Raw genomic sequence first — 57,671 nt, 5'->3', positions numbered from 1 at the left:
TAAAGAATTTAACGGAATAATAATAAAAATACATCCAACTCAAGATATAAAGAAAATTAAAGATGTGATTAGCGAAATATGTAGATTAAATGAGATCAAAACTGACATAAAAGTTGTTGGAAATGAACAAGGGCTAATAGATTTATTAGATAAAGCTTTTGTTTTAATCAATATTAATTCGGGCGCATATTTGGAAGGAGTCTTATCTGGGACATCTTTAATTGAACTTGATATTGATGGAGTTAGTAGCCCATTATTTGAAAATACGGATGCATTTATGAAAGCCAGTGATTTGAAAAATGAAATACTTAAACGAAAGTTGGATTTAGAATATAATGAAACTATAATTAGAAACCAAAATCTATTACTAAAAAAGAATATTTTTTCATCTAATTTGGAAACTGAATTTGAGTTTGTCAAAAGTTTATTAGGAAGTTAATTCTACTAAATGATTAATTTTATTAAAACAAGCAAAATACGATATGCCTAATAATTTTCAAAATAAAAAAATTTTATTTATTGGTCCAATTTTTCATAATTACCATACTTTAATTAAGGAAAAACTGGAATTGCTAGGTGCTACGGTTGATTTTTACGCTGAAAGAAACTATGGCTGGAAATTTAAAATTATAAATAATTTTTTTAAAAATCATTTGAATAAGTTTCAAAATAAACATTATGATTCGATTTTAGTAAATTCTAAAGATGTCGATTATGATTTTTTATTTGTGATTAGAGGTTATATGCTACCATACGATTTTGTCCATAAGTTCGAGAAATTGAATCCAAAAGCAAAAACAATAATGTATCAGTGGGATTCTAATGAGGCAAATTCATTTTCAAATGTAGCCACTTTATTTCATGAAGTTTATTCATTTGACTTTAAAGATTGCAATGATATGCCCTTTATAAAATATCTTCCGTTATTTTATACAGATGACCTTATTCCTTACAGAGAAGCTAAGCAAGAAAAAGAATATGATTTTTTCTTTATGGGGTGGTGTTTTCCAGAAAGGTACGATGCGGTTATTTCTTTTAGAGAGTTTACAATTGCCAATAATTATAAATTAAAGGCCTTTTTATACATGCCATTTTCATCATATTTAAAAGAAATTTTAAAGGGTAATTTTCTTGATAGGTCTATTGTTTCTTTTGTTCCAATGAATAGGGCTAACTATTTAAATATTTTGTCCAAATCAAAAGTTATGGTAGACGTTAGTAATCCGAGACAAACAGGTTTAGCAATGAGAGTAATTGAAGCTATTGCCATGAATGTTAAAGTTTTAACCAATAATGAGAATCTCAAACATGATCAACTTGTTAAAAATACAGCAATTTTTTCTTTTTTTAATGAAAAGAATGTATTCGTTCAACATGACTTTATAAAAGAATATTTGTCAGTAAATTCAGATAATTCAATGTTGTCTATAGAACTTTGGTTAGAAAACATATTTGGAAATAATGAAAACTAAGTGGTTTACCAATCCTTTTTACTTATATATATTTAGTTTTGTTTTAATTTTCTTTATATATAATTTAAAGTGGTCCAATGCTTATCCAGATTTAACAATTTCTGTTGGTCTTTTTTTAACCTTTACATTTTTGATTTCCTTTTTTTTGGGAAGAATGATCAGAAATACGAATATATTTGTTTTAAAGAAGATTAACTCTGATGCAAAAAATAAGTTTGTCCTTTTATTAGTAACTATATCTTATGCGATAGAATTTATAGACAATAGAGGTATTCCTTTTGTTTTATTGTTTACTCATGGTGGAAGTTATGGCGATTTTGAAGGTATACCTGTTTTTCATGTTTTTCTGGCATCTTTCACAATTTATTATACAATTTATATCTTTCATCAATTTTTATGTAATCGCAATAAAAGACTGTTGTTTTATTTTTTATATTTTTTATTATTTCAATTATGGGTTGTTAGTAGAGGAACCATATTTTTTATTCTATTAGCATGCTTATTTTTGTATTTATTTAATATTAAGATTATTAAATTAAGGGCATTACTTTATTTATTATTATTTATTTTAAGTGTTTTTTATTTATTTGGTGTTCTTGGTAATTTAAGATCAGTAAGTAGTAGAGAAAATGAGGAAATGATTTTGGACATAACAAGTGCTGATGATACGTTTAAAAGTAGTAACATACCAAAAGAATTTTATTGGTCTTATTTATATTTGGCCTCCCCTCTAGGTAATCTGCAAAGCGTTGTTAATAGTGCACATTCACAGAAGGAAGTTGATGTGACATCATTTAATCGTTTTATGGTTAATTGTATTTTTCCCGATTTTTTGGGGAAGAGACTTGCAAAATTACAAACAAATGAAACAGAAAATTTAAGTGATTACTTTGTTTTTGAAATTATTAATGCACCAACAGTCTATTCATTACCATTTATGTACTTAGGTTGGTTAGGACCTATTCTAATGTTCTTTTTTATGACTTTTAATGTTTTTTTATTCATGATTATAAAGAATTCTTCATATTTTCATTCAGGTTTTGCTATTTTACTATCCATGATTTTTTTCCAAGTTTTTAATAATTTTTGGATTTATTCAGGAATAAGTATTGATTTGATTTATCCTTTTATCTTATCTGTTTTACACAATTTATTAATAAAAAAACAATTATAATGAGCTTCTTTAGTATTAGAATTTCTTTAATACAATATAGATTAAGTTAACTTTTTAGCTATTTAAATATATTTAGGTCAATGGATAAAATATCAATAATAATTCCAATGTTTAATTCAGAGAAGACAATACATAAATGTATGACTTCAATATTAGAACAAACTTATGATGGGATTATGGAAGTGATTGTTGTTAATGATGGTTCAACAGATAAATCAAAAGAAATAGTAGAGGATTTTATAATAAATAATAAGAGTAAGATAAGTTTTAATTTAATTAACAAATCTAATGAAGGTGTTTCATCTGCTAGAAATGTTGGATTGATGGCTTCTTCAGGGGGGTGGATTGCATTGTTGGATTCTGATGATAGATGGCTTCCTAATAAAATAGAAAATCAAATAAAAATACTTAAAGAAAATTTAAATATTGATTTTCTTGGGTGTAGCAGGAATAATGAAACACTGAAAATACTAGGTAAAAAAATTAATACTTTGCATAAAGTAAATGTAAAGGAGTTATTGATAAAAATGTATCCGCAGACTTCTACAGTAATTTTTAAGAGAATACTTTTTGAACTTTATGGAGGCTATAATGAAAAAATGACTCATGCTGAAGATGGTGAATTGTGGGTTCGTTATTGTGCCAATTCTAGTTTTTATTACTCTCCACAATCTTTAGTAGTTACGGGTGAGGGTAAGCCTAGTTTTGGGCATAGTGGATTATCTGCAAATTTAAAAAAAATGCATATGGGAAATATGTATATTTTAAAGCAAGCCCTAATTAATAAATTAATAAATGTTTGGAGCTTTTTATTGTTTTGGTTTTATTATCAAATAAAATATTTTAGAAGAATAATATTAACTAAAATTAAGTTTTATGATTTTTAAGATTTTTTGGTTTTTGAGAGGCATTTTGTATATGCCTTTTTTAGGGAAGTATGGATTTCCTTCCTATATTGGAAAACCTATCTATATTGGTAATTTCCATAGAATTTTCCTTGCTAAAAGAGTAAGAATTTTTCCAGGTTCTCGTATAGAAGTTGTTAATAACGAATCATCAATATTTTTTAAAGAAAATATTTCAATTGGTCAGAATTTTCATGTTACATCTGCTGGCCAATTAATTATTGGGAAAGACACTACAATCGCAGAAAACGTTATGATAACAAATATAGATCATGAGTATAAAGAAATTGGGGTACATATTTTAAAGCAACCTCTCATTTTTAAGGAAACAAAGATTGGAGAAAACTGTTTTATAGGGTTTGGTTCAGTAATACAGGCAGGTACTATTTTAGGAAATCATTGTATAGTTGGTTCCAATTCTGTTGTTAGAGGTTCTTTTCCTGATCACTGTGTTATAGTAGGAGTTCCAGCAAGAATAGTTAAAAGATATAATTTAAGTAAAAAAGTTTGGGACAGAACAAATCCTGATGGAACATTTATAGAAAATTAGAAATAATAAATATGAAAAACATTTTAATTACTGGAGGTGCAGGTTTCATAGGAAGCAATTTAGCCCTTAAGCTTATAGAAAAGGGACATATAGTTACTGTTTTGGATAATCTTTCAAAACAAATACACGGAGAAAATCCTCAAGAAACTTCTCCTCTTTATAAAAGTATAAAAGATAAAGTTACTTTTATTGAAGGTACAGTAACTTCAAGAAGTGATTGGGAAAAAGCACTTCAAAATCAGAATGTAGTAGTTCATTTTGCTGCAGAAACAGGAACGGGGCAATCTATGTATTGTATAGAAAAATACACAGAAGTTAATATCCAGGGAACAGCAATAATGCTTGATATATTAGCAAATAATGAGAATTCAGTTGAGAAAATTGTAATTGCCTCTTCTCGTTCAATTTATGGAGAAGGAAAATATAAACATCCAAAGTTGGGAATTGTTTATCCGACACATAGAAATGAAAATGATATGTTAGCAGGAAATTTTGAGCTTACTTTTTCAGATAAAGAAGAGCTTGAATTGTTGGCAACTGATGAGGATTCAAAAATTCATCCTTCTTCTGTTTACGGAATTACAAAACAAAACCAAGAGCAAATGATAATGACCGTTTGCCCAACAATAGGAATCGCTCCGGTAGGATTTAGATACCAAAATGTTTATGGACCAGGGCAATCTTTGTCAAATCCTTATACAGGTATTTTATCTATTTTTTCTACACAGATTAGAAATAATAATCCAATCCAGATTTTTGAAGATGGTAAAGAAACAAGAGATTTTGTTTTTATAGATGATGTTGTTGCTGCAACAATTCTTGGAATTGAAAAAGAAGAAGCAAATGGACATGTTTTTAATGTTGGTACTGGTGTTGCAACAGATGTACTTGAAGTTGCAAATTCATTGATAAAAGCTTATGAAATTGAGGTGCCTGTTACTGTTACGGGAAGATTTAGGTTAGGTGATATTCGTCATAATTTTGCAGATTTAGCGAAAATTAAAGAACGTTTAGGTTTTGAGCCAAAAGTATATTTCAAAGAAGGAATACAAAAATTTTCTGCTTGGGTACTACAGCAAGAAATCCAAGAAGATAAATTAAGTAAGTCTCTTGAGGAAATGAAGAAGAAAGGTCTTTTAAAATGATAATTGACGAAGTTCTTAAAAATAAAAACATTTTGTTTTTCTCTGTTCAGACTTTTAATCTTGAGAAAGAAATTTTAAGTAAATTACAGCAGTTAGGAGCAAATGTTGATTACTATGATGAGAGACCTTCAAACAATAACTTTACAAAGGGAATTATCAGACTTAAGAGAGATTTACTTCAAATAAAAATAAATAAGTACTATAATAAAATTTTACACGATACAGGTGTTAAAAAATATGATTACTTGTTTGTAAATAAAGGAGAAGTTGTTCCTGAATTTTTTTTAAGCGAGTTTCAAAAACAACAACCTCAGTGCCAATGCATTTTTTATACTTGGGATTCTTTTTCAAATAACAAAAATGCACTGGCAATTTTGAAATATTTCCATAAGAAATTTTCATTTGATTCAGATGATGCTGTTAAATTTGGACTTAAATTTAGACCGCTTTTTTATTTAGACTTTTATCAAGATGTAGATATAAGTTCAAAAGCAGAAATACAAAATGATTTACTTTTCTTAGGAACAGCACATTCAGATAGATATCGTATAAGCAACAATATAGTTGATTGGTGCAATAAAAATAGTATTCGAGCGTATTGTTATTATTATATGCAGGGTAGATTGGTTTATTTTTATAAAAAACTTTTTGATAAAACATTTAAAGAGTTTGATTATAAAAAATTGAGTTTTGAAAGTTTAAAAGCGAAAGATTTATTTCATTTATATCAGAGTTCAAAAGTTATTTTGGACATAAATCACCCTGGACAAAAAGGGCTGACAATGCGAACTTTTGAAACAGTGGGAGCAAGAAGGAAAATGATAACGACAAATAGCGAAATTCGAAAATATAAATTCTACGATCCTAATAATATATTTATTATCGATAGAGAAAATATAGTCTTGAATAAGGAGTTTTTTGAGTCTGAATACAAAGATATTGATGTTGCTTTATATGAAAGGATGTCACTAAAAGGATGGCTAACTTGCTTATTTGTTGAAAGTGAACCAAATATTTGGATCGAAGGAATAAATTAGATAATATGGAATATATAATAATAGGATTTATTTTAATGATATTAATGCTTCTTTATTTCAAAGTCGCTGATCGTTTTAATATTATCGACAAACCAAATCAAAGAAGTTCACATACTGAAGTAACTTTACGAGGAGGAGGAATTATTTTTTGGTTTTCTTCTTTGCTATATTTTGTACAAAATATAGAGACTAATTACTTTTTCTTTACAGGAATTACATTGGTAAGTGTAGTAAGCTTTTGGGATGATATTCAAAGTCTTTCCAGTAAAATTAGAATTTCAATTCATTTTCTCGCTATCACATTTATTTTCTTAGATCTTAATTTGTTTACACTTATGCCTATTTGGGGTGTTGTTATATCTTATGTGCTTGCCATTGGATTAATAAACGCTTACAATTTCATGGACGGTATTAATGGTATAACAGGACTTTATACTTTAGCAGTACTTGGGTCTTTATTATATGTCAATACCAAAATTCAACTGTTTACAGATGGCAGTTTCATAAAATATGGAATGATTGCGAGTCTTGTATTTTTATTTTTTAATTATAGAAAAAAGGCTAAATGTTTTGCAGGTGATGTTGGTAGTATTGCAATTGCATTTTGGATTATTTATTTAGTTTTAAAATTAATTTTAAGTACAAACTCAGTTATTTGGCTTTTGTTTTTAGCTGTTTACGGTGTTGATGCAGTTTGTACCATTTTACATAGGCTTTATTTAAAACAAAATATATTCGAAGCGCATCGTTTACATTTGTATCAAATTCTGAGCAATGAATATAAAATACAGCATAGATTAGTTTCGCTGTATTATGCATTGGCACAAATTGGGGTTTCTATTTTAGTAATATCACTTTATCAAAAAATAAACGATTATATATTATTTCCGATTATAATTGTTCCATTGCTTTTAGTGTATTCATTAAAATTTTACTTAATAAATAAAAGCAACTTAAAATTACAAGTATGAGTCCAGAAGTAATTCAGGGAGGAAATTTTTCTGATCACCGAGGAACTATTTCATATGTTAATGATTTTAGTTTTAGTGGTATTGAAAGATTTTATATCATTACTAATTCAGAAGAAAACCCAATCCGTGCTTGGCAGGGACATAAATTAGATTCAAAGAATTTTTATTGTGTAAGTGGATCTTTTAAAATCCATTTTGTCAAAATTGACAATTGGGAAAATCCTTCTAAAGATTTAACTATTGAAACAGTAGAAGTATCTGAATTTGACAGTAAAATTGTTCATATTCCTGCGGGTTATGCAAATGCAGTAGAATCATTAGAAAAAGACTCAAAATTAATATCATTTTCTACTTTGCCATTGTCCAATGTAAAAGAAGATGATGCACGATATCCTTCTGATTATTGGAATTTAAATGGGTAGAATTTATTTATCCTTATCGCAGCAAAGTGGTTTTGAAATAGAATATATTGAGAAAGCATTACAATCTAATTGGATTACTTCTGGTGGGCCAAATGTAAATGATTTTGAAGTTGAACTTCAGAATTATTTCGGAGAAGACTCATTCGTTGCAGCGTTAAACTCTGGAACATCAGCGATTCATTTGTCACTCATTTTATTGGGAGTGAAACAAGGAGATGAGGTTATTTGCCAAAGTTTGACATTTTCAGCATCTGCTAATCCGATATCATATCAAGGTGCAACTCCTATTTTTGTTGATAGTGAACCTGAAACCTGGAATATATGCCCTGAAAATCTTGAAATAGCGATTAAGGATCGGATTAAAAAAGGCAATAAACCAAAGGCAATAATTGCAGTTCATTTGTATGGGATGCCATATAAAATAGATGAAATTCATGCCATCGCTGATCGTTATGGAATTCCAATTATTGAAGATAGTGCCGAAGCACTAGGAAGTTGTTATAAAGGGAAACATTGTGGTACTTTTGGCGAATTTGGAATATTGTCATTTAACGGAAATAAAATAATTACGACCTCAAGTGGCGGTGCATTAATATCAAATTCAAAAGAAGTAAAGGAAAAAGCCATTTTTTATGCCACTCAGTCAAAAGATGATGCTATTCATTATCAGCATAGTGAAATTGGATATAATTATAGAATGAGTAATATTTGTGCTGGTATTGGATTAGGACAAATAAAGACGCTTCAAGAGAAAATAGATTCCAGAAGAAATAATCATTTATTTTATCGAGAACTTTTTTCAACTATAGAAGAAGTCGAACTTTTTGAGGCAAAAAATGAAGATTATTTTTCAAACTATTGGTTGAATACAATTTTGCTAAAATCAAGCAAAGTTAAGAATGATTTGTTGCAAGCTTTTGAAAAAGCAGACATTGAGACACGTCCTATTTGGAAACCAATGCATAGGCAGCCAATTTTTGAAAGCTATCCTTATTATGGTAATAAAATATCAGAAAAGCTATTTGAAAATGGATTATGTCTGCCTTCTGGAACAAATCTTACAAATGAAGATAAAAAAAGAATAGAAAAAGTAATTAACACTTTTTTTAATTAATTAAAATAAAAACACTTACCTAATTTATATGAAAGTTGAAGAAACGTACATTAAAGATTTAGTTATTATTGAGCCAACAGTTTTTGGAGATGAAAGAGGTTATTTTTTTGAATCTTATAGTAAAACGAAATTCGAAGATCTGGGAATTAGTATTGATTTTGTTCAAGACAATCAATCATTTTCCAAATATGGAACTTTAAGAGGATTACATTATCAAAATCCTCCTTTTGCACAAACTAAATTAGTACGTGTTTTAGAAGGTGAAATTATTGATGTTGCTGTAGATTTAAGAAAAGATTCTCCTACTTATGGAAAATCATTTAGTATTTTACTTTCAGCAGAAAATAAAAAGCAATTGTTAGTTCCTCAAGGCTTTGCACACGGATTTTCAGTGATCAGTGAAACAGCATCAGTAATGTATAAGTGTGATCAATTTTATAATAAAGCTTCAGAAGGAGGAATCAAATATGATGATCCATCTTTAAATATTGATTGGGGAATGGATTTGAATGATGCAATTGTTTCTGATAAAGATCAGATTCTGCCTTTTATTGAAAACTGTAATAGTCTATTTTAATGAAAAAAATTCTTGTAACGGGCGCAAATGGTCAATTAGGATCAGAACTTTCAGTTTTATCATCAAAATACCCAGAATATGAATGGATTTTTGCAGATAGAACAAAAATCACATTAGACAATTTAGATCTTTTGCCTATTCAGTTAAATGAAATTAAGGCAGATGTGATTTTGAATTGCGGTGCTTATACTGCGGTTGATAAAGCTGAAACAGAAAAGGAATTGGCTTTTACAGTAAATTCTTCGGCGGTAGAAATAATTGCAAAATATGCTGCGGAAAATAAAATGAAGTTAATCCATATTTCTACAGATTACGTTTTTGATGGCACTTCTTCTGTCGCATTAGATGAAGAAGCATTAACAAATCCTATAAATGTGTATGGCGAAAGTAAATTGGCGGGAGAAACTGCATGCTTGAAACAAAATCCTGATTCGATTATTATAAGAACTTCTTGGGTTTATAGTAAATTTGGAAACAATTTTGTTAAAACAATGCAACGCTTAATGCAAGAAAGACAGGAAATTAGTGTCGTAAATGATCAAGTTGGTTCGCCAACTTATGCAGCTGATCTAGCACAGGCAATGATCGATATTGTTAATTCAACAAATTGGATTTCAGGAATATATAATTTTTCTAATGAAGGGGAAATAAGTTGGTATGAATTTGCTTTGAGTATTAAAGAGTTAGGAAGTTATAATTGTAAGGTAAACGGCATTCCATCTTCTTCTTATCCAACTCCAGCAAAAAGGCCAAATTTTTCATTGTTAGATAAAAAGAAAATAAAGTCAATTTATAATTTGGAAGTTCCATATTATAAAGAAAGTTTAAAAAAAATATTTGTATAATAGAATTTGAGTTTTATCTTCTTGTTAAAATTCTGATTTTTAGAAACTAAAATTAAAATTTATGAAAGGTATTATATTAGCAGGAGGTTCTGGCACAAGATTACATCCATTAACTTTAGCGGTAAGTAAACAGTTAATGCCAGTATATGATAAACCTATGATATACTATCCGCTGTCAACACTTATGATGGCTGGTATTAATGAAATTTTGATTATTTCAACACCTCATGATTTACCTCATTTCAAGAAGCTTTTAGGAGATGGAAGTACAATAGGATGTAAATTTAGTTATGCAGAACAACCAGATCCAAATGGTTTGGCTCAGGCTTTCGTAATTGGAGAAGATTTTATAGGAAAAGATAAAGTAGCCCTAGTATTAGGAGACAATATCTTTTTCGGAACAAATATGCAGCAACTTTTAAAAGATAATGCTAATCCAGATGGAGGAGTTGTATTTGCTTATCACGTTGCAGATCCTGAAAGATATGGAGTTGTAGAATTTGACGAAAACAAAAATGCAATTTCAATAGAAGAAAAACCTGTGGAGCCAAAATCTAATTATGCTGTTCCTGGCCTTTATTTCTATGATAATTCTGTAGTAGAAATTGCTAAAAATATTAAACCAAGTGCTCGTGGTGAATATGAAATAACAGATGTTAATAAAGTTTATCTGGAAAAAGGACAGTTAAAAGTTGGGATATTAAGTAGAGGAACTGCATGGCTAGACACAGGAACATTTAATAGCTTAATGCAAGCCGGACAATTTGTTCAGGTTATTGAAGAAAGGCAAGGTCTAAAGGTTGGCTGTATCGAAGAAATTGCATGGAGACAAGGTTTTATTAATGATGAACAGCTTGAAAAATTGGCCCAGCCATTGTTGAAATCTGGTTACGGATTATATCTGATTGATTTTTTAAAACAAAAGAGAAAAAGTGTTAAAATTTAATTTGTATCTTTAACTAATTGTTTAAAACGTTTAATTTGTATTTTTGTATAAAAGTCAGAATACAGGCATTAAAAAAAGTTCAATTGAATACAGATAAACCAAATAGCATAACCTCATTGTTGTATAATACTTTTTCACCAAGAAATCTTCGGGCTAACATAAATAATCTTAGCTACCTGCCTAGATGGATTATTGTTGGAATAGATGTAATGGTTTTGGTTTTTTCTTTTTGTCTTACCTATTTGCTTTTTGAAGGGACAGCAATAGGATATCTCATAACATCGCATAATTTTTACTTTGTTGCAGGATTAATTATTGTGAATGTGTTCTTTTTCTGGCTTTTCAGAACTTATTCAGGGATTATTAGACACTCTTCCTATATAGATGCAATAAAATTGTTGTTTTCACAGATGTCTGTGCTCGTATTTTTCTTATTTATAAATTTAGTATTTGAATTATACACGGGACATAAAGCCTTTTTGAATACTGCACTTTTTATCAACTTAGTTTTGTCATTCTGCGGACTATTCTTATATCGTGTGGTGGTAAAACAAACTTTTGAAATGTATTTTTCAGAAAAAGCTACCAGCAAGTTAATAAGAACTGTAATTTATGGTACAGATGCAAATGCGATTTCTGTCGCAAATGCTTTAAAATTCGAAACACCGTCTCGATTTAAAATTGTTGGCTTTGTTGATAAGAATAATCAGAATGCATCTAAACGCATGTTAGATCTGCCAATATTAATTTTAAGAAAAAAACTTCCCGCTTTAATGCGTTCGGTTGCTGCTGAAGGTGTAATTATTGCAGATAAAAGCTTAACAAAAGACGAACAGCTTATTATTGTTGATCAATGTTTAGAATTTAATTATAGAGTATATACTGTTCCACTTATATCAGATTGGGAAAATCAAAAAGAAATCTCCCAAAAAGTAAAAAATATTCAAATTGAAGATTTACTTGAGAGAAAACCGATAGTTCTAGATAGTAAATCAATTTCTAAACAATTAAAGGACAAAACGATTTTAATTACTGGAGCGGCGGGATCAATTGGAAGTGAAATTGTAAGGCAGGTTTTGAATTTCAATCCAAGAAATGTAATAATTTTGGACCATGCAGAGACGCCATTACACAATTTGTGTCTAGAAACTCAGGCAATGAATTTCAGTACAAAGATTGTAGCAGTAATTGCGGATGTAAGGAGCAAGAAAGCTTTGGAAAAAGTTTTTAAAAATTACAATCCACATGTTGTTTTTCATGCAGCGGCTTATAAGCATGTGCCTTTGATGGAGGAAAATCCTTCTCAGGCAATTCAAACTAATATTAAAGGGACTAAAAACCTTGCCGATTTATCTTGTAAATACAAGGTTAAGAAATTTGTAATGGTTTCTACAGATAAAGCTGTTAACCCAAGTAATGTAATGGGGGCTAGTAAACGTATTGCAGAAAAATATGTACAGTCTTTATTCTTAAAAAATCAAACAGAAAATGTTGAAGGGGGTACAAAATTTATTACTACTCGTTTCGGAAATGTTTTAGGTTCAAATGGATCTGTTGTTCCATTATTTACGAAACAAATTTCAGAAGGTGGGCCAGTAACAATTACACATCAGGATATTATACGTTATTTTATGACAATTCCTGAAGCTTGCCAGCTTGTATTGGAAGCTGGAGCTATGGGTAATGGTGGTGAAATTTATATTTTTGACATGGGAAAACCAGTTAGAATTATTGATTTAGCTAGAAAAATGATCAAATTAGCCGGTTTCATTCCTGACAAAGAAATTAAAATTAAAATTGTTGGTTTAAGACCCGGAGAAAAACTTTACGAAGAATTATTAAATGATACCTCTAAAACTCTTCCAACATATCATAATAAGATTATGATTGCACAAGAAATTCAAGACGAATATGAAACTCTCCATAATGACGTTGATGAATTAATAGGAATTGCTGATTTTTACGAAAATGATGATATTGTTGCAAAGATGAAAAAGATAGTTCCAGAATTCAAAAGTATGAATTCAACCTTTGAAGTTCTAGATAAATAAGATCAAACGAAAATAAATTCAAATATAGTCAAGAGGTGTTTTTTTTAAACGCCTTTTGATATTTTTAAACAAATTTTAAAATGTTAAAAATCTTGTTAAAATTTTTAAATTAAGATTTTTATGCCCCTTTTAAATGGATTCTAAAAATACAAATGACTGGTTGTTTGAGATAACGCCCAAGAATAAATTTTTCTCGCTCAATTTTAAAGAAATTTGGCAGTATCGAGATTTATTAATGCTTTTTGTCAAAAGAGATATAATTACGGTTTATAAGCAAACGGTTTTAGGGCCGCTATGGTATCTTATTCAGCCTTTGTTTACTTCTATAACCTTTACAATTATATTTAATAATGTTGCTGGGATTAAGACAGGTTCTATTCCGCCATTCTTATTTAATTTGGGAGGAATCATGGTTTGGAATTATTTTACTGCCTGTTTGAATGGAACTTCTGATACATTTAAATCTAATGCCAGTATATTTGGAAAAGTATATTTCCCAAGAATTATAACACCTTTATCAATAGTTATCTCAAACTTAATCAAATTTGGAATTCAATTTGGAATATTTATTTTCTTTTACATTTTGTTTTATTTTCGAGGAGCTGACTTAAGCCTTAATATATCAATATTATTTTTCCCAATTTTAATTTCATTTATGGGAATTTTAGGATTAGGTTTGGGAATGATGATCTCTTCAATGGTTACAAAATATAGGGATTTAAATAATTTGATTGGATTTGGCGTGCAATTGCTAATGTACATATCTGCAGTAATGTATCCGATGGAATTAATAAAAGAGAAACTTCCAAAATTTGGTTGGATTGTGGAGTACAATCCTTTAGCTTACGTAATAGAAACTTCTCGCTATATGCTTTTAAATATCGGGAGTATATCAATTTTAGGGTTGCTATATACAGCAATAATTACATTAACTGTTTTCTTTGTTGGGTTATTGGTTTTTAATAGAACAGAGAAAAGCTTTATAGATACAGTATAATGAAAGATATTATTTTAAAAGCCGAAAATATTTCGAAGCAATATCGTTTGGGAGAAGTTGGAACTGGAACTTTGAAACATGATTTAAATAGATGGTGGTATAAAATACGGGGGAAAGAAAATCCATATTTGAAAATTGGAGAAACAAATGATCGTTCAACAAAAGGAACCTCTGATTATGTTTGGGCTTTACAGGATATTAATTTTGAAGTTGAAAGAGGAGAAGTTTTAGGTATTATCGGAAAAAATGGTGCTGGAAAATCGACATTATTAAAAATTTTATCAAAAGTTACGGCTCCTACAATTGGAAGTATTAAATGTAAAGGGCGTATAGCTTCGTTGCTTGAAGTTGGCACTGGTTTTAATGGAGAAATGACTGGTCGCGAAAATATTTTTTTGAACGGTGCTATTCTTGGTATGACAAAAAAAGAAATTACATCGAAACTAGATGAAATTATTGAATTTTCAGGATGTGAGCGTTACATTGATACTCCAGTAAAAAGATATAGTTCTGGAATGACAGTTCGTTTGGCGTTTGCAGTTGCTGCCTTTCTTGAGCCAGAAATTTTAGTTATTGATGAGGTATTAGCTGTAGGTGATGCGGAATTTCAGAAAAAGGCAATAGGTAAGATGAAAGATATTTCCAATCAAGAGGGAAGAACAATTTTATTTGTAAGCCACGATTTAAGTGCAATTAGCACATTAGCTTCACGAACCCTTATTTTAGCTAATGGGAAAATAATTGCAAATGAAGAAACAAATAAGGCAATTTCAATATATTCCTCTATGGAAACCAGCAGCTCAATCTTTATTCAAGAGCCTTTGTTAAATGTGCCCTCTGTCACAAAAGTTGAAGTTGTAACATCAGAAGGAGGTATTCTTCACGCAAATGGTAAGGCTCTTAAAATTAAGTTTGAAATAAATATGCCATACGAGAATTATGAAAATCTAGCATTCTCGTTTCAGATAATAAATCATTTGCAAGTTCCAATTTTATATGATTATATTTTTGATATAAATACTAGAATTGGTAGACAAAAAGGAGCTAATTATTTGGAGTTTACTTATCCTAATTTAGCACTTTATAAAGGAAACTATAGTATTGTAGTTCATTTGGCAGAAACAAAAACAAAAACAAAATTTCAAGAATTTAAATGTTGTTTATTTGAGGTAGAAATGATCGGAATGAAAGAACCAGAATGGGGCTGGCAAAAAAATGTTTGTCAGTATTTGGATAAGGGTAATTGGGAAATATTATAATTGTTAAATGTAAAGATGGACAGTAATATTGAAAAAACTATAAATGACAGTTTCATTAATATAAAACAGGACAAAATATTAATCTCGTTTTATTTAATTAGAAAATCATTGTTAGAAGCTGTTACAGAGCTAAAGCCAAAATTACACGGTAAAATTCTAGATCTTGCTTGTGGTCTTATGCCTTATAAAGATTTTCTCAAAAACGACTTAATTGAAGAATATATAGGTGTAGACCTTGAGCCAACAGAGTATCACCACGTAGTTAAACCAGATTATTATTGGGATGGAAATACAATTCCTTTGGAGAATGAATCGGTAAATTTTGTAATCGCTACTGAGTTTTTGGAGCATTATTTTGATACAAGTCATATTTTAAAAGAGATAAAAAGAGTTTTAAAACCTGGAGGCACATTCTTTTTTACTGTACCTAACGTTTGGCCACTTCATGAAGTGCCATACGATTATCATAGATTTACACCTTTTGCATTAGAAGAACATTTTAAAAAAACAAAATTTTCTACATGGGAAATAAAACCATTAGGAGGCTTTCATTATCATTTGGCAATATCAATCTCATTATGGAGTGATTTTGGCCTTTCTAAAAAGAAGCAAAAATTAATAAAACCATTTTTACATTTTTTTGTTAAGTTTTTAGTGAGAAAAGATAAGAAAGATTTTAAATTCTCTCATGGTAAAATGTACTCAGGTTTATATGGCTTTGTGGTAAAATAAGCTGCGATTTTTTTTAGTCACAAAAGGAATCTAATAATATTATAAATGAATCAAATTTTATCAATCATTGTCCCATCATATAATGCCGAAGCTACTCTAGGTGCTACTTTAGAATCTGTTGTAAGACAAGATTTTCAAGATTGGGAAGTTATTATTGTTAATGATGGTTCAACCGACAGAACAGAAGAGATTGCATTAAAATGGGTAAGCAAGGATAGTAGATTTAAGTATTTCTTTAAGCAAAATGAAGGTTTAGGTAAAGCTAGAAATTTTGGAATTGATAAGTCGAAAGGAAAATTTATTTTGCCTTTGGATTCTGACAATCTATTAATAAAAGATTTTGCTAAAGATGCAATTGCTGTCTTTGAAAAAAAACAGGATGTTGGGGTTGTTTATGGAGATGCTGAATATTTTGGTGAAAGAAATGGACTTTGGAAAGTTCCACAGTATAATTTTAAAAAAATGCTTGTTGATAATTTTATTGATGCCTGCGCGATTTATAGAAAAGAGCTTTGGCAAAAAGTTGGAGGGTATGATGTGAATATGCCTTTTCAAGGAAATGAAGATTGGGAGTTTTGGTTAGCTTTAGGAGCTATAGATGTGAGTTTTTATCATTTGAATAAGATTACATTTAAATATTTTGTTTCAAAAACATCAATGATTAGATCTTTTACTTCTGAAATGCATTACTCTAATAATGATTATATTTTTAAAAAGTATAGTAATCATTATAAAAAACATTATGTGGATCTTTGGTTGCTCTTAGAAAAAAAGGAACGGGATTATTTTAATAAGTTAAAAAGTAAAAAATTTGTGATTGATTTATTCTTGACTACTTTTTTTAGATTTTCTATATTCGGACGATATAAAAAAAACAATTAATGCTTGCAATAGTTATTCCATATTATAATCGTAAATTTTTTGAGAAAACATTGGAATCGATTGTAAATCAAAAAGATAAGCGTTTTAAGGTTTATATTGGTGATGATTCTAGCCCAGAAAATCCAGCTAAATTATTAGAAAGTTATAGTTCTAAGTTTGATTTCGTTTATAATCGTTTTGATACTAATTTAGGAGGAACTTCGCTGCCCCAACAATGGGAGCGTTGCATTGAATTGTCTGAAAATGAAAAATGGGTTATGATTTTAGGAGATGATGATGTTTTAGATAATCATGTCGTAGAAGAGTTTTATAAAAACTTGCAGGTTATTGAAAAAGAAAATGTCAATGTTGTGAGATTTGCAACTCAGATAATAGATGAAAATGATGATATAAAATCTGAAATATATTGTCATCCAGTAATGGAAAAATCTACTGATTTTTTATTAAAAAAAATGAAAAATCAAACTAGAAGTTCCTTAAGTGAATATTTTTTTAAAAAAGAAATTCTAAAAGAAAAAGGATTTTATAATTTTCCTTTGGGATGGCATTCAGATGATTTAGCTTTTTTATTGGTTTCTAACTTCAACTTTATTTATACAATCAATTTTGCCTCAATAAAAGTTCGAGTAAGTAACCTAAGTATTTCTGGTAAAACAAATAACAGAATATTAAAGAATGAAGCAACTAAATTGTTTTACAGTACTATTTTAGATAATTATATTTCTCATTTCACAAAAAAGCAAAGGCTAAAAATTATTGAAAAAATGGAGAGCGTTTTTTTTAAACAGAAAAATGCTTTTTTATTTTTTAAAATTTCCAAATTACATTTAAGAAAAACGAGTTTGTTTAATTTTCTCAAGTTTTTAAGAAGGGTGTACATTAATTTATAAGATTTATAAATGAGATATTTAGTTTCTATTATCGTTCCCTGTTATAATCAATCACAATATTTGGATGAGGCTTTACAATCTGTATTAGATCAAACTTATGAGAATTGGGAATGTATAATTGTTAATGATGGAAGTCTAGACGATACTGAAGATTTCGTAAAGAAATGGACTCTAAAAGATAAAAGATTCAAATATTTATATCAAACAAATAAAGGAGTAAGCAGTGCAAGAAATTTTGGTATTAGGGAATCTAAAGGTGAATTAATATTACCATTAGATGCTGATGATAAAATACAAGAAAAATACCTAGAAAAGGGCGTTGAACAGTTTTTAGAAAACTCAGATTTAAAATTAGTGTATTGTAATGCTATTAAATTTGGTGATGAAAATGAAAAATGGAATTTGCCGGATTTTTCCTTAAAAAACTTATCTGTTAATAATTTAATTTTCTGTTCGGCAATTTATTTAAAAGCAGATTGGGAATTTGTTGGTGGATATGATGAGAAAATGAATTCAGGGTTAGAAGATTGGGAGTTTTGGATTGCTTTATTAAAAAATGGAGGTGAGGTTTTTAGAATTAATGAGGTAGGGTTTTATTATAGGATTAAAAATAATTCAAGACAGACTAATCTAACAGAAAACAATCGTGAAAGACTTTTGGAGTATATGAGTATTAAACATGCAGATTTTTATGTAGCACAGTTAGGATCTTTTGTATATCTAAACTCAGTTGTTAAAAGTGTAAGATCCGAATTTCAAAATAAAGTTCAAAGTGAAAAGTTTGTTATTGATTTATTTTGTAGCATGTTTTTTAGATTTAATATTTTTGGAAAATATAAACGCAAAAAATGAGAAGACAAAATAATTTTGATTTTTTGCGTTTAATTTTTGCCGTGTTTGTAATAATATCACACTCATATCCATTATCAGGAAGCCAGTCATGTGATTGGTTGTGTGATCTGACAAATGGAAAATTAATGTTATCCTACATTGGAGTAAAAGGTTTTTTTATAATTAGCGGTTACCTTATTTTTCAAAGTCTCTTAAGAAGCAAAGATTGGATAGATTACATTTGGAAACGTTTTTTACGATTGTTTCCAGCTTTATTTGTTGTTTTGGTTTTGACTGTAATTCTAGGGGTATTTGTTTACGAAGGCATTGGTGCTTATTTAATGAACAAATCTATTTACACTTATATAGGTAAGAATTTGTCACTCTTTAGGCTTCAATACGGGATTTCTGGGATATTTGAAAATAATATTTATGGCAATGCTATCAATGGATCGCTTTGGACACTTTGTTATGAGTTTAGTATGTACGTTATTATATCAATACTCTTCTTTTTTAGAAACAATGTAAAAACTTTGCACTTATTGTTTGGGCTTTTGTATTTGTCCTTTGCCGTATTTTTCTTTTTGTCTAAAAAAGGTTATGAATTTCATTTTTATCAATTACAAAGTTCATATTTAATTGAATTGGGATTATTTTTTCTTGGAGGCTCTTTTTTGGCATTGTTGAAAATTGATGAATTTAAGTATATTAAAATAGTAATTATAGTTTCTTTATTTTTAGTTTTACTAACTGAATTATTGATTCAAGATTCTATTATTTTTAGATTTTTGCTATGGCCAATCTTAATAATTACAGTAGGACTTCAAGCAACAAAACATCTTAAAGATATTGGGAATAGAATCGGAGATATCTCTTATGGGATTTATATTTATGGATTTCCTATACAGCAATCGTTGATGCATTTTTTTAAATTAAATGCAATCGAACTTATGGTCATATCAATTCCTCTATCAGTATTATTTGGATATTTATCATGGCATTTGATTGAAAATCGAATGTTACGTTTTAAAAATTCTCATCCTAAAGTTTTTGTTAAAAGAATTTTGAATTTTAGAATGATTTTGTTTTGATATTAAAAAAGAAATGAAAGAAGATAATTGTAATTCCCTTTTCTTTAGTATCATTATACCAGTTTATAATGCAGAAAGATATATTGAAGATTGCTTAAATAGTATTTTAAATCAATCATTTCAAGATTTTGAGATTATACTTGTAAATGATGGTTCGACAGACAGTTCTGGAAAAATTTGCGATAATTACTCTCTAAATAATAGTTGTATTAAAGTTATCCATAAAACAAATTCGGGTACAGCAGGAGCCAGAAATTCAGGTTTGAAAATCGCTAAAGGTGAATATCTATGGTTTGTAGATGGTGATGATTTAATAGAAAAAAACTCACTCACTGATTTACAAAAATTAGTAGAAACATATAATTGTATTCCAGTAATAAATTTTATTAAAATTGATTTTAAAGACGATCAATTAAAAAACTTAAAAGTCGGTTTTCCGCAAATAATTAATTCATTTGTTGGAAATACAAAAAAAACTCCAGACGGTATGCCCTCAAGTGTTTGTTTAAGTATTTATAACAGAAGTTTTTTACTAGATAAAGATTTAAGATTTGAAGAAGACAATTTTTTTGAAGATGAATTTTTTAATTTAAAATTATACACAAGTTTTAGTTTTAATTTTTTGAATATAAATCTACCATTATATTTCTATAGAAGAGCTAACGAGGAAAGTAAGACGTCACTAAAAGATGGTAAATCTCTTTATGAAAAATGTCTTTCAAAAATAAGATTGTTCCTTTATGTTTCCCAAATAAAAAGAAACGAAACAAACAATGACTTTCTAAGCTATAAAAAAAGAGTTTATGCCGAGTATGCTTTGCAATTTTTTGAACTTTGTCTTAGACAAAACGAAGAAAAATACACAAAAAATATTGTTAAAATAATAAAAAAGAATATTCTTAAGATTCCTACCCAAGGTACTTATTTTAAAGCGTCTCAAATTAAAAGATTGTTGTATAATTTGAATCCCGATATATTTATTATTTATATAAGGTTGCTGATTTTGTTGAAGAAAAAATAAATTGAAATAAAGTAGGAGCACTAGATGAAAAGTTTGACTTTTTTATGCTGATAATGATTATGCAATGACTTTAAAAAGTTGAAATATAAAACATGTCAAAGTTTATACTTCAAATGTAGATTATTTAGAAAAAAACAGCAAAAAATCTTTGGAAATAATCAAGATTCTCTAAAATATTATAAAGTATCCTAAATACCTTTTCAATGAAGATTATAAATGCGTTTTAGGAACTGAAAAAAATTATCGGATTTTCTTAAATTTCATGGTAAATGGGGAAGACCAGTTTTATATTATAGAAAAAATAAAATTTGTGAAATCTTAATGAGATATAATCTAGGTTTTTTAAATTGGTTTGTCTTAGGATTTAAAATATAATGGTAACGAAAAAGTAAAAATAATTTATCCAGATAATTTTAAATAAAAAAATAGTGAAGTACTTCATAATATTGAAAGGACTTTTAAAGAACCAAGTTCGTAATTGTTTGATTTAGAGTCAAAATGCAAAACAAAATTAAAATAGCTTATCTCATAACAGCTTATCATGATTATGCACATTTAAAAAAAATGATAATCGCTTTAAATGACTCTAATGTTTGCTTTTTTATCCATATTGATAAAAATTCTTTAATGCCAACAAATTTAGATGAATTCAAAAATATCAAATTTATCAAAAGACATAAAGTCTGGTGGGCAGGTTGGTCACATCAAAAAGCAATTCTCAATTTAATGGCAGAAGCAATTAAAGAAAACTTTGACTATTACGCTTTAATTAGCGGAAGTGATTACCCGATAAAAAAGAATAATTATTTGTATTCATTATTGAATGGAGGAGGAGAATTTATAAGTATAAAAGAAGGATTTCCTGTAGAATTTAAAAAAGAGTGGATAACCAATTTTTATTTTGATCTATTTTATCGAAGAAAACCTAATAAACCAATATGGATAAAAGTTTTATTGCGCTTGGAGAAGAAAATAAGTTTGTATTTTCCCAAAAAAAAGTATCCGTTTAATAGAATTTTTTTGGCCCCACTTGGTGGGTTCTAACACATTCGACAGTTCATTATGTTCTTGATTTTTTAGAAGCTAATCCCAAATACGAAAGATTTTTTAAAAATTCATTTTGTAGCGAAGAGATTCTAATACCAACAATTATAGGAAATTCAAATATTAAAAATTTGAAAGGAAACTTAACCTATGTTGATTGGACAGTTACTCCAGGACCGGCCTTTATTTCAGAGAAGCATCTTGCAATTTTTGAAAATGATATTGTTAGCAACGAATATGGGGATAATTGTGCGTTTTTTGCAAGAAAATTTAAAAATGAAAGTTCAGGTATTTTGCAATATATCGACAATAATTTGAGGGTTTAATTTATGATTACAATAATTTATCCATATAGAAATAGAGAATCTGAACGAGTAAGACGTTCTTTTGATTCGTTGAAAGAACAAACAAATTCTGATTTTGAAGTTCTTTTGGTTGATTATGGTTCAGATTTAACCTCTGCATCTATTGTTAAAGATTTAGTTTCCAATTATAAGTTCGCAAAATATATCTACAATTATTCGGGTTTTCAGCCTTGGTCAAGAGCTAAAGCCATTAATATTGGCCTAAAAAATGTTACTACAGAATATATCTTTACAGCTGATGTGGATATGATCTTTAGTCCAAATTTTGTTTCTAAACTTCATGAGTTAAAAAATCCAGTTAAAGCCTATTATTTTAAAGTTGGTTTTCTTAATGAAAAAGAATCTAAAGAAAATAAGAAATTTGAGAATTATTTAATTGATTTTAGTACAGAAATTGGAGCCCAAGGATTATCATTATTTTATCTTAAAAGCTTGAAAGAAATTACAGGTTATGATGAGTTTTTACATTTTTGGGGAGCCGAAGATATTGATGTACACAATCGATTAGAGAGAAACGATACAGAGAGTATTTTTTATTCGGAAGAAATTTTAATGCTTCATCAATGGCATACGAGTTACAGAAAATCAGAAAAAAAAGGACTTACAAGAGATTTGCAATTGACGGATATTCTTAAGATAAATCAACAAAAATTGCTTGCAAATACTCGAAGCAAAGAAGTAAGGATTAACAAGCTAAATTGGGGAATAACTGTTTTAGAAAATGATTTTGAAGATTTAAAAAAGCATGAACAAAAGATATTAATGCTTAATAAAAAGGATGTTGTAACGCATTTTCTATTTTGTGAATTGCCGGATTTTAAAAATGGAGTTTTAAATATTCATTTTGTAAAAGATCCTTTTCAAAATTCATTAAAGTATCGACTAAAGAAATTTTTGGGAAAAAACGTTCCTAAATATTACTCTTTAAAAGAAATTAATGACTTACTCTTACTACATATTATTTCTTTCTATCACACTCATCCTTACTTTTATGAAGTCAGTAATGATTTAAATAGCATTAAATTTAAAATAAAAAAATAAAAAGATTTAAATTGCGCAACATGCCAAAAGTAATTCTGATTTCTCAAATTCCTTTGCCTTACTCTCATATTGGGAGCTGGACAACCTTATATCATAATTATCTGACTAAAAATCATTCTATTGATTTTATTGTTTGTGAAGAGCCGGAAAGTCGATATGCAGAAATAGAATATGGGATAGTTGCTAATTACAATCTACAAAAGTTTCAAAACAAATTTTCAAAAAATAAGTACTTAGAATATTTTAAAGTGCTAGAAAAAATTCTGATTAAAGAGGATCAATTTATAATCCAAATAATTGATAATTTCGGAATTGTAGAACCTTTAATAGATTTTTTAAAAGTAAAAAAGAAACGAGACAAATGCTATTTGCAGTTCTTTTATCATGGATTCTCTCCATATTATGAAAATTTTTCAGGGCGATGGTTTTTTGAAGGTATAGACGAAATGGTTGTATTGACAAAAGATTCGTACAAAGCACATAAAGCATATTATACAATCCTACCAACAAAATTTTCTGTATTACATAATGGAATTAATACTTTGAAGTTTCATAAAGTAAGTATCGAAGAAAAAGAAAACTTAAAGAAAGAATTAGAAATTACACATAAGAAAGTATTTATATGGTGTTCTCAGGATCGTCCTAAAAAGGGATTGGATTTTATTCTTGATGTATGGAAAAGAATAGATAAAAAAGAGAATGACGCAATTCTTTTGGTAATTGGTGCAAATCGAGATCTAAAAATAGATGGGGTATCATTTTTAGGAAGAATACCCAATAATGACTTGCCAAAATACTATCAAATTGCAGATTGTTACTTGTTTCCTACATTGTGGCACGAAGGTTTCGGATTAAGTTTAATAGAAGCTTTGCATTGTGGCTGTTATTGTATTGCTTCTGAAAATGGAGGAGTTCCAGAAGTCTTACAATATGGAAAATATGGGAAACTTATAGAGAATCCAAACTTTATAGAAGAATGGTGTGATGCTATAAATTCATTTTTAGGAGGTGATGAAGTAAATTATACCAATATTCCAGAAACTTTATATTCGATGGAAAACTGGAACGATGGAATGAATATAATAATTAACAATGCAAAGAAAAATCTAATTTAAGGTTATGAAGCCTCTTTTGAAAACAACTGATAAAAAAATTGAATCAAATTCGCTATTCATTATTGCCGAAGTTGGGCAAGCCCATGAAGGCAGTCTTGGAATTTTGCATTCCTATATTGATGCTCTTGCTCAAACAGGTGTAGATGCTGTTAAATTTCAAATGCATATTGCCGAAGCAGAAAGTAGCGAATATGAACCATTTCGTGTGAAATTTTCTTTAGAAGATGAAACAAGATTTGATTACTGGAAGCGAATGGGGTTTTCTTTAGAACAATGGAAAGGCATAAAAAAACATTGTGATGAGGTAGGTTTAAGATTTATTTGCTCTCCCTTTAGTAATCTGGCGGTTGATTGGCTAGAAGAACTAGGAGTAGAACAATATAAAATAGGATCTGGAGAGGTCAACAATTTTTTAATTTTAGAAAAGATTGCACGAACAGGAAAACCAATTATTCTGTCTTCAGGAATGAGTTCATACAAAGAATTAGACAAAACAGTTGAATTTCTAAAAGAAAGAAATGTTGAATTTTCTATTTTACAATGTACAACCGCATATCCAACTCAGCCAGAGCAATATGGTTTAAATGTTATTCCGGAATTAAAGAATCGGTACAATGTTCCTGTGGGTTTTTCTGATCATTCTGCAAAAATTGAAACTTGTATTGCTGCAACAGCTTTAGGTGCAGATATTTTAGAATTTCATGTGGTATTTGATAGGCAAATGTTTGGGCCAGATTCGAAATCCTCATTGACTATTTTAGAAACAAAAGAACTTGTAGAAGCGGTTAGAAATATAAAAACAGCATTATCTAATCCTATAGATAAAAATAAAAATGAAGATTTTTCTTCTCTAAAACAAATTTTTGAAAAGTCATTGGCAATAAATAAAGATTTACCAAAAGATCATATTTTGACTTTTGAGGATTTAGAATCTAAAAAGCCAAAAGGTTTTGGAATAGATGCTTTACGATTTCAAGAAGTAATTGGGAAGGCCTTAAATAAAGATTTAAAAAAATGGGACTTTTTAACAGAAAATGATCTTTCCTAAAAAACATTTTTAATTGGCTTACGCTTCTTAATTTTTCTTACTCCAACTGATTTAAAAATATAATAATTTCAAAATGCTAAAAAGAAAAATAGCTGTTGTAGTTACAGCACGTCCTTCTTATAGTCGTATAAAAACAGTGTTATCTGCAATTCAAGAACATTCAGATTTAGAGTTGCAATTGGTAGTTGCTGCCTCGGCATTATTGGATCGTTATGGATCTGCAGTAAATTATATTGAAAAAGATGGTTTTGTTATCACAGCTAAGGTTTTTAATGTACTAGAAGGAGAAAATCTTACTGCAGCAGCAAAGACTACAGGAATTGGCATTTTAGAATTATCAACTGTTTTTGATAATTTGAAACCAGATATTGTTATAACGGTTGCTGATCGATTTGAAACCATGGCAACAGCGATTGCAGCTTCCTATATGAATATCCCTCTTGCACATATTCAAGGTGGAGAAGTAACTGGAAACATTGATGAAAAAGTGCGTCATGCAATTACAAAATTAGCAGATTACCATTTTGTTGCTTCTGAAAGTGCTAAAGAAAGAGTTATAAAGCTTGGAGAAGATTCTAAAATGGTTTTTAATACAGGATGTCCTTCTATCGACTTAGCTTTAGAAATTAGAAACAGTAAAACACTTCCATTCGACCCTTACGAAAAATATGGAGGCGTAGGAGCAAAACCGAATTTATCTAATGGGTATTTGGTTGTGATGCAACATCCGGTAACAACCGAATATAAAGATTCAAGAAAGCATATAGAGGCTACGCTTGAAGCAATATATAAATTAAATAAGCCTACATTGTGGTTTTGGCCTAATGTGGATGCTGGCGCAGATGGAACGTCAACAGGGATTCGAGCTTTTCGAGAACAGCATAATTTACCTAACGTTCATTTTTTTAAGAATATGGAAGGGAAAGATTTTTTGCAATTATTAAAGCATAGTGATTGCCTTATAGGGAATTCTAGTGTAGGAATTCGTGAATGTGCATATTTAGGGGTTCCTGTTGTAAATATTGGTTCTCGCCAGAATAGGAGAGACCGAGGAGGAAATAGCGTAGATGTTGATTACTCGCAAAAAGAAATAGAAGAAGCAATTACAGTAATTGTTAAGAATGATAAAATTGTTTCGTCTTCTATTTATGGTGATGGAAAAGCAGGAATCAAAATAGCAGAATTATTAGCCGAAGTTCCTTTACAATTTCACAAAACAATAATGTACTAATATGAAAGTACTAGCAGTGATTCCGGCTCGCGGAGGCTCAAAAGGTGTGCCGGAAAAGAATATTAAAGAATTGGGAGATAAACCATTAGTGGCTCACGCAATAGAATGTGCTCTTCAATCTACTAGTGTTTCTAAAATTGTGCTGTCCACAGATGATGAGAAAATTGCCACTATTGGTAGAAAATATGATATTGAAGTATTAAAAAGACCTTCTCATTTAGCTCAAGACAATAGCAATGTTGTGGATACAGTAGAACACATAATTAAAGAGTACAATGAAGATTTTGATTTGATCGTTTTATTACAGCCAACTTCACCACTAAGAACGTATTTCGATTTAGATAATATTGTTAATTTGTTAATTGATAAGACAGAAATTGATGGTGTAATTAGTGTCGTGCCAATGAATGATACACATCCAGCAAGAATGTATAATCTAATGGAGAATGACGAATTGAGTCCATTAATTGATAGCGGAGAAAGTATGAGAAGGCAAGATCTAACTCCTGTCTACTATAGAAATGGATGTTTTTATGCAGTAAGAACTAAAGCTTTTATAATGCAAAAAACTTTTATGGTTGAGAAAAAGAAAGCTTATGTCATGAATCCGGATTGGTTGGTCAATATTGATACAGTGAGAGATTTTAAATTAGCAACACTTTTATATGAAGACTGGAAAAAAGAAATTATTAATTACTGAACCAGATAATTTTAGTCAAAAAGCATTAACGATGTTAAGCCAAGCTTTTGATGTAAAGTCTATAAAAATAAAGGATAGAGAGGAATTACAATTAGAGATTTCTAGTGTTGATGCAATTTTTATAAGACTGGGATTTGTAATTGATAAAGAAATTCTAAACAAAGCAAGTAACTTAAAATTTATATTGACTGCAACAACTGGATTGGATCATATTGATGTTGATTACTTTAAAAGTCTAGGAGGTGAAGTCATTTCTCTTAAAGATGAAGTGGATTTTTTAAAAAGCATACCGTCAACCGCAGAACATACTTGGGCATTATTGCTCGCTCTATTAAAAAAAGTTCCAACTTCCTTTGATCATGTTAAAAAAGGAGGATGGAATAGAAATTTGTTTATTAACACAAATCTAAAAGAAAAAAAAATTGGCATTTTAGGATTAGGAAGAGTTGGTAGCCAAGTAGCTGATTTTGCAAAGGCCTTTGGAATGGAGATTGGTTTTTTTGATGTTAAAAATGTAGAGAGTAATTTTTTGAGATTTAATAGTCCTGGAGAGTTGTTCAATTGGGCAGACATCATTACGATACATATTCCATATTCTGTAGAAAACGAAAAATTTATTGATAAAGAATTATTATCGTTTGTAAAAAAAGGAACGGTACTAATTAATACTTCTAGAGGAGGTGTTTGGGATGAAAATGAAGTTGCTAGATTAACTGTGAATGGTAATTTTAGTGGTATTGCAACAGATGTTTTGGAAAACGAATTAAATGAAGAAACGATAGAATTGAATACTTTAGTTGATTTAGCTAGGCAAAACTACAATGTAATAATTACACCCCATATTGCTGGAGCAACTAAAGAGTCGATGGAAATGACAGAAGATTTTGTAGCAAAAAAACTGATTTCGAAGAGAGGTATTTTATTTTAATTCTTTAAAAATCTTAAGTATTGCGAGTAAGAAATATCAAACTTTTTTTCTTTTTTAAAATCTTATAAATCAAAAAAGTAAACGATTATTTTAGAAAAAGGAAATAATGCAGAATTATTTTTTAGTTGTGAGCAAAAATCGGATATTTGGCCGCTCATTTACCCAAAAACACTTTAGACACAATTAATGCCTACTAAAAAGATTTTTATTCTTCTTCCAGATGGAGTTGGACTCCGAAATTTTGCTTTTTCTAATTTTTATAAAATAGGATTAGAAAAGAAATTTGACATAACATACTGGAATAACACTCCATTTGATTTACCTAATTTAGGTTTTAAGGAAATTAAAATAAATAATGCTAAATCTAGTCCTTTTACAGATAGTTATAAAAACGCTAGGAAACACATAGAGTTAAATCTCAATATAAGAAGAGAGAACGATAAAGTTTATGATACTTATCGATTCCCTTTTTCATATAAAAATGCAAGGATTGCTCTTAAAAGTTATTTTGCAAGATTTTTGATTTCATTGTATAACTCAGACAAAGGATTAATAAAAGTTAAATCAAAAATAAAAAGTATAGAAAAGAAAACCGATTTCTATAAACAATGTTTGCAGACACTCGAAAGAGAACGACCAAACTTTGTTTTCTGTACAAATCAAAGACCAGTATTGGCTATTGCACCATTATTAGCCGCAAAAGAACTAAAAATCCCAACAGGAACATTTATCTTTTCTTGGGATAATTTGCCTAAAGCAACAATGGTTGTTGAAACTGATTACTATTTTGTGTGGAGTGAACACATGAAATCAGAACTCCTTAAATACTATCCAGATATAAAGGAAAAACAGATTTTTGTTGTAGGAACTCCTCAATTTGAGAGTCATTTTGACGAAAAAAATCTTATTGATAAAGCCCAATTCTTCAACGATTACAATTTAGATTTAAACAAAAAATATATCTGCTATTCAGGAGATGATATAACAACTTGTCCAGATGACCCGCAATATTTATCAGATGTTGCTGACGCCGTAAGAAAAATAAATGAACAAGGCGATAAATCACTTGGATTAATATTCAGACGTTGCCCTGTAGATTTTTCAAACAGATTTGATGAGGTTTTGGCAAGAAATAAAGATCTAATAGTTCCAATTAATCCTACTTGGAAAAAAATAGGAGAACAATGGAATACTGTCTTGCCAACCAAAGAAGATGTTAAATTGCATGCAAGCACAATTTTTAATACAGAGATGGTGGTTAACCTAGGTTCATCAATGGTGTTTGATTATGTGTGTTTTAAAAAGCCATGCGCTTACATAAATTACGATGTATCGAATAGGGTTAATGAAAAATGGTCGGTCTCAAAAATTTATAACTATATGCATTTTCGTTCGATGCCAAGTAAAAAAGCAGTTATTTGGTTAAATTCGGCTGATGAAATTGCAGATAAAATTAGGTTAGGATTAGAAGGCAACAATGAAACAATTAAACACGCTCAACAATGGTTTGAAATTATAAACCAGAACTCTCCTAAAAAAGCCTCAGAAAGAATATGGGAAGCAATAGAATTAATTGCGGACTAATTTTATTATAATATTATTTTAAGCTATGTTTTTTAACTCTTTGGCTTTTGCCATATTTTTACCAATCGTTTTTTTCTTGTATTGGTTTGTCTTCAATAAAACGAAAAGCACCCAAAATGCTTTGTTAATTGTTGCTAGTTATTATTTCTATTCCTGTTGGGATTGGCGATTTCTATTTCTGCTGGTTTTTTCTACATTTTTAGATTATTTCACAGGAATTCAAATCGAGAAAAGTAACTCAGAAAAAGGACGAAAATTTTGGTTTTGGCTTAGTGTTTTAGTGAATTTAGGGTTTTTAGGAATTTTTAAATACTATAACTTCTTTGCAACTTCATTTGCAGAAATGTTTACTTCTTTTGGTTTTAAGGTAAGTCCATTTTTATTGGATGTAATTCTTCCTGTCGGAATTTCATTTTATACCTTCCATGGATTATCTTATGTAATTGATATCTACTATAAAAGAATAAAAGCCGAATACAATTTTATTGATTATTCTTTATTTGTGAGCTACTTTCCTCTTTTGGTGGCTGGACCAATTGAAAGAGCAACGCACTTGCTTCCTGAATTAAAAGAAAAACGTGAATTTGATTTTGAAAAAGCCAAAGAAGGAGTTTGTCAAATTGTTTGGGGATTAGTGAAAAAAGTGGTAATTGCAGATACTTGCGCGGTTTATGCAAACGCCATTTTTGATCATTATCCAGCAATGAATTCTTTTTCATTAATTTTAGGAGCAATTTATTTTGCGTTTCAGATTTATGGAGATTTCTCAGGATATTCAGACATCGCACTTGGCGTTTCTAAATTATTTGGTTTAGAGTTATTAAGAAACTTTAATTATCCGTACTTTTCAAGAGACATTGCAGAGTTTTGGCGTCGTTGGCATATATCGCTTTCTTCTTGGTTTCGAGATTATTTGTACATTCCGCTAGGAGGAAGCAAAGGTGGCATTTGGATGAAAATAAGAAATACTTTTATCATTTTTATAGTCAGTGGTTTTTGGCATGGTGCAAATTGGACGTACATTGTATGGGGCTTTATAAATGCTCTTTATTTTCTTCCTTTATTATTGTCTAATAGTAATAGAAACAATATGGATTCCATAGTTTTAAAATGGAACTTTGATTCTATAAAAGTACTTTTTAGTATTTTAACTACTTTTCTATTGACTTGTGTAGCTTGGGTATTTTTCAGAGCAAAAACAATCACGGATGCCATTTTATATCTAAAAAATATATTTACTAATGTAGAGTTTGGTGCTCAGTATTTGGATAACGAACGATATAACTATGAATTATTATTGATGATTGGTCTGTTTGTTTTAGTAGAGTGGAATAATAAAACCAAGGTCGAGCCAATTTCTGGAAAGGGTAGCATGCTGAAAATGGCTTTAGCTATTATAGCTATTATCGCTTTCGGAACTTATTCAGATTACAAAGAATTTATTTATTTCCAATTTTAATGAAGAAGTTTTTATTATACATCTTAGGTGTTTTCCTTTTAACAGTCTTGATAGCAGTTATTCTAGATGGTTTGTATACTTATGTTTTTATGCAGTCAAGAAACCGTGGCAAAATTGAAACCGTTTTTAATTCTACAGCAAAAAAATATGATGTAGTAATTTTAGGTTCATCAAGAGCTAACAATCATTTTGTATCGCAAATGTTTGAAGATAAAGGGTTAAAAACATTTAACTACGGAATGAGCGGTGGGCATCTGTTTGAAGCTTCATTAATGTTGAAATTGATGATGGAAAGAAAATATGAAATCAAAAATGTGATTCTAGAAGCAGATTTGAATCTTTCCAGCGATCATCAAGCTGAAGGGATTGCTGCTTTATTTTTACCTTACATTCATAATTCTGAAATAATCAAAGAACGTTATAGAAATGAAAGCAATTTCAATGAATTATACTACATACCATTTTATAGATATATAAAATATGACAGTAAAATTGGTTGGAGAGAAACTTTTTTCACAGCAATACACAAGAAAACAAATTCCTTAGAAAATTTAGGGTATCACCCATTAGAAAAGCATAAAAATGGCAATATGAAAAATAATATTGTCAATTTAAATCCGTTGCCACATAATAAATACTACGAAGAGATTAAAGATATATGTAAAAAGAATAACATTAATTTTATAGCTGTAATGACTCCAATGTGCGAGAATGTTGTGGGTATGAATTATTTTGAGAAAGTAAAAAAAATATATCCAGAGATTCATAATTACGAAAATACTGTTATTGAGAATAAATATTTTTCTTCATGCGGACACATGACAGATGAAGGAGCAAGATTGTTTACAGCAAAAATTTTAAAAGATTTTTTTAATAAATAATTATGCATATAGCATTTCTAACCTCAGAATATTCTCATCCTAAGATTGCACAATCAGCAGGAATAGGAACAAGCATTAGAAATCTGGCAACTTCATTGCATAATTCTGGAAATGCCATTACTATTTTTATTTATAATCAGCCTGTACAAGAAATTATAGATGACAACGGAATTAAAATTTATCTTATTAAAAAACTAAAATATAAATTTTTGGGATGGTATTTATATCGTAAGTACGTTGAGAAATACTGCAATAAGATCATAAAACAAGAAAAAATTCAAGTAATTGAAGCTGCAGATTGGACTGGAATTACGGCTTTTATGCATTTTGAAATTCCTTTAGTAATTCGTTTTCATGGAAGTGACACCTATTTCTGTCACTTAGAGAATAGAAAACAAAAACTTAAAAATTTCTGGTTTGAAAAATTGGCAATAAATAAAGCTCAGGCATTTATAGCACCAACAACTTTTGCTGGAGAAGTTTCAAAAAAGCTTTTTAAGATAAAAGGAAAAGAAATTCAGACCATTCATAATGGTTTAGATATCAATGAATTTGGAAATAAGGAACCAGAAAAATTTGAAAAGCATACAATCCTTTACATTGGTACCATAATTAGAAAAAAAGGTGTTTTAGAACTGCCAGAAATTTTCGGGAAAGTGAGTAATGTTTTTCCAGAAACAAAACTTCTTCTAATAGGGAGTGATTCTTTCGATATAAAAACCAACTCTAAATCAACTTGGGAATTAATGAAAAATTTGTTTGCAAAGAATAATTTAAATAATGTAGAATATCTAGGAAAAATTCCATATAATGAGATTCAGGAGCATATAAAAAAGGCACATGTATGTGTGTTTCCAACTTATGCAGAGACTTTAGGGATGGTTACAATAGAAGCTATGGCCATGCATAAAGCAATTGTAAACAGTAATATTGGTTGGTCTCAAGAACTTATAACAGACGAACAAAGTGGTTATCTTGTCTATCCTTCAAATCACGATTTGTATGCTGAAAGAATTATGCAATTATTTGAAAATGATTCTTTGGTCTTACAATTAGGAAAAAAAGCTAGAGAACGAGCTGAAGAAAAATTTAATATAAATAAGCTTGCTATTGAAAACATTAGTTTTTATCAAAATATTATAAACTCCAATAAAAAGACAACGTGATCATTGTTTATCATCAAAATAATAAAATAGTTAAAGTTGGAGCACAAACAAAAAATGTTTTCTCTGAAAATAAAAGTATTGGTAAAAATCTAATTGAAATTGCACAGCAATTTCCCCAAGATTTAATTATTTGGAGTCATATCTCGTTAGAATCGCATCTGAATGTTGAGAAAATTGATGAAATTTTTCATCAAGAAAAAATAATGGCTTCCTATAATTTATCTCCAAATAATTTTATTTCTAATAATATTGGATATGTTGATTCGTCACCTTTTTTAAAAATAAATAAAGAAGTAAGTTACCCCACTTGGATTATGAGCAGCAATGTAGGAGGAATTCATGCTTCTGTTTTATTACTCTTAAAGAATCAGATAAAGATAGATGCAGATTTTGACTATTTTTTAAACTCAATAGCAAAATTAGGAATGTCAAAAGGACTATTGTGCTATTCTGATCCTAAATTATTAAAAGACTGTTCGCAAATTTTTCCAAAGCATAAAGAAAATAAAAGCCTTCTTTTTAGATTTGTAAAACAACATTATAAAACGCGTTGGATATTTTTACTGTTTTTAGATCTGTTTCTATATAAAAGAACATTGGCTGTTTTCCCCTTTTTAATGTCTTTTTTTTACAAGAAAAGAGGTCTGAAAATAGATACATTCAATGAAATTAAAGCCGAATCTAATAATAAAGTAATTGAAAAAGGAACTATAGACGTAATTATTCCAACAATTGGGCGAAAAAAATATTTATATAATATTCTAAAAGATCTTTCCTTGCAAACATTTCTGCCAGTGAATATTGTTATTGTAGAGCAAAATCCTATTCAAGAAAGCGTCACAGAACTTGATTATATTTTAAATGAAGATTGGCCATTTCAAATTAAACATATTTTTACGCATCAAACCGGAGCATGTAATGCAAGAAATTTGGCCCTGAAAGAAGTGAAAAGCGAATGGGTATTTATGGCAGATGATGATATTCGAATACAGTCAGACTTTTTGGAAAAAACATTTCAGGTAATTAAAAAAGAAGGAGTAGAACAAATTACTTTAGGATGCTATCAGCCTGATTACCCTTTAGATAAAAAAATAAAACAGAAATTTCAATGGGGTGGTTTTGGTTCAGGCTGTAGCATGGTAAAAGCTGAGAATATAAAAACGCTTACTTATAATATGAGTTTTGAATTTGGTTATGGGGAGGATAGTGATTTTGGAATGCAATTAAGAAATTTAGGCCATGATATTCTCTATTCTCCAACACCAGAAATTCTTCATCTAAAGGCGCCAATCGGCGGTTTTAGAACAAAACATATTTTGGCTTGGGCCGATGAAAAGATTAAACCAAAACCTTCTCCGACAGTAATGCTAAATAAGATTTTAAACTTTACGCAAGAACAGATTGAGGGGTATCGAACTGTTTTATTCTTTAAATATTATAAAGTTCAAAAAATTAAAAACCCATTGCGATACTATTCTAATTATAAAAAACAATGGTTAAAAAGCCAATATTGGGCTAGTAAATTAAATTCTAAACAATGAAATTTTCGCTGATTATTTGTACATATATGCGTCCTGAACCATTAGTTACACTATTGAACTCAGTAAACATTCAAAGTAAATATCCAGATGAAATTTTAATCATTGATGGATCATTAAATGACGAAACTAAAATAGCTCTAGAGAAAAATAATTTTAAGAATTTAAAATACTTTTTAGTTTCGGAGAAAGATCGGGGATTAACAAGACAACGCAATTTCGGTATTTCTAAGGTTGCAACTGATTCTGAAATTGTTTGTTTTTTAGATGATGATATTGTTTTAGAAACTAATTATTTTGAAAATTTATTAAACACCTACAGTCTTTTTCCTTCTGCACTGGGAGCTGCAGGATACATCATAAACAATAATGCCTCGTGGAGCTTAAATTTAGAAAATGAACCTCTTCATTATAATTATTTTTATTATGATGGTTGGAAACGAAAGTATTCTCAAAGGTATGTATTGCGAAAAAAAATAGGATTGTTAGATGATTGTCCTCCAGGATTTATGCCTGAGTCAGGTAATGGTAAAGCTCTGAGTTTTTTTCCTCCAACTAACAAAATCTATCCAACGGAATCTTTTTCTGGAGGTGTTTCGTCTTTTAGAAAGGAAATTTTAGATAAAATTAAATTTTCAGAATATTTCGAAGGTTATGGACTTTATGAAGATACTGATTTCACATTCAGAGTTTCTAAATTAGGAAATATATATGTTAATACAAGCGCAAAACTCTACCATTATCATGATGAGGCTGGACGACCAAATAAATTTGAATATGGTAAAATGGTTCTGAGAAATGGATGGTATGTTTGGCGAGTTGCTTTTCCAAGGCCAAGATTTAAGTCTAGAATAGAATGGAATTTGATAGCTTGGATATTAATTATAATTAGAGCTAGTAATATTGTTAGCACAAAGAAAAAGAAAGAAGCTATTACAGAAACATTAGGAAGAATATTTGGTTGGTTTTCAATTATAATTAATCCCCCTAAAGAAAAAAAATAATATTTATGAATTTATTCTCACTGTTTCGGAAGAGAAATTATATTTATTTTTATCATATTGTTAAACCTTACACAAGTTCGGTTATCAAAAGAAAGAGCGAATATGATAATTACGATTCCTTAACTTCTATTTGTGATTACTTCCAAATCGAGCAATATAAAAAAATTACTGTTGTTGCGAGTGGACCAAGTGCAACAAAATTAAATTTAGATGATGAGACTCTTTATTTTTGTTGTAACGATTCTATAAATATTGTGGACTTAAAACCACATATTTATGTAGTACATGATAATTTTTATCTGGTTAAATATTTGAAATCTTTTAAAGGAACTGAAAAATGGAAAGGAACAATCTTTTGGATTTTTAATAATAATTCGCAGACTAATTATATTTCATTTAAAAAAGTTTATAATTATATAATTAATAAATCTCGCTCAAAGAGAGAATTTTTAATCACTAATTTTAACTATTGTAAAAATTCCGAATCACTTAATGCAGAACTCGTTTTGACTCTTCAAAAAGAATTTGATTTTACATATAAAAGCATTAATTCTGGCTTTAACATGCTACTAATTGCTTCTGTTTTGGCTTTTAAGGCAAATAAACCGCTTGAAGTTTATGGGTTTGATATGGGAGAAGGAGGCGATCAATATTACAACAAAACTGCTATTATTGGAAAAAGTATAAAAGGAGTGGAAAATAAAAAAATCGTGAGTGAATTTCTTAGAAGCTTATATCTTAAAGAGATGAAAATTAATAATCAATCTAATTTTATGACTTTTAAGTCAAAACATTTAGATTAGTTTTTCTAGATATAAATGAAGTTTGTCATAATTAGCCATGTTAGGCATTTAAAAAAAAATAATAAATATTTCGGTTACGGACCATATGTTCGTGAGATGAACATTTGGCTGAAATATGCAGATGAAATTATAGTAGTTGCTCCTTTATCGGAAGGGAACCCGACTGCCATAGATCTTTCCTACATTCATTCAAGTATTAGCTTTAAAAAGGTTTTAAGCTTTAATTTAACAAGTGTGGGAGATGTTTTTTTAACCATCTTAAAGTTGCCATCTATTTTTTGGAAGATCTTTTGGGCAATGAAAGAAGCTGACCATATTCATCTGAGATGTCCCGGAAATATGGGGCTAATGGGATGTATCATTCAGATCCTTTTTCCAAGCAAAACTAAAACAGCTAAATATGCAGGGAATTGGGATTTTAAAAGTAAACAGTCTTGGAGCTATCGTTTACAAAAATGGATTCTTAGTAATACATTTCTAACAAGAAATATGCAGGTTTTAGTGTATGGAAACTGGGAAAATCAATCAAAGAATATAAAGTCATTTTTTACAGCTACTTATTCGGAATATGAGAAAGTGAGCGTTGAAAAAGCTGATTTTAAGAACGGAATAAAGTTTATTTTTGTTGGAAGTCTAGTGGCTGGAAAAAAACCATTGTATGCTGTTAAGTTAATTGAGGCATTAATAAACAATGGATATAATGTAACATTGGATTTGTACGGTGAGGGGGAAGAAAGAAATTCTCTAGAAAATTATATGCTGATGAATAAATTGAAGAAGTATGTCGTTTTAAAAGGAAATCAGAATAAAGAAACTTTAAAAGCATCTTACCAAAAAAGTCACTTTGTAATTCTACCTTCAAAAAGTGAAGGTTGGCCAAAAGCCATCGCAGAGGGAATGTTTTGGGGATGTATTCCAATTGTTACAAAAGTTTCATGTGTGCCATATATGCTGGATTATGGTAAACGTGGGATTTTGCTTGAAATGGATTTGAATAAGGACATAGAACAGATAGAGAAATTAATAGTAAACCAAAATATTTTTTCGGAAAAAAGCCAAAAAGCGATGGAATGGTCACGCAATTTTACTACAGATGTTTTTGAAAAAGAAATTGAAAAATTGCTGATAAAATGAGAATTGTACAGATTATAGATTCTTTAGAGGTTGGAGGTGCCGAACGTATGGCTGTAAATTATGCAAATTCACTTGCTAGAAAAATTGAATTTTCAGGATTAATTTCGACAAGAAATGAAGGTTTACTTTTAGAGCATTTGGACGAAAAAGTCACATATTTATTCTTAAAAAAAAAATCTACTATAGATTTAAGCGCAATTTTTAGATTAAGAAATTATCTAAAAAAAAATAAAGTTGATTTTATTCATGCACATAGTTCTTCTTTTTTTATTGCAGTTTTAGTAAAAATTACAATGCCATGGATTAAAATAATCTGGCATGATCATTATGGAATTTCACAAGATCTTTCATTACGAAAAAGCTTGATATTAAAATTTTCATCTTTTCTCTTTTTAGGAATTATTTCTGTAAACGATTCTCTACAAAAATGGGCTCAAGATTATCTGAATTGTAAAAACCTTATTTATTTCCCAAACTTTATAATCAAACCAACTGTTTTTTTTGATAGTTTTCAGTTAAAAGGAAAAGATGGCCAAAGAATAATCTGTGTTGCAAATTTACGCCCTCAAAAGAATCATGAGTTATTGATTAATGGTGCAAAGGAAATTCATAAAAAATTTCCAGAGTGGACATTTCATTTAGTAGGAAAAGATTTTAATGATTCCTATAGTGCTAATCTATTAGAACTGGTTAAAGAAAAAAGGCTTTCTGAAAATGTATTTTTTTATGGAGCAGTAAACAACATCCAGCAATTATTAAAACAAAGTGAAATAGCAGTTTTAACTTCTCTTTCGGAAGGACTCCCCTTGGCCGTTTTAGAGTATGGATTAGCTAAATTACCGGTTGTGGTAACCGATGTTGGTGAAATTTCCAAAGTCGTTCCCTCATCTAAAGAAGGTTTGGTAATTGATTCAAATAATTTAAGTCAATTTGTAGATTCAATTCAAATATTGATTGAGAATCAACATGTCCGTAAATCATTAGGAAACCAATTGAATTTTTATGTAAATGAAAATTTTGGTGAAAAATCAATTTTAAAAGAGTACTTAATATGGTTAAAATCTTTAACTACTATTACAAAGTAAATATTTTATAATGAAAAACAAAAAACTTAGTTATTTAGCCATAATCGTTTTTCATGCATTATTAGCATTAATTATTTTTGTTATTCCTTTTTTTTCAAAAATATACGCGTTATTAATTGTTTTAATAGGTATGATGGTAATCATTAAAAACAAAAACAGAAGTAATGAAGTACTTTTTGTTAGCGCATATCTAGTAGGTGCAGAGGTCTTTCTTCGGATGACAGGAGGGAATTTTAATAATGAATACGCAAAATTTTGTGTTATTGGTTTTATGCTCCTTGGTATGATATATAGTAATTTCTCAAAAAGCGCATTAATTTATTTGTTTTTTTTCGTGCTCTTGGTTCCTTCTATTCTTATTACTACCAATTATCAGGATGCAGGAACAGATGTTAAAAAAGTTTTATTTTTTAATTTGTCAGGACCAATATGTTTGGGAATATGCTCGATATATACATTTGGGAGAAAAATTACTTTCGAGAGTATTCAAAAGTTATTAGTAATTATGGGATTTCCTATTATTTCTACAACAGTATATTTGTTTCTTTATACTCCGAATATACAAGATGTTGTAACGGGAACTCAATCAAATTTTGAAACATCTGGTGGTTTTGGACCAAATCAAGTGTCTACAATATTGGGATTAGGAATGTTTGTTTTCTTTGCGCAAGCAATTCTGTTTTCCAAATCTAAAATAGAATTATTAATAAATGGAGGACTGTTGGTTTTCTTAAGTTATAGAGGGATTGTGACCTTTTCTAGAGGAGGAATCATTACTGGTGTGATAATGATTATTTGTCTTTTATTTTTGTTGTATTATTTTTCAAACGCCAAAGGTAGAAGTAAATTTACTATAGTTTTTGTTTTAACAATAGCTTTAGGAATTGGCATCTGGGGGTATAGTTCTTTTCAAACAAGAGGACTTATAGAGAAAAGGTATGCTAATAAAGATGCACGCGGAAGAGAAAAGAAAGATCGGTTAGGAGGTAGAGAAGAAATAATGGATGCTGATATTACACTTTTTTTAGAGAATCCCATTTTTGGAGTAGGCGTGGGACTTAGTAAAGAGAAAAGAGAGAAACAACTTGGAATAGCAATTGCTTCACATAATGAGATAACTAGACTTTTTTCTGAACATGGATTAATGGGAATCCTTGCATTTTTAATATTGTTTATTACTCCATTTATCCTATATATTAATAATAGGCAGCATTTATATTTTTTTTCATTTTATTTTTTCTGGCTCTTAACTATTAACCACGCAGCAATGAGAACAGCTGCCCCTGCATTTGTATATGCATTATGCCTTCTTTCAGTTCAAATAAAAATTCCCGAAGAAACAGAAAATTAATAGATTAGTTATATTTTTTTGCGATACATTTGCCTTGCCCTAACCAAATTAAAACCTACAAGAGATGTTATCAAAAAAGAAAATGCATTTCGAAATCTCGGAGAGGAGGATATTGCTCCTTACTTTCGATGCTGTTTTTATTTTATTTGCTTTATATCTATTAAGCGCAATCTTTGATTACTATTATTTCGCCTTTGATATAAATAGTTCGTTTAGTATACTTTTATTAATCGGCTACCTTTATGCTTTTGGCGTAATATTCGAAATCTATAATTTGCAAGTAGCAAGCAATCATCTTCAGATTCTGCAGAATGTCGTTTTTACTGCAACAGCTACCGTTTTGGCTTATTTATTTACGCCAGTTCTCTCTCCCGTACTTCCCAAACAAAGATTAGTAATTGTAATATTTTATTTTACAATACTAATTACATTACTGCTTTGGCGTTTGTTTTATTGCTATTTTTTAGCCTCTCATCGATTTTCGCAAAATGTTGTTTTGATTTGCGATCAAAGTGAAGTTGGAGAATTAGTTTTAGGATTAGAAAATGTAGATCCGCATTACAAAATTGTTGGTTTTGTTAATTCCGATTCTGTTGCAGATGAAAATTTAGATTTTCATTATGTAAGCGAAATAAAGAAAGAAGATTTAGAACGTTTCGTATCTACACACAATGTCTCAGAAATTGTAATTGCTTCTCAGAAAACAGATGGTATCACTTCCGATCTATATCAGCAGCTGCTTCATTTATTAGAAAAAGGATATATCATACGCGAATACACACAAGTTTACGAAAGCAAAACACAGCGAATTCCTGTTCACCATATAGAAAGAGATTTTTATAGATTTTTCCCTTTTAGCAGAAGTAATAGTAATAAACTGTACTTGTCTTTGGTTCGTCTTATCGAACTCATGTTTTCTATTCTGGGGCTTTTAATCAGTCTGTTTTTTATTCCGATAATCTTTCTCTGTAATCTATTTGCCAATAAAGGAAGCCTTTTTTACACTCAAGAAAGAGTGGGGAAAAATGGAGTAGTTTTCAAGATTTATAAGTTTAGAACTATGACCGAGAATTCAGAAGCAAATGGAGCTGTTTTTGCAACTCATAATGACAAAAGAGTCACTCCGTTTGGTAAATTTATGCGAAAGTCTAGAATAGACGAACTTCCACAATTTATTAATGTTTTAAAAGGAGATATGGGCGTAATTGGCCCTAGGCCAGAGCGACCATTTTTTGTTGAAGAAATTGCCGCTGTAATGCCTTTTTATGAAACGCGTCACGTAATTAAACCTGGACTTACTGGATGGGCGCAGGTTAATTATTCTTATGGAGAATCAATCGACGAAAGTTTGGTTAAACTTCAGTATGATTTATATTACATCAAACATAGAGGTATATTCCTAGATTTGAGTATTACTTTTAAAACCATTACGACGGTTTTATTCTACAGGGGTCAATAAATTTTAGATTATAATCGGAATTGGTTTTTTGTTGCGAATTGCGGTTCGCACTAAAACCACTCCACTTGTAATGATCAACGGTAAAGTGATAAAGAAATGTGCTTTGTTTATTAAAAACAAAAAGTAAATCACTAAAAGCACAAAGTTGATTAACGAAAATCTATAAGTCCATAGTTTGTTTTTGAAAATTGAAAACAAAACTAAAATCAATAAAAGCGGACTAAAAAGCAATACGTTATAATTCATCGCCAGTTCTTGGTGGAATGAATAAAATCCCATTATAACGAAGAATATTCCAATTAAAGATAGAATCAGAAAATAGATTTTATCGACTGTTTTGCTTCTGGCAAAGATTACAAAAAGCAAAATAAAGAGATACGTATAGATATTATTCCACCATGATTTCGGTGTTTCTTTTGTAAACTCTAATAAAGTTTTGCTTTTGGCTACAAGAGGTTTATTCTGGAAAGTAGTTTTGTCTAAACTGTTTTTCAACTCAAAAGGAAGAAAAATTCTAGTTCCCATTTGATCAACTTTGGTTCCGAAAATAATGCTGGTGCCCAATTGATCGTAAAAATGGCCATCAAAATAAGGAAATAGGATAGAACGATAGGTTTTGTCTGTATTTTCTTTTTTGACAATTACATTTCCGCCTAAAGTTTTATTCACTACATCAACAACCATCGAAGTGCAGTTCTTGTCAATAAATTTATAAGTATAATAGCGCTCTTCAGAATCTAAAACAGCATTTAACTGATTGAAAAGTTTTTGCTTTAAGTCTTGAGAAATCAATAATTCTTGCTCATAAATGCTTCTTTTCTCGTAAGTATATTCATTGAAAAAATCGGCATACGAGTGCACGGTTGCAAAATACTGCAAATCTCCTTTTGCGAATTTTAAAACAAAATTTTGGGTTCTAAAATCAAAAGTTCCATAATTGTAAACAACATCAAAATTGTTTCCTGGATCAGAAACTCTAATTCCCGTATGTCCAAAGTAGGAATACGTTTCATTTCCAAGACCGCAAGTCAAAATGCTTATTTTAGCGTCTTTAGATAAAGCTAAACTCTGGCTGAAACCAATAAAACTTGCTAAGAATAATAAAATAAAAAGTGCTTTTTTGAACATGACAGTTTTCATGATTTAAAATTTTAAATGTTTTATGATTTCTAATTATCTAAAGATACCCAAATCTACTTTCAGCGAAAAAATATTCGAATACAAAGCAGTACTTTGATTTCCTAAATCGGTCAAAGCGTAATCAATTTGTATGCCTTTATATCTAAATCCTAAACCAATGTTAGGTTGGAAATTTACTTTTTCAGTATTATCCAGCTGCGTTACATTCTGAAAGTTTCCTGCACCAGCGCGTACGAAAACCAAATCTGTATAACCAAACTCAAACCCTAGAGCTGGGTCTATACTTATGGCTTTTGATGAAATAATATCGTTTGTCTGCTCAAATCGCATATTTAAATTGGCAGAAGTTACAAGACTGCAGTCGTTATGGAAATCAAATCTTTTAGAAACTCCCAATTGTGCTTTAGGCAATGTTATCTCTGTACTTTCAGGCAAAGTATTATTTTCTCCTGGAATTGCATCGGCGATTTTTTTATATTCTTCCTCATCAATATTCCAGACGTTGTAAGTTGTAGTGATGTCACGAAGCATTAAACCAAACTTCCAATCATTTCTTTCAAATTGAAGACCAATATCAAATCCAAAACCCCAAGAATTGGCAAATTTTCCAATCACTCTTCGAATTACTTTTGCGTTTACACCATATTGAAATCCGTCAACAGGCAGTTTTCTGGCATAAGAAAAAGTAAAACCATAATCTGCCGTAGAAAATAGGCTAATTCTATTGTAATCTATATTTCCTTGATTATCGATTAATTGCGTTGTGTCCATGATATCGTCAACTCCAAAACGAATCATCGAAATTCCCCACGCGCTTCTGTCGTCAATTGGACTTGCGTAACCTATGTAATCGTATTGGGCAATATTTGCAAAATAGCTGGCGTGCATCAGAGCAATTTGATGATCTTCGAGATGCGTCAAACCTGCGGGATTCCAGTAAACGGCATTTACATCATTTGAAGAAGCAGTTACGGCGCTCGCCATTCCAAGAGCAGCGGCATCGACTCCAATATTCATAAATTCATTCGAATATTTTCGAACGGTTTGCGCATACTGAAAAGTACAACTCCAAAAGAATAAAAACACTAAATATTTCTTCAACGTATATGTTTTTGCAGATCGAGGCCTGTTTTAAAATTTTTATCAAAAATATAATATTTTACTCATCTAATAAGTTCCTTTGCTTAAATATTCCCAAAGTCGCGCTTCGAATTAAAAAACTCTCGAAAAAACTCGTTTTGCATCGAGTTATTATACTAAATTTGTTCTCTGCCATTATCAAATTTTTAAGCTATGAATATTAAAAAGCATATCCCAAATCTAATTACATTAATTAATCTTTTCTGCGGCTGTGTCGCAATCGTTTATGTTTCCCAGAATAATTATTTAATGGCTTTTTATATGGTTTGCTTAGGAATCTTTTTTGATTTCTTCGATGGTTTTTTTGCCAGATTATTTAAAGTTTCAAGTCCGCTTGGATTACAGTTGGATTCTTTGGCAGATATGGTAACAAGCGGAGTAACGCCAGGATATGTGATGTATAGCATGTTTACTAACAGCGCGCACGAATTTGGAACACATCCTGCAATTCCGTTTTTAGGATTTATCATTACTTTAGGATCTTGCTATCGTTTGGCTAATTTTAATATCGATACACGCCAAACCGATTCTTTCATCGGATTGCCTACACCTGCAAATGCTTTGTTTATTTTAAGCCTTCCTTTGGTAATTTCATTTTCAGATTCTTTGATGATTTTAGAAATCTTAACTAATCAATGGGTATTATTGATTATAACTTTATGCAGCGCGTATATTTTAAATGCTGAAATTCCGTTGTTTGCTTTAAAAATTAAAAAATTCAGTTTTAAAGAAAATGCACTTCAAATTGTGTTTTTGATTATTTCTGTGTTAATGATTGTTTTCCTTCAATATATAGCAATTCCATTGATTATTGCTTTTTATGTATTGTTGTCGATCATTAATAATCTTTTTTTGAAAAAGTAATTCTGTTTAATGGCAAGAAAAACGACTTATCGTAAAACATATTCAAGAAAACCAGCTGGAAGATCTTTTCTAAGCAGACTTTTTCGAGGACTTTTATTGATTTTTTTCGGACTTTTATTCATTGGGATAATTTATCATTATCGCAAAGGACTTGCTTATTATTTAGGTTTTAAAACAGAAAAGGTTTTAGATGAAGATGAGGTTGACAAACATCTTTCTGATGTTCGAAATATTCGAGTTCTCGAAAATCATAAAGGAAAAGTAATTGGAATTGACGTATCAGAATTTCAAGGAAAAGTAGATTGGGAAGAAGTTGAAATCTTAGACGAAAAATATCCTGTGCAATTTGTTTTTATCCGTGCAACAGCAGGAAATGATCGTGTTGATAGACAGTTTAAAAGAAATTGGGAAGGTGCAAAAGAAAACAAAATCATGCGTGGCGCTTATCATTATTATCGCCCAAACGAAAATTCTATTGAGCAGGCAGATCTTTTCATTAAAACAGTAAAACTGCAAAAAGGAGATCTTCCTCCAGTTTTAGATATCGAAAAATTACCAAAAAATCAGCCTTTGGACAGTTTGAAAAAGGGTTTAAAGCGTTGGTTGAATAAAGTCGAAAAACATTATCAAGTTCGTCCTATAATTTATTCAGGAGAAAGATATTATTCTGATTTTTTAAAAGAAGAATTCGGAGATTATTTGTTCTGGATTGCCAATTATAATTTCTACAGAGAAAAAATTGAAGATGATTGGCTGTTTTGGCAGTTTACAGAAAAAGCTTCTCTGCCAGGAATCAAACATCGCGTTGATGTTAATATCTACAATGGCGATTTAGAGCAATTGCACTTTATTACGGTTGAATAATAGTGTTCAGTGTTCAGATTTTCAGTGTTCAGTTTAAAAAAAAAAACAGTTTTTTAGTTTCAGCCCAAAACTGAATACTAAAAAACTGATTCGTGATTATTTTTATGAACTGATTACTAAAAATCTGAACACTGAATACTTTTTTAGGTTATTTCAATAAAACCAAAATAACAATTATTACAAAAGGCAATAAAAGCATTACAGAATATGGATTGGCAAAATTTATTGTATAACCCATCCATTGAATCTTTTTAGGAGGAAGTAATCTTTTGTCTTTAGGATTATAATAACAGGTATTGAAGAAATACCAATTCTTTGGATCTTTGTGCCAATTATCGTAATCTTCCTGAGTTGGTTTTTCTGATTTCATTTGTAACTTTTTTAAGAATCTTATGTTAAAAAAAAATGGTAAAAAGAAATTCCTTTTTACCATTCATATATACTTTCTTAAAACTCAAGTTTCTTTTTACGAAGCTCGAAGTTTTGTCCAAGATAAACACGACGAACCATTTCGTCTTCTACCAATTCTTCTGGAACTCCAGCTTTTAGAATTCCTCCTTCAAACATTAAGTATGTTTTATCGGTAATCGCTAAAGTTTCTTGAACGTTGTGATCGGTAATTAAGATTCCGATGTTTTTATTTTTCAATTGCGCTACAATTCGCTGAATATCTTCTACCGCAACAGGGTCAACTCCTGCAAAAGGCTCATCCAACAAAATAAATTTGGGATCGGTTGCCAATGCACGGGCAATTTCTGTACGACGACGCTCACCTCCAGAAAGCAAATCGCCTCGGTTGGTGCGAATATGCTCTAAACTGAATTCTTCAATTAGACTTTCCATTTTAGCAATTTGAGCTTCTTTAGAAAGTTTTGTCAATTGTAAAACGCTCAAGATATTGTCTTCAATACTTAATTTTCTAAAAACAGAAGCTTCTTGTGCCAAATAACCAATTCCCTGCTGAGCACGTTTGTACATCGGATAGTCGGTAATATTTAAATCATCAAGAAAAATATTCCCTTGATTTGGTTTTACCAATCCTACAATCATATAGAATGATGTTGTTTTTCCAGCTCCATTTGGCCCCAAAAGCCCTACAATTTCTCCTTGATTTACTTCAACAGAAATTCCTTTTACAACGCTTCGTCCTTTATAGGTTTTGATTAAATTATCGGCTCTTAATTTCATTTTTTAAGTTTAATCGTTTAATCGATAAATCGTTTATTCGTTGCAAATTAACAAATAAACGATTCAACAGTTAAACGTATTAACAATTATTTATTTCCCGTTCTCTTCAAGCGCTTCCCAGAATTCGTAAGCTCTTCTTAAATGAGGAATAACAATTGTTCCGCCAACAAGAGTGGCAATTCCCATTGCTTCCATCATTTCTTCTTTAGAAACACCTTCTTTATAGCTAGTTTCCAAATGGTATTTTACACAGTCGTCACATCTTAAAACTGTAGATGCTACCAAGCCTAAAAGCTCTTTTGTTTTTACATCAAGAGCGCCTTCTGCATACGCATTGGTGTCAAGATTAAAAATTCGCTTTACAATTTTGTTGTTGTCAGCAAGCAGTTTTTCGTTCATTCTAGAACGATAGTCGTTAAATTCTTGAACTATATCAGACATTTTCTTTTAATTTATTTTTATAAACAATCTTCGAAATAAGAATGCTGACTTCGTAGATAATCAACATCGGAATTGCAACAATAGTCTGGCTCACAACGTCAGGTGGCGTTACAATTGCAGCGATAATCAAAATCAATACAACAGCATATTTCCAATACTTTCTTAAGAATTCAGGAGTTACTAATCCTAATTTTGTTAAGAAATAGATAGCGATTGGGAGTTCAAAAAAGATGGCGCTTCCGAGAATACTCGTTTTAACCATTCCCATATAAGATTCCAGGGTGAATTGGTTCTTTACTACATCACTCACGGAGAATGTTGCAACGAAGTTTACCGACATCGGAATTACAACAAAATATCCAAATAATACTCCTAAAAAGAAAAGCAATGAAGAAACAAAGATGAATAATTTCGCATTTTTTCTTTCTTTCTCATAAAGAGCCGGGCTAATAAATTTCCAGATTTCCCATAAAATATAAGGGAAACTCAAAATAAAACCTGCCAAAAGACACATCCAGACAAAAATATTGACCTGACCTTCCATTTCGGTATTTTGAATAATGAAATTCAGCTCTGTAATACAGATGCTGTCTGCAAATCCTAATGAATGAGATAAGTCGCAAAACCATACATAAGTAAAAAATGTTGGTCTAATTGGACCTAAAATAATTTGATCAAATAAATAATCACTAATAAAATAAGTCACAATTGCCATTATGATTGTTGCAAGTGTACTTCTAACCAATAACCATCTTAATTCTTCAAGATGATCCAAAAATGACATCTCGCCAAGATTTTTCTTTGCCATTATACGATTCCTTCTTTTAAAATGTCATGTAAATGTAAAACTCCTTTATATTCTCCGTTATCCGCAACGATTAATTGCGTGATAGAAAAGTCTTCTAAAATATTTAAAGCATCAACAGCCATAGTTTCAGACGAAACTACTTTTGGATTTTTAGACATAATATCTTTTGCGGTTAAATCTGCAATAGTATCTACGTCGTTTAGCATTCTTCGGATGTCTCCATCGGTAATAATTCCAACAATTTTATTGTCTTCAATTACTGCAGTAACTCCCAATCTTTTTTCAGAGATTTCAAAAATCGCTTTTTTAATAGAAGTTTCTGGAGTTACAGCCGGTTTTAATGAATGCTCGATCATGTCTTTTACACGAAGCAATAATTTTTTGCCTAAAGCACCTCCCGGATGATAAACCGCAAAATCTTCTGGTTTAAAATCACGCATTTCCATTAAACAAACTGCTAAGGCATCACCCATTACAAGTTGCGCGGTTGTACTATTTGTAGGAGCTAAATTGATAGGGCAGGCTTCTGTGTCGACAGTTGTATTTAAAACCAAATCAGAACCTTTTGCCAAAAATGAAGTTGTGTTTCCTGTAATGGCAATCAAAGTATTTCCGAATCTTTTTAATAAAGGTACAAGGACTTTAATCTCTGGACTATTCCCGCTTTTAGAAATACAAATAATAACGTCATCGTTTTGTATCATTCCTAAATCACCGTGAATAGCTTCTGCAGCGTGCAAAAACATAGAAGGAGTTCCAGTTGAGTTAAAAGTAGCCACCATTTTTTGAGCAATAATGGCGCTTTTTCCAATTCCTGTAACGATTAGACGTCCTTTAGATTCGTATATGCGTTGGACAGCTTCGTAAAAATTTTCGTCCAAAAAATCAATTAGTTTTGTAATTGCTTCACTTTCAGAGAGTATTGTTTTCTTGGCGATCGCCAATATATTTTCTTTTGTGATCAAAACAGAATATTTAAAATTTGTATGTATAAAAGAAAGTTGTATCTTTATGTGTTGCAAATTTATACAAAATACCATTAATATAGAGAATGAATTCAAATGAAATTGAAATACATAAAGAATTAAAGAAGTATTTCGGCTTTAGCCAATTTAAAGGCTTGCAAGAGCAAGTCATTACGAGCATTTTAGACGAGAAAAATACATTCGTAATTATGCCGACCGGTGGAGGAAAGTCTCTTTGCTACCAATTACCGGCTTTAATTCAAGAAGGAACAGCAATTGTTGTTTCTCCATTAATTGCTTTGATGAAAAATCAGGTTGATGCAATTCGAAGTCTTTCGTCTGAAAATGGAATTGCACATGTATTAAACTCCTCTCTAACCAAAACAGAAATTGCTCAGGTTAAAAAAGATATTACATCTGGATTGACCAAACTTTTGTATGTAGCCCCAGAATCATTAACAAAAGAAGAATATGTAGCTTTTTTACAAAGCGTGCCCATTTCTTTTGTTGCCATTGATGAGGCACACTGTATCTCGGAATGGGGGCATGATTTTAGACCAGAGTATAGAAATCTGCGAAATATAATTAAGCAGCTGGGTAAAGTACCAATTATAGGACTTACCGCAACCGCAACACCAAAGGTTCAGGAAGATATTCTGAAAAACCTTGACATGGCCGATGCCAATACTTTTAAAGCATCGTTCAACAGACCGAACTTGTACTATGAAGTTCGTACGAAAACAAAAAACATTGAGTCGGATATTATTCGATTTATCAAACAGCATAAAGGTAAATCTGGAATTATTTACTGCTTAAGCCGTAAAAAAGTAGAATCGATTGCCGAAGTTTTACAAGTAAACGGAATCAGTGCTGTTCCTTATCATGCAGGTTTAGATGCTAAAACGCGGGCCAAACATCAAGATATGTTCTTGATGGAAGATGTCGATGTCGTTGTAGCAACAATAGCTTTCGGAATGGGGATCGATAAACCAGACGTTCGTTTTGTAATTCACCACGACATTCCAAAATCACTTGAAAGTTATTACCAAGAAACCGGTCGAGCAGGACGTGACGGTGGGGAAGGACATTGTCTAGCGTATTACTCTTATAAAGATGTAGAAAAGCTAGAGAAATTTATGTCTGGAAAACCAGTTGCCGAACAAGAAATTGGTTTTGCACTTTTGCAGGAAGTGGTGGCATACGCCGAAACTTCGATGTCGCGTAGAAAATTCCTTCTTCATTATTTCGGTGAAGAATTTGACAGCGAAACAGGTGAAGGGGCAGATATGGACGACAATGTTCGTAACCCGAAACATAAAGTTGAAGCCAAAGATCAAGTAGTTAAATTGCTAGAAATTGTTCGCGATACTAAACATATTTACAAATCAAAAGAAATTGTATTTACTTTAATTGGCCGTATCAATGCGGTTATTAAAGCGCACAAAACAGATGCACAACCTTATTTTGGTTCTGGTTCAGACCACGACGAAAAATATTGGATGGCATTGTTGAGACAAGTTTTGGTAACAGGACTTTTATCAAAAGACATTGAGACTTATGGCGTAATAAAAATTACAAAGGAAGGTTTAGATTTTATTAAAAAGCCAGTTTCGTTTATGATGTCTGAAGATCATGAATACACCGAAGCCGATGATGAAACTATTGTAACAGGAGGTAAATCTTCTGGAACAGCAGATGAAGTTTTAACAGGAATGCTTCGTGAGCTTCGTAAAAAAGTGGCTAAGAAATTGGGAGTTCCTCCATTCGTAGTTTTCCAAGATCCTTCGATCGAAGATATGGCTTTAAAATATCCGATAACAATTCAAGAATTATATAATATTCACGGTGTTGGTGAAGGAAAAGCGAAAAAATATGGAAGTGAATTTGTTGCCCTAATCAGTCGATATGTTGAGGACAACGATATTATTCGCCCAGACGATTTAGTGGTAAAATCTACAGGGGTAAATTCTGCCAACAAATTATACATCATTCAGAATATCGATAGAAAACTTCCGCTAAGTGATATCGCTTCCGCGAAAGGTTTAACGATGGATGCTTTGATTAAAGAAATGGAACAGATTGTTTATTCTGGAACAAAACTGAACATCAAATATTGGTTAGACGATATTTTAGATGACGATCAGCAGGAAGAAATTCACGATTATTTCATGGAATCGGAATCTGATAAAATCGAAGACGCACTAAAAGAATTTGATGGCGATTATGATATTGATGAACTTCGTTTAATGCGTATTAAGTTTATCAGCGAAGTAGCGAACTAAAGTTAAATTCCAAATTTCAACCCTTTTTGGGAATATTCAAAATAAAAATTCCAAATTCCGAGCTTCAATAGTTTTGGAATTTGGAATTTCATTTTTTAAGTATTTCAGTTTTGGAATTTGGAATTTAAAATATTAGAATTTTATTCAGTATATAATTCCCCTCGATGTGGTTTCAAAGCATCTCTTACTTGAATCATATTTTCGTCAGTTACGACCATAAAAGCTATGGCATACATTTCGTCTATAATTTTAAAACCTGTAATATTTAGAGGTAATTTTTCGATTGCAATATATTCTTTTAAATGAATTTCGTGGTGTTCAGCAGTTTTAGCTGATGCAGGCCCTCGGAAATCCCAGATTAGTTTTATTTTTCTAGACATTTTTTTTTATTAGGTGCAAAGGTTCTGAGTTGCAAAGGTACAAAGGTTTTTTTTAAGGTTCTTAGGTTTCTGAGACGCTAAGATTCTAAGTTTTTTAAAACTGTTTTTCAAGAAATCTTTTTAATCCAAATAATCTGTGGCTAAAAAAAAAATATAAATCTGCTTATATCTGCGTAAATCTGCGTGAAATTTTAAAGCAAAGATAAAATCTCATTTCAAAATAGTACTTTTGCATGTTCTTTTCATAGAAAGAAAAGCTAATAGAATAAATAAGACAAAATGCCTAAAGAACTTTTACTTCAAGTTACACCCGAAATTGCTGCAAACGAATTACTGCTAAAAGACCATTTGTCTAAGCAGATTAAAGTTTCTGCTCAAGAAATTCAGCATGTTTCAATTTTAAAACGCTCTATTGATGCACGTCAGAAAGCGATTAAAATCAATTTGAAAGTTCTTATTTATTTAAAAGGTGAACCTTTTCAGGAAACTAAAATTGAACTTCCTATATATAAGGATGTGTCCAATGCACAAGAAGTTATTGTTGTTGGAGCAGGTCCGGCTGGACTTTTTGCGGCATTGCAATTAATTGAATTAGGTTTGAAGCCAATTGTTTTAGAACGCGGAAAAGATGTTCGAGGTCGTCGTCGTGACTTGAAAGCGATAAACCGCGAACATATTGTAAACGAAGATTCTAATTATTGTTTTGGCGAAGGAGGAGCAGGAACGTATTCTGACGGAAAATTATATACCCGTTCTAAAAAACGCGGCGATGTAACTCGAATTCTAGAACTTTTAGTCGCTTTTGGAGCTTCTGAAGATATTTTGGTAGAAGCGCATCCACATATTGGAACCAATAAATTGCCTAAAATCATTGAAGATATTAGAAATAAAATCAGAGAGTTTGGCGGTCAGGTTTTGTTTGAAACCCGTGTAAGCGATATTTTGGTAAAAAATAATGAAGTTGAAGGAATCGTAACGCAAAACGGAGATAAAATTCACGCCAATAAATTAATCTTGGCAACGGGACATTCGGCGCGTGATATTTTTGAATTATTAGACAAAAAGAAAATTTTAATTGAGGCAAAACCTTTTGCTTTGGGAGTTCGTGCAGAACATTCGCAGGAATTAATAGACAGTATTCAATACAGCTGTGATTTCCGTGGAGAACATTTGCCACCAGCGCCATATTCTATTGTAAAACAAGTTAACGGACGTGGAATGTATTCATTCTGTATGTGTCCTGGAGGTGTAATTGCGCCATGCGCCACAAGTCCGGGAGAAGTGGTTACAAACGGTTGGTCTCCATCTAAGCGTGATCAGGCAACAGCAAATTCTGGAATTGTAGTTGAATTGAAATTGGAAGATTTTAAACCTTTCGCGAAATTTGGAGCTTTGGCTGGAATGGAATTTCAAAAAAGCATCGAACAAAAAGCTTGGCATTTGGCTGGAGAAACCCAAAAAGTTCCAGCTCAAAGAATGATTGATTTCACTAAGAGTAAAGTTTCAGCAGATATTCCGAAAACTTCATACGTGCCAGGAACAACTTCGGTAGAATTGGGACAGGTTTTTCCAGGATTTTTGACTCAGATTATGCGTCAGGGATTTCAAGAGTTCGGAAAATCAATGCGAGGCTATTTAACTAACGAAGCTATTTTGCACGCACCAGAAAGTAGAACTTCATCACCAGTTAGAATTCCGAGAGACCCTATGACCTTAGAACATTTGCAAATCAAAGGGTTATATCCTTGCGGAGAAGGTGCAGGTTATGCGGGCGGAATTATTTCTGCAGCAATTGATGGCGAAAAATGTGCCTTAATGATTGCGGAATCCTTGAAATAATCAATTTTATTTTGTAGTAAAATTTTTATATTTGTATAGTTTTTTACTTTTAAAATATAATAGAATGACACCGCAAGAAATTGAGAAGAAATATGGATTTGAGTATCCTTCTTTGTATAAGCAGTTATATGTAGACGGAATGCTAGATTGGGGAGAATTTAGTCCTAATTGGTATTTTGAGATTTATCCAAAATTAAAAGACAATCCGCCTCTACTTTTGCATTCTTATGATTTTGAGCTAATGGATTTAAAATCAGTTTCTCAAGAAATCGAAGAACTTATGGATCCTGATAATTATAGAAACATAAATGAGGAATTTAGATTCATACCGTTTGCACACAATGCAGCTGGAGATTATTATTGCTTCTTTTTGAATAAAGAGAATATAGGTGAATTACCTGTAGTTTTTCTTTATCATGATGATAACGAAGCAGAGTATATGGCTAAAAATCTTCAGGATTTTATTTTTAGAATGATTTTGCAAGATATGTCTCAGCAAGATACTTTTAATAAGGTTAATGATGAAGAATTCAGAAATAATCTTGTGAATGTACTTAAATCTCACGCAAAATATTTAACAGATAAAGAACAAGATATTTTGCAAAATATATTAAGACGTGAAATTATAGATTATGAAATTTCATTTTCTTATGGCAATGAAAACGCAAGAGGGTTATTGACCGATATAGAAATGAAAAAAATAATTAATGAAATTATTCCTTTCGATAAAATGAATACTAGTTTTGAGTATTCTACAGATTAAAAAACATCTTTATCATCGCTGAATCCTTGAAATAATTGACCTTAGGATTTTTGAGTAGTAAAAAGATTGTTATCTTAGTGGTTTGATTGTAATAGAATTTGCCCCAAAGATGACAATACAAGAAATAGAAACAAAATACGGATTCAATTTCCCGCTTTTATACAAACAATTAGATGCTGACGGTATGTTGGACGTTGGAGAATATGGACCAAATTGGTATACAGAAGTTTATCCAACGTTAAAAGATAATCCGCCTTTGCTTTTGCATTCGTATGATTTTGAATCGCTGAATTTGAAATCGGTTGCCGAAGAAATAGAAGAGCTTAGAGATCCTGAGGATTATCGAAATATCAATCCAGAATTTAAATTTATTCCGTTTGCCAAAAGTGGCGGTGGCGATCATTATTGTTTCTTTTTAAACGAAGAAAATAATGGAGATGTGCCGATCGTTTTTGTCTGGCACGATTCTAATGAAGTGAATTACCTGGCAAAAAATCTTCAGGATTTTATCTTCAAAGTTTTATTGATTGATATGTCTAAACAAGATGTTTACAATGAACTTACTGATGAGGAATTTAGAGATGATATCGAATCTGTTTTTAAATCGCACAAAAAGTATCTTACTGAGCAGCAAAATGCAATTTTATCAGCTATTTTAAAACGAGATATTATTGATTATGAAATACATGTTTCGCCAAAAATTGTAGAATCGGCGAGAGGATTATTGACGGATTTTGAATTAGAATCGATTGTCAATGAAGTAATTCCTTTTGATAAAATGAATCAGAGTTTTAAGTATTCAAACGATTAATTTTTTAATATAAAATATTTCCCATGGGCTTTTTCTCCAATTTATTTAATAGAAATAACGATCCAAAATCAATTATTTCTTTTGATGTTATTGATCCGATCTATAGTCATTTGCATCATGAATCGAATAGTATAGAATTCAAAGTAAAAGGAATTCATGACACAGTTACTGTAAATTTATATTCTGTTCCTTCCTCATTAGATCACGAAGAAGGAAAAGCAGAAGTTAAAAAAGCGGGATTTAATAATGCGTATGAAGTTCTGAACGAACTTTATAAAAAACTGAATATTGGAGGCTTGTCAGAAGAAGCGATGCAAGATGATTTACAATATGATTTTATTCATATTCAGTTTTATTCGCGACCAAGTCAGGAAATGAAAAAGCATTTTACAAGTGTGATTAATAATTTCATGATTTTCTTTTGCTGTACCAATAGTTTAGAAGTAAACGATTTTAGAATGTTATATTCTAGCAATCATTTTTCTGATTATGTAAAAGGTTTGCTGGATTCAGAATATCTTGATTTTAAGAACCCTCAGAATGAAACTCAGGAAATAGGAATTAAAGATTTAAAAAAAGTTTTGCAAGCCATTTGTCAATACTTCAATATTGAAATTCCTTCTGATGTTGAGCTTTCGTCTTCAGAAAATCTGCTGCTAGATGACAAGGCAGCTGTAGAAGATTTTGAAGAGTTTGTCAAATTGGTTTCGAGAAATAACATCGAAGATAATTATGTGAAAAAATATTCAGAGAAGCTTTTTGAAAGTTTCAACGCTGAAACTAAAACGTATTACGAAACCACAGAAGATCATTTTGCTTTTTTTGACGAAATAAATACGTGGCATAGCGATTGGAAATTTGATCCAGAAGATGCCGAATATTTCATTTCTGAAATGCTTGGTGAAGATTTCAAATTTGATTATCCAGAAGAAACGTATAGTCATGATCTATTTCCGTACATTCAATCTGAATTGGAAAAATCAAATCTGGAGTTATTGACTTATGAAACTTATGGAGACAATTATTTGTTTTTTTTGGCAAATAAAGATGAAGTAGAAAGAATTCTAGAATTATCAGAAATTACAAAAATTGAAGTTGCTCAGTTGTAATAGATAGCCACGAATTCCCGAATTTATTTAAAAACTATACGCATAGATTTAAAAAAATAAAATTCGAGAATTCGTGGCGAAAACATTTTACGGTATCAAAATAATTTTTCCTGTACTTTTTCTGCTTTCTAAAAAATCATGTGCCAGTTTTCCTTCTGATAATTTAAATGAAGTTGGTTCTGAAAGTTTTATTTTTCCTTCGGTGATCCAATCGAATAATTGAGTTGCTCTTTTGATTCTTTCTTCTTTAGAATTTAAGTAACTCCATAAATCACCACCCGTTAAAGTTTTAGAACCGTCCATTAACATTCTCGGATCTACAGGTGCTGGATCGCCACCCGCCATTCCGAAGAAAACAACTTGTCCGCATTCTTTAGTGACTTCAAAACTTTCCATTAAAGTGCTACCGATACTGTCATAGACAACATCAACACCATTTGGAACTACTTTAAAAACTTGTGATTTCCAATCTTCATTATAAAGAAAAACATGATCTGCACCTTGCTCAAAACCGATTTTGGCTTTTTTAGCAGATGAGGTTAAACCAATAGCTGTTGCGCCAAGAAGCTTACTGATTTGAGTTAAAATCTGTCCGACTCCACCAGCAACTGCGTGTATTAGAACCGTTTCTCCTTGAATGGTTTTATGGCTGTCTGTTGCAAGATAATGTGCTGTTAAACCCTGAAGCAAAACAGAAGCTGCAGTTTCAAAAGAGATTTTTTCTGATAATGGGATAATATGATTTACGTTAACGGCAACCAATTCTGCATTGGCAAATGGAGCATCGGCAAAAGCTACACGATCGCCAACTTTATATTCTGGATGATTGTTGGCATCGACTACAATTCCAGCGCCTTCATAACCGGCAATAAAAGGAGGATTTCCTTTTAAATGATAATTTCCTTTTCGACGGTAAACATCTGCAAAGTTTAATCCGATGGCTTTCATCTCGACTAAAATTTCGTCTTGTTTTAATTGCGGATTAGGGATTTCTATATATTCTAAAACATCTGATTCTCCAAAAGAAGAAAAGGTAAGTGCTTTCATTTTTTTTAATATTTTAAGAAAGCAAAGTTCGTGAAAAATCAAAAGAAAAAGCCTCAAATTATTTTAGACTGCACCCAAAAGTTTAGACAAATTTAAAATTAAGTTTGATAATAATGAGCTCGATATTTTATCGGGCTCATTTTGTTTAAATTTGATTTAATTCTTTCGTTATTGTAATAGGT

58 protein-coding genes and 1 pseudogene (1 of these 59 running past the window's edge) are annotated in these 57,671 nt (G+C 30.4%); 49 read left to right on the top strand and 10 right to left on the bottom strand.

Going from position 1 to position 57,671, the window contains the following annotated elements; genetic code table 11:
- The 42 genes and pseudogenes from NU08_RS14750 to NU08_RS14550 all read left to right on the top strand — a co-directional run.
- Positions 1 to 439, top strand: partial view of a hypothetical protein gene (locus NU08_RS14750; protein ID WP_129747940.1) — the 3' portion only. The gene continues 878 nt to the left of window position 1, outside the view; only the last 439 of its 1,317 coding nucleotides appear in the window; its start codon lies beyond the left edge, outside the window; the stop codon is at positions 437 to 439.
- A 43-nt stretch (positions 440 to 482) separates the two neighbouring features.
- Positions 483 to 1,472 (top strand): hypothetical protein, encoded by a 990-nt coding sequence (locus tag NU08_RS14745; RefSeq protein WP_129747939.1) that lies wholly within the window; start codon positions 483 to 485, stop codon positions 1,470 to 1,472.
- Complete coding sequence (locus NU08_RS14740; RefSeq protein WP_129747938.1) at positions 1,462 to 2,646, top strand: hypothetical protein; 1,185 nt, start codon at positions 1,462 to 1,464, stop codon at positions 2,644 to 2,646. Before NU08_RS14745 ends, NU08_RS14740 begins: the two co-directional genes overlap by 11 nt.
- An 80-nt stretch (positions 2,647 to 2,726) precedes the next feature.
- A complete protein-coding gene (locus NU08_RS14735) occupies positions 2,727 to 3,533 on the top strand; it encodes a glycosyltransferase family 2 protein (RefSeq protein ID WP_129747937.1) in 807 nt (268 codons plus the stop codon).
- The gene (locus tag NU08_RS14730) at positions 3,523 to 4,101 is read left to right on the top strand and encodes an acyltransferase (protein WP_129747936.1); all 579 of its coding nucleotides are present in this window, start codon (positions 3,523 to 3,525) and stop codon (positions 4,099 to 4,101) included. Before NU08_RS14735 ends, NU08_RS14730 begins: the two co-directional genes overlap by 11 nt.
- An 11-nt stretch (positions 4,102 to 4,112) precedes the next feature.
- Positions 4,113 to 5,246 carry an NAD-dependent epimerase/dehydratase family protein gene (locus tag NU08_RS14725; RefSeq protein ID WP_129747935.1) on the top strand — a complete coding sequence of 378 codons (1,134 nt, stop codon included), beginning with the start codon at positions 4,113 to 4,115 and terminating at the stop codon, positions 5,244 to 5,246.
- Positions 5,243 to 6,283: a lipopolysaccharide biosynthesis protein gene (locus NU08_RS14720; RefSeq protein ID WP_129747934.1), complete on the top strand. Its 1,041-nt coding sequence runs from the start codon at positions 5,243 to 5,245 to the stop codon at positions 6,281 to 6,283. Before NU08_RS14725 ends, NU08_RS14720 begins: the two co-directional genes overlap by 4 nt.
- 5 nt (positions 6,284 to 6,288) lie before the next feature.
- The gene (locus tag NU08_RS14715; RefSeq protein ID WP_129747933.1) at positions 6,289 to 7,254 is read left to right on the top strand and encodes an MraY family glycosyltransferase; all 966 of its coding nucleotides are present in this window, start codon (positions 6,289 to 6,291) and stop codon (positions 7,252 to 7,254) included.
- Positions 7,251 to 7,676, top strand: coding sequence for a hypothetical protein (locus NU08_RS14710; protein WP_129747932.1), 426 nt, complete (start codon positions 7,251 to 7,253; stop codon positions 7,674 to 7,676). The genes NU08_RS14715 and NU08_RS14710 overlap by 4 nt, the downstream gene beginning before the upstream one ends.
- Positions 7,669 to 8,790 (top strand): DegT/DnrJ/EryC1/StrS family aminotransferase, encoded by a 1,122-nt coding sequence (locus tag NU08_RS14705; protein ID WP_129747931.1) that lies wholly within the window; start codon positions 7,669 to 7,671, stop codon positions 8,788 to 8,790. Before NU08_RS14710 ends, NU08_RS14705 begins: the two co-directional genes overlap by 8 nt.
- A gap of 28 nt (positions 8,791 to 8,818) precedes the next feature.
- Positions 8,819 to 9,367: a dTDP-4-dehydrorhamnose 3,5-epimerase gene (gene rfbC, locus NU08_RS14700; protein WP_129747930.1), complete on the top strand. Its 549-nt coding sequence runs from the start codon at positions 8,819 to 8,821 to the stop codon at positions 9,365 to 9,367.
- The gene (rfbD, locus tag NU08_RS14695) at positions 9,367 to 10,212 is read left to right on the top strand and encodes a dTDP-4-dehydrorhamnose reductase (protein ID WP_129747929.1); all 846 of its coding nucleotides are present in this window, start codon (positions 9,367 to 9,369) and stop codon (positions 10,210 to 10,212) included. The genes rfbC and rfbD overlap by 1 nt, the downstream gene beginning before the upstream one ends.
- 61 nt (positions 10,213 to 10,273) lie before the next feature.
- Positions 10,274 to 11,158, top strand: a complete 885-nt coding sequence (rfbA, locus tag NU08_RS14690) for a glucose-1-phosphate thymidylyltransferase RfbA (protein ID WP_129747928.1) — start codon at positions 10,274 to 10,276, stop codon at positions 11,156 to 11,158.
- Positions 11,159 to 11,265: 107 nt separating this feature from the next.
- The gene (locus NU08_RS14685) at positions 11,266 to 13,209 is read left to right on the top strand and encodes a polysaccharide biosynthesis protein (protein WP_410501068.1); all 1,944 of its coding nucleotides are present in this window, start codon (positions 11,266 to 11,268) and stop codon (positions 13,207 to 13,209) included.
- A 133-nt stretch (positions 13,210 to 13,342) separates the two neighbouring features.
- Positions 13,343 to 14,206 carry an ABC transporter permease gene (locus NU08_RS14680; protein WP_129747926.1) on the top strand — a complete coding sequence of 288 codons (864 nt, stop codon included), beginning with the start codon at positions 13,343 to 13,345 and terminating at the stop codon, positions 14,204 to 14,206.
- Positions 14,206 to 15,465, top strand: coding sequence for an ABC transporter ATP-binding protein (locus NU08_RS14675; protein WP_129747925.1), 1,260 nt, complete (start codon positions 14,206 to 14,208; stop codon positions 15,463 to 15,465). The genes NU08_RS14680 and NU08_RS14675 overlap by 1 nt, the downstream gene beginning before the upstream one ends.
- 108 nt (positions 15,466 to 15,573) lie before the next feature.
- On the top strand, positions 15,574 to 16,197 hold the full coding sequence (locus NU08_RS14670) for a class I SAM-dependent methyltransferase (RefSeq protein WP_165352459.1): 624 nt from the start codon (positions 15,574 to 15,576) through the stop codon (positions 16,195 to 16,197).
- A gap of 45 nt (positions 16,198 to 16,242) precedes the next feature.
- A complete protein-coding gene (locus NU08_RS14665; RefSeq protein WP_129747923.1) occupies positions 16,243 to 17,079 on the top strand; it encodes a glycosyltransferase family A protein in 837 nt (278 codons plus the stop codon).
- Complete coding sequence (locus NU08_RS14660; RefSeq protein WP_129747922.1) at positions 17,079 to 17,969, top strand: glycosyltransferase family 2 protein; 891 nt, start codon at positions 17,079 to 17,081, stop codon at positions 17,967 to 17,969. Before NU08_RS14665 ends, NU08_RS14660 begins: the two co-directional genes overlap by 1 nt.
- A gap of 9 nt (positions 17,970 to 17,978) precedes the next feature.
- On the top strand, positions 17,979 to 18,821 hold the full coding sequence (locus NU08_RS14655; RefSeq protein ID WP_129747921.1) for a glycosyltransferase family 2 protein: 843 nt from the start codon (positions 17,979 to 17,981) through the stop codon (positions 18,819 to 18,821).
- Entirely contained in the window at positions 18,818 to 19,891 is a 1,074-nt protein-coding gene (locus tag NU08_RS14650; protein ID WP_129747920.1) for an acyltransferase family protein, read from the top strand. Before NU08_RS14655 ends, NU08_RS14650 begins: the two co-directional genes overlap by 4 nt.
- A 13-nt stretch (positions 19,892 to 19,904) precedes the next feature.
- Positions 19,905 to 20,912 (top strand): glycosyltransferase family 2 protein, encoded by a 1,008-nt coding sequence (locus tag NU08_RS14645; protein WP_129747919.1) that lies wholly within the window; start codon positions 19,905 to 19,907, stop codon positions 20,910 to 20,912.
- 498 nt (positions 20,913 to 21,410) lie between these two features.
- Positions 21,411 to 21,956 (top strand): beta-1,6-N-acetylglucosaminyltransferase, encoded by a 546-nt coding sequence (locus NU08_RS14640; RefSeq protein WP_129747918.1) that lies wholly within the window; start codon positions 21,411 to 21,413, stop codon positions 21,954 to 21,956.
- A gap of 32 nt (positions 21,957 to 21,988) precedes the next feature.
- Positions 21,989 to 22,072, top strand: a pseudogene (locus tag NU08_RS22580) (hypothetical protein); the annotation flags it as partial.
- Positions 22,073 to 22,087: 15 nt separating this feature from the next.
- The gene (locus tag NU08_RS22500; RefSeq protein ID WP_129747917.1) at positions 22,088 to 22,282 is read left to right on the top strand and encodes a hypothetical protein; all 195 of its coding nucleotides are present in this window, start codon (positions 22,088 to 22,090) and stop codon (positions 22,280 to 22,282) included.
- A gap of 3 nt (positions 22,283 to 22,285) precedes the next feature.
- The gene (locus tag NU08_RS14630; protein WP_129747916.1) at positions 22,286 to 23,362 is read left to right on the top strand and encodes a glycosyltransferase family 2 protein; all 1,077 of its coding nucleotides are present in this window, start codon (positions 22,286 to 22,288) and stop codon (positions 23,360 to 23,362) included.
- A 20-nt stretch (positions 23,363 to 23,382) separates the two neighbouring features.
- Positions 23,383 to 24,477, top strand: a complete 1,095-nt coding sequence (locus NU08_RS14625) for a glycosyltransferase family 4 protein (RefSeq protein WP_129747915.1) — start codon at positions 23,383 to 23,385, stop codon at positions 24,475 to 24,477.
- 16 nt (positions 24,478 to 24,493) lie between these two features.
- Complete coding sequence (locus tag NU08_RS14620; protein ID WP_242502563.1) at positions 24,494 to 25,525, top strand: N-acetylneuraminate synthase family protein; 1,032 nt, start codon at positions 24,494 to 24,496, stop codon at positions 25,523 to 25,525.
- A 73-nt stretch (positions 25,526 to 25,598) separates the two neighbouring features.
- Positions 25,599 to 26,756: a UDP-N-acetylglucosamine 2-epimerase gene (neuC, locus tag NU08_RS14615; protein WP_129747913.1), complete on the top strand. Its 1,158-nt coding sequence runs from the start codon at positions 25,599 to 25,601 to the stop codon at positions 26,754 to 26,756.
- A 1-nt stretch (position 26,757) separates the two neighbouring features.
- Positions 26,758 to 27,456, top strand: a complete 699-nt coding sequence (locus NU08_RS14610) for a cytidylyltransferase domain-containing protein (protein WP_129747912.1) — start codon at positions 26,758 to 26,760, stop codon at positions 27,454 to 27,456.
- On the top strand, positions 27,422 to 28,384 hold the full coding sequence (locus NU08_RS14605; protein WP_129747911.1) for an NAD(P)-dependent oxidoreductase: 963 nt from the start codon (positions 27,422 to 27,424) through the stop codon (positions 28,382 to 28,384). Before NU08_RS14610 ends, NU08_RS14605 begins: the two co-directional genes overlap by 35 nt.
- 186 nt (positions 28,385 to 28,570) lie before the next feature.
- Positions 28,571 to 29,968, top strand: coding sequence for a UDP-glycosyltransferase (locus NU08_RS14600; protein ID WP_129747910.1), 1,398 nt, complete (start codon positions 28,571 to 28,573; stop codon positions 29,966 to 29,968).
- Positions 29,969 to 29,993: 25 nt separating this feature from the next.
- Positions 29,994 to 31,427 (top strand): MBOAT family O-acyltransferase, encoded by a 1,434-nt coding sequence (locus tag NU08_RS14595; RefSeq protein WP_129747909.1) that lies wholly within the window; start codon positions 29,994 to 29,996, stop codon positions 31,425 to 31,427.
- Positions 31,427 to 32,308 carry a hypothetical protein gene (locus NU08_RS14590; protein ID WP_129747908.1) on the top strand — a complete coding sequence of 294 codons (882 nt, stop codon included), beginning with the start codon at positions 31,427 to 31,429 and terminating at the stop codon, positions 32,306 to 32,308. The genes NU08_RS14595 and NU08_RS14590 overlap by 1 nt, the downstream gene beginning before the upstream one ends.
- Before the next feature lie 2 nt (positions 32,309 to 32,310).
- Positions 32,311 to 33,474: a glycosyltransferase family 4 protein gene (locus tag NU08_RS14585; protein ID WP_129747907.1), complete on the top strand. Its 1,164-nt coding sequence runs from the start codon at positions 32,311 to 32,313 to the stop codon at positions 33,472 to 33,474.
- Positions 33,471 to 35,015: a glycosyltransferase family 2 protein gene (locus NU08_RS14580; protein ID WP_129747906.1), complete on the top strand. Its 1,545-nt coding sequence runs from the start codon at positions 33,471 to 33,473 to the stop codon at positions 35,013 to 35,015. The genes NU08_RS14585 and NU08_RS14580 overlap by 4 nt, the downstream gene beginning before the upstream one ends.
- Positions 35,012 to 36,016 (top strand): glycosyltransferase family 2 protein, encoded by a 1,005-nt coding sequence (locus NU08_RS14575; protein WP_129747905.1) that lies wholly within the window; start codon positions 35,012 to 35,014, stop codon positions 36,014 to 36,016. The genes NU08_RS14580 and NU08_RS14575 overlap by 4 nt, the downstream gene beginning before the upstream one ends.
- A 5-nt stretch (positions 36,017 to 36,021) precedes the next feature.
- On the top strand, positions 36,022 to 36,819 hold the full coding sequence (locus NU08_RS14570; RefSeq protein ID WP_129747904.1) for a hypothetical protein: 798 nt from the start codon (positions 36,022 to 36,024) through the stop codon (positions 36,817 to 36,819).
- 15 nt (positions 36,820 to 36,834) lie between these two features.
- Positions 36,835 to 37,953, top strand: a complete 1,119-nt coding sequence (locus tag NU08_RS14565; protein WP_129747903.1) for a glycosyltransferase family 4 protein — start codon at positions 36,835 to 36,837, stop codon at positions 37,951 to 37,953.
- On the top strand, positions 37,950 to 39,038 hold the full coding sequence (locus NU08_RS14560; protein ID WP_129747902.1) for a glycosyltransferase: 1,089 nt from the start codon (positions 37,950 to 37,952) through the stop codon (positions 39,036 to 39,038). The genes NU08_RS14565 and NU08_RS14560 overlap by 4 nt, the downstream gene beginning before the upstream one ends.
- Positions 39,039 to 39,048: 10 nt before the next feature.
- Positions 39,049 to 40,389 carry an O-antigen ligase family protein gene (locus tag NU08_RS14555; protein ID WP_129747901.1) on the top strand — a complete coding sequence of 447 codons (1,341 nt, stop codon included), beginning with the start codon at positions 39,049 to 39,051 and terminating at the stop codon, positions 40,387 to 40,389.
- Positions 40,390 to 40,453: 64 nt separating this feature from the next.
- The gene (locus NU08_RS14550; protein ID WP_129747900.1) at positions 40,454 to 41,848 is read left to right on the top strand and encodes a sugar transferase; all 1,395 of its coding nucleotides are present in this window, start codon (positions 40,454 to 40,456) and stop codon (positions 41,846 to 41,848) included.
- Positions 41,849 to 41,851: 3 nt separating this feature from the next.
- Here the strand turns inward: NU08_RS14550 and NU08_RS14545 are convergent, their stop codons facing one another.
- Complete coding sequence (locus NU08_RS14545) at positions 41,852 to 42,988, bottom strand: DUF4105 domain-containing protein (protein ID WP_129747899.1); 1,137 nt, start codon at positions 42,986 to 42,988, stop codon at positions 41,852 to 41,854.
- A 33-nt stretch (positions 42,989 to 43,021) separates the two neighbouring features.
- Positions 43,022 to 44,005 carry a PorV/PorQ family protein gene (locus NU08_RS14540; protein ID WP_129748006.1) on the bottom strand — a complete coding sequence of 328 codons (984 nt, stop codon included), beginning with the start codon at positions 44,003 to 44,005 and terminating at the stop codon, positions 43,022 to 43,024.
- A gap of 276 nt (positions 44,006 to 44,281) precedes the next feature.
- Here NU08_RS14540 and NU08_RS14535 point away from each other — a divergent pair, with 276 nt between their 5' ends.
- Together NU08_RS14535 and NU08_RS14530 are read left to right on the top strand one after the other, a co-directional pair.
- Positions 44,282 to 44,992 (top strand): CDP-alcohol phosphatidyltransferase family protein, encoded by a 711-nt coding sequence (locus tag NU08_RS14535; protein WP_129747898.1) that lies wholly within the window; start codon positions 44,282 to 44,284, stop codon positions 44,990 to 44,992.
- 9 nt (positions 44,993 to 45,001) lie between these two features.
- Positions 45,002 to 45,856: a glycoside hydrolase family 25 protein gene (locus NU08_RS14530; protein WP_111364310.1), complete on the top strand. Its 855-nt coding sequence runs from the start codon at positions 45,002 to 45,004 to the stop codon at positions 45,854 to 45,856.
- Between the two features lie 148 nt (positions 45,857 to 46,004).
- On the opposite strand, the gene NU08_RS14525 is transcribed toward NU08_RS14530, so the two are convergent.
- The 5 genes from NU08_RS14525 to NU08_RS14505 all read right to left on the bottom strand — a co-directional run bounded on the left by NU08_RS14525 (position 46,005) and on the right by NU08_RS14505 (position 49,258).
- Positions 46,005 to 46,226, bottom strand: a complete 222-nt coding sequence (locus tag NU08_RS14525; protein WP_129747897.1) for a DUF5808 domain-containing protein — start codon at positions 46,224 to 46,226, stop codon at positions 46,005 to 46,007.
- 77 nt (positions 46,227 to 46,303) lie between these two features.
- The gene (lptB, locus tag NU08_RS14520; protein WP_008464443.1) at positions 46,304 to 47,044 is read right to left on the bottom strand and encodes an LPS export ABC transporter ATP-binding protein; all 741 of its coding nucleotides are present in this window, start codon (positions 47,042 to 47,044) and stop codon (positions 46,304 to 46,306) included.
- A gap of 90 nt (positions 47,045 to 47,134) precedes the next feature.
- Positions 47,135 to 47,485, bottom strand: a complete 351-nt coding sequence (locus NU08_RS14515) for a carboxymuconolactone decarboxylase family protein (RefSeq protein WP_129747896.1) — start codon at positions 47,483 to 47,485, stop codon at positions 47,135 to 47,137.
- A complete protein-coding gene (tatC, locus tag NU08_RS14510; protein ID WP_129747895.1) occupies positions 47,478 to 48,293 on the bottom strand; it encodes a twin-arginine translocase subunit TatC in 816 nt (271 codons plus the stop codon). The genes NU08_RS14515 and tatC overlap by 8 nt, the downstream gene beginning before the upstream one ends.
- Positions 48,293 to 49,258, bottom strand: coding sequence for an SIS domain-containing protein (locus NU08_RS14505; protein WP_165352458.1), 966 nt, complete (start codon positions 49,256 to 49,258; stop codon positions 48,293 to 48,295). The genes tatC and NU08_RS14505 overlap by 1 nt, the downstream gene beginning before the upstream one ends.
- An 86-nt stretch (positions 49,259 to 49,344) precedes the next feature.
- On the opposite strand from NU08_RS14505, the gene recQ reads away from it, so the two are divergent.
- On the top strand, positions 49,345 to 51,540 hold the full coding sequence (recQ, locus tag NU08_RS14500; RefSeq protein ID WP_129747894.1) for a DNA helicase RecQ: 2,196 nt from the start codon (positions 49,345 to 49,347) through the stop codon (positions 51,538 to 51,540).
- A 140-nt stretch (positions 51,541 to 51,680) separates the two neighbouring features.
- Here the strand turns inward: recQ and NU08_RS14495 are convergent, their stop codons facing one another.
- Positions 51,681 to 51,920: a hypothetical protein gene (locus NU08_RS14495; RefSeq protein WP_129747893.1), complete on the bottom strand. Its 240-nt coding sequence runs from the start codon at positions 51,918 to 51,920 to the stop codon at positions 51,681 to 51,683.
- Between the two features lie 279 nt (positions 51,921 to 52,199).
- On the opposite strand from NU08_RS14495, the gene NU08_RS14490 reads away from it, so the two are divergent.
- From NU08_RS14490 to NU08_RS14475, 4 genes are all read left to right on the top strand, one after another.
- Positions 52,200 to 53,759 (top strand): NAD(P)/FAD-dependent oxidoreductase, encoded by a 1,560-nt coding sequence (locus tag NU08_RS14490; protein WP_129747892.1) that lies wholly within the window; start codon positions 52,200 to 52,202, stop codon positions 53,757 to 53,759.
- Between the two features lie 64 nt (positions 53,760 to 53,823).
- Positions 53,824 to 54,522, top strand: a complete 699-nt coding sequence (locus NU08_RS14485; RefSeq protein WP_129747891.1) for an SMI1/KNR4 family protein — start codon at positions 53,824 to 53,826, stop codon at positions 54,520 to 54,522.
- Positions 54,523 to 54,631: 109 nt separating this feature from the next.
- On the top strand, positions 54,632 to 55,333 hold the full coding sequence (locus tag NU08_RS14480; protein ID WP_129747890.1) for an SMI1/KNR4 family protein: 702 nt from the start codon (positions 54,632 to 54,634) through the stop codon (positions 55,331 to 55,333).
- Positions 55,334 to 55,356: 23 nt separating this feature from the next.
- Entirely contained in the window at positions 55,357 to 56,442 is a 1,086-nt protein-coding gene (locus tag NU08_RS14475; protein WP_129747889.1) for a hypothetical protein, read from the top strand.
- Between the two features lie 87 nt (positions 56,443 to 56,529).
- Here the strand turns inward: NU08_RS14475 and NU08_RS14470 are convergent, their stop codons facing one another.
- Together NU08_RS14470 and NU08_RS22575 are read right to left on the bottom strand one after the other, a co-directional pair.
- Positions 56,530 to 57,489 carry a quinone oxidoreductase family protein gene (locus NU08_RS14470; RefSeq protein WP_129747888.1) on the bottom strand — a complete coding sequence of 320 codons (960 nt, stop codon included), beginning with the start codon at positions 57,487 to 57,489 and terminating at the stop codon, positions 56,530 to 56,532.
- 98 nt (positions 57,490 to 57,587) lie between these two features.
- A partial coding sequence (locus NU08_RS22575) for an IS3 family transposase (protein WP_129748004.1) occupies positions 57,588 to 57,671 on the bottom strand: 84 nt, incomplete at its 5' end.

The organism is Flavobacterium anhuiense (genome assembly GCF_004151235.1).
Classification (GTDB): domain Bacteria; phylum Bacteroidota; class Bacteroidia; order Flavobacteriales; family Flavobacteriaceae; genus Flavobacterium; species Flavobacterium anhuiense_A.
The sequence above is the reverse complement of the archived record's forward strand: the minus strand, read 5'-3'. Positions and strand labels throughout refer to the sequence as shown.

What these genes read in the sequence shown, in the direction of transcription:
- NU08_RS14655 (WP_129747921.1), top strand. Translation starts at nt 17,979, where the DNA reads ATGAGATATTTAGTTTCTATTATCGTTCCCTGTTATAATCAATCACAA.
- NU08_RS14530 (WP_111364310.1), top strand. Translation starts at nt 45,002, where the DNA reads ATGGCAAGAAAAACGACTTATCGTAAAACATATTCAAGAAAACCAGCT.
- NU08_RS14640 (WP_129747918.1), top strand. Translation starts at nt 21,411, where the DNA reads ATGCAAAACAAAATTAAAATAGCTTATCTCATAACAGCTTATCATGAT.
- neuC (WP_129747913.1), top strand. Translation starts at nt 25,599, where the DNA reads ATGCTAAAAAGAAAAATAGCTGTTGTAGTTACAGCACGTCCTTCTTAT.
- NU08_RS14585 (WP_129747907.1), top strand. Translation starts at nt 32,311, where the DNA reads ATGCATATAGCATTTCTAACCTCAGAATATTCTCATCCTAAGATTGCA.
- NU08_RS14540 (WP_129748006.1), bottom strand. Translation starts at nt 44,005, where the DNA reads ATGAATATTGGAGTCGATGCCGCTGCTCTTGGAATGGCGAGCGCCGTA.
- NU08_RS14595 (WP_129747909.1), top strand. Translation starts at nt 29,994, where the DNA reads ATGTTTTTTAACTCTTTGGCTTTTGCCATATTTTTACCAATCGTTTTT.
- rfbC (WP_129747930.1), top strand. Translation starts at nt 8,819, where the DNA reads ATGAAAGTTGAAGAAACGTACATTAAAGATTTAGTTATTATTGAGCCA.
- NU08_RS14720 (WP_129747934.1), top strand. Translation starts at nt 5,243, where the DNA reads ATGATAATTGACGAAGTTCTTAAAAATAAAAACATTTTGTTTTTCTCT.
- NU08_RS14570 (WP_129747904.1), top strand. Translation starts at nt 36,022, where the DNA reads ATGAATTTATTCTCACTGTTTCGGAAGAGAAATTATATTTATTTTTAT.
- recQ (WP_129747894.1), top strand. Translation starts at nt 49,345, where the DNA reads ATGAATTCAAATGAAATTGAAATACATAAAGAATTAAAGAAGTATTTC.
- rfbD (WP_129747929.1), top strand. Translation starts at nt 9,367, where the DNA reads ATGAAAAAAATTCTTGTAACGGGCGCAAATGGTCAATTAGGATCAGAA.
- NU08_RS14515 (WP_129747896.1), bottom strand. Translation starts at nt 47,485, where the DNA reads ATGTCTGATATAGTTCAAGAATTTAACGACTATCGTTCTAGAATGAAC.
- NU08_RS14555 (WP_129747901.1), top strand. Translation starts at nt 39,049, where the DNA reads ATGAAAAACAAAAAACTTAGTTATTTAGCCATAATCGTTTTTCATGCA.
- NU08_RS14590 (WP_129747908.1), top strand. Translation starts at nt 31,427, where the DNA reads ATGAAGAAGTTTTTATTATACATCTTAGGTGTTTTCCTTTTAACAGTC.
- NU08_RS14490 (WP_129747892.1), top strand. Translation starts at nt 52,200, where the DNA reads ATGCCTAAAGAACTTTTACTTCAAGTTACACCCGAAATTGCTGCAAAC.
- NU08_RS14525 (WP_129747897.1), bottom strand. Translation starts at nt 46,226, where the DNA reads ATGAAATCAGAAAAACCAACTCAGGAAGATTACGATAATTGGCACAAA.
- tatC (WP_129747895.1), bottom strand. Translation starts at nt 48,293, where the DNA reads ATGGCAAAGAAAAATCTTGGCGAGATGTCATTTTTGGATCATCTTGAA.
- NU08_RS14610 (WP_129747912.1), top strand. Translation starts at nt 26,758, where the DNA reads ATGAAAGTACTAGCAGTGATTCCGGCTCGCGGAGGCTCAAAAGGTGTG.
- NU08_RS14730 (WP_129747936.1), top strand. Translation starts at nt 3,523, where the DNA reads ATGATTTTTAAGATTTTTTGGTTTTTGAGAGGCATTTTGTATATGCCT.
- NU08_RS14470 (WP_129747888.1), bottom strand. Translation starts at nt 57,489, where the DNA reads ATGAAAGCACTTACCTTTTCTTCTTTTGGAGAATCAGATGTTTTAGAA.
- NU08_RS14665 (WP_129747923.1), top strand. Translation starts at nt 16,243, where the DNA reads ATGAATCAAATTTTATCAATCATTGTCCCATCATATAATGCCGAAGCT.
- NU08_RS14600 (WP_129747910.1), top strand. Translation starts at nt 28,571, where the DNA reads ATGCCTACTAAAAAGATTTTTATTCTTCTTCCAGATGGAGTTGGACTC.
- NU08_RS14485 (WP_129747891.1), top strand. Translation starts at nt 53,824, where the DNA reads ATGACACCGCAAGAAATTGAGAAGAAATATGGATTTGAGTATCCTTCT.
- NU08_RS14495 (WP_129747893.1), bottom strand. Translation starts at nt 51,920, where the DNA reads ATGTCTAGAAAAATAAAACTAATCTGGGATTTCCGAGGGCCTGCATCA.
- NU08_RS14545 (WP_129747899.1), bottom strand. Translation starts at nt 42,988, where the DNA reads ATGAAAACTGTCATGTTCAAAAAAGCACTTTTTATTTTATTATTCTTA.
- NU08_RS14480 (WP_129747890.1), top strand. Translation starts at nt 54,632, where the DNA reads ATGACAATACAAGAAATAGAAACAAAATACGGATTCAATTTCCCGCTT.
- NU08_RS14605 (WP_129747911.1), top strand. Translation starts at nt 27,422, where the DNA reads ATGAAGACTGGAAAAAAGAAATTATTAATTACTGAACCAGATAATTTT.
- rfbA (WP_129747928.1), top strand. Translation starts at nt 10,274, where the DNA reads ATGAAAGGTATTATATTAGCAGGAGGTTCTGGCACAAGATTACATCCA.
- NU08_RS14535 (WP_129747898.1), top strand. Translation starts at nt 44,282, where the DNA reads ATGAATATTAAAAAGCATATCCCAAATCTAATTACATTAATTAATCTT.
- NU08_RS14705 (WP_129747931.1), top strand. Translation starts at nt 7,669, where the DNA reads ATGGGTAGAATTTATTTATCCTTATCGCAGCAAAGTGGTTTTGAAATA.
- NU08_RS14550 (WP_129747900.1), top strand. Translation starts at nt 40,454, where the DNA reads ATGTTATCAAAAAAGAAAATGCATTTCGAAATCTCGGAGAGGAGGATA.
- NU08_RS14475 (WP_129747889.1), top strand. Translation starts at nt 55,357, where the DNA reads ATGGGCTTTTTCTCCAATTTATTTAATAGAAATAACGATCCAAAATCA.
- NU08_RS14630 (WP_129747916.1), top strand. Translation starts at nt 22,286, where the DNA reads ATGATTACAATAATTTATCCATATAGAAATAGAGAATCTGAACGAGTA.
- NU08_RS14565 (WP_129747903.1), top strand. Translation starts at nt 36,835, where the DNA reads ATGAAGTTTGTCATAATTAGCCATGTTAGGCATTTAAAAAAAAATAAT.
- NU08_RS14650 (WP_129747920.1), top strand. Translation starts at nt 18,818, where the DNA reads ATGAGAAGACAAAATAATTTTGATTTTTTGCGTTTAATTTTTGCCGTG.
- NU08_RS14645 (WP_129747919.1), top strand. Translation starts at nt 19,905, where the DNA reads ATGAAAGAAGATAATTGTAATTCCCTTTTCTTTAGTATCATTATACCA.
- NU08_RS14715 (WP_129747933.1), top strand. Translation starts at nt 6,289, where the DNA reads ATGGAATATATAATAATAGGATTTATTTTAATGATATTAATGCTTCTT.
- NU08_RS14625 (WP_129747915.1), top strand. Translation starts at nt 23,383, where the DNA reads ATGCCAAAAGTAATTCTGATTTCTCAAATTCCTTTGCCTTACTCTCAT.
- NU08_RS14725 (WP_129747935.1), top strand. Translation starts at nt 4,113, where the DNA reads ATGAAAAACATTTTAATTACTGGAGGTGCAGGTTTCATAGGAAGCAAT.
- NU08_RS14710 (WP_129747932.1), top strand. Translation starts at nt 7,251, where the DNA reads ATGAGTCCAGAAGTAATTCAGGGAGGAAATTTTTCTGATCACCGAGGA.
- lptB (WP_008464443.1), bottom strand. Translation starts at nt 47,044, where the DNA reads ATGAAATTAAGAGCCGATAATTTAATCAAAACCTATAAAGGACGAAGC.
- NU08_RS14660 (WP_129747922.1), top strand. Translation starts at nt 17,079, where the DNA reads ATGCTTGCAATAGTTATTCCATATTATAATCGTAAATTTTTTGAGAAA.
- NU08_RS14740 (WP_129747938.1), top strand. Translation starts at nt 1,462, where the DNA reads ATGAAAACTAAGTGGTTTACCAATCCTTTTTACTTATATATATTTAGT.
- NU08_RS14675 (WP_129747925.1), top strand. Translation starts at nt 14,206, where the DNA reads ATGAAAGATATTATTTTAAAAGCCGAAAATATTTCGAAGCAATATCGT.
- NU08_RS14735 (WP_129747937.1), top strand. Translation starts at nt 2,727, where the DNA reads ATGGATAAAATATCAATAATAATTCCAATGTTTAATTCAGAGAAGACA.
- NU08_RS14560 (WP_129747902.1), top strand. Translation starts at nt 37,950, where the DNA reads ATGAGAATTGTACAGATTATAGATTCTTTAGAGGTTGGAGGTGCCGAA.
- NU08_RS14745 (WP_129747939.1), top strand. Translation starts at nt 483, where the DNA reads ATGCCTAATAATTTTCAAAATAAAAAAATTTTATTTATTGGTCCAATT.
- NU08_RS14680 (WP_129747926.1), top strand. Translation starts at nt 13,343, where the DNA reads ATGGATTCTAAAAATACAAATGACTGGTTGTTTGAGATAACGCCCAAG.
- NU08_RS14575 (WP_129747905.1), top strand. Translation starts at nt 35,012, where the DNA reads ATGAAATTTTCGCTGATTATTTGTACATATATGCGTCCTGAACCATTA.